This is a genomic window from Janibacter limosus NBRC 16128, from assembly GCF_001570985.1.
GTDB lineage: Bacteria > Actinomycetota > Actinomycetes > Actinomycetales > Dermatophilaceae > Janibacter > Janibacter limosus.
On the sequence record NZ_BCSS01000021.1, the window covers coordinates 1 to 56,103 of the forward strand.

Sequence of the window (56,103 nt, forward strand, 5' to 3'; positions counted from 1 at the left end):
CGACGCGCGCGCACCCGCCGCCCGCCGGCCAGCTCCACGCCGCGGACCCGTCCGCCGGCGACGACGACCCTCGACACGGAGGTGTCGGTCTCGATCCGCGCGCCCGCGGCCTCCGCCCGGCGACACAGTGCCTCGGCGAGCTCCCGGGTCCCACCCCTCGGCGAGGGGAAGCCCACCTCCTGGCACAGCATCGTCATGAGCCACCCGTAGAGGCCGCTGCCGGCGGAGGTCGGCGGGATGTCGGCGTGCATCGCATTGCCCGCAAACAGCTGGCCGGCGCCGCGGCCGCCGAAGCCCTCCGCCGCCAGCTGGGTCACCGGCAGCACCGCGAGCCGGGCCAGGTCGGGAGCCTCACGCAGCCCCAGTCGGGAGAGGACCCGAGCGGCGTCCTTGACCGGCGGCCACCGGGTCAGCAGTGCGCCCAGGAGCGGGTCACGCACCCGCTGCCACTGCTCGAACATGCGCAGCCAGGCCTCGCCGTCCCCCGCGTGCTCTCGGTCGAGCCCGGCAGCGGTCGCCTCTGCGTCGGCGTGGAGGGCGACACCCCCTTCGCCCGCTCCCGCGACATGGGCGAGCGGCCGCTCCGCGTGCTCCCACTGCAGCCCGTGCGCCTCGAGATCGAGCCCGCGGAGCACCGGGGAAGCCATCGCGAGGGGGTGACAGGCGCTGAACTCGTCCTCGGTCCACCCATCGCTGCTGCGGCTCGAGACGGCTCCGCCCACGCGGTCACGTTCTTCGACGACGAGCACGTCCCAGCCGGCATCGGCCAGATAGGCAGCGGTGACGAGTCCGTGGTGACCGGCACCGATGACGACGGCGTCGACACTCTCCATCCCTCAGGCCTCCTCGGCGTGCGTCTCACGCTCAGCGAGGAGACACAGCCGGCGCAGGGCCTCACGGTTGCGCAGGGTCAGTCCGACCTGACGCAGCGGTCGGGGCGCGAGGACGGCGAGACCGCCGGAGGCGTCCTCACGCATCGTGACCACCGACCCCTCGGCCTGACTGGCCACGTCGATCTCGACGAGCTGCGTCCCGAAGGGCCGCACCCGGGCCCGCAGGACGATGCGCATCCTCGCGGGATCGACCTCGACCACCGAGGTCCGGTCATTGCGCACGAGCGGCCACACCCCCACCGAGTGGTGCAGCTGGGTCCCCTCAGCCGGCCAGGACTCGTCGACGGAGCGCACCCGCGAGGCGCCGACGACCCACGCGGCGTAGGTCCAGCCGTCCTCGATGACCGACCACACGCGCTCGGGTGGGGCAGTCGTCGTCCAGCGAACCGGGGCGCTCCCGGAGAGGTCATGGGTCGTGGCGTCGGCGCCCATGGCCGCACCTCCTGGGTATCGGGGTCATCGGACCACCCCTACCCCGTCGGCCCCCGAAACATCCGCTCCGGGGGCCGCGAGTAGGAGGTGTCGGTCAGCCGCTCTTGCGGCGGAACATCTGCTGGGTCGCGGTGGTCTCGGCGCGGTGCGCGTCCTCGACCTTGCCGTGCGACCCACCCGGCGAGACATGTGCTCCGCCGTGCTGCTGCTTCTTCTCCAACGCTTCCCGGAACTTCGCCTTCACGTCCTCAGGAGCGCTCTCGTGGTTGCTCATGGGACCTCCCTTCGTCGCTGGCCGGGACCGCGACTGCGGCCCCGTCTGCACCAACCCTCCTGCACGCAGGGGGAGAAGGCAACGCCTTTTCGTTCCTCCGTCAGGAATCGAGCAGCGGGTGGCGCTGGATGATCTCCTCGCGGCCCGGGCCGACGCCGATGGCCGAGACCCGGGCGCCGATGAGCTCCTCGGCGCGTAGGACATAGGCCTGGGCGTTGGCCGGCAGCTCCTCGAAGGTGCGGCAGTGCGTGATGTCCTCCCACCAGCCGTCGAGGTACTCGTAGATCGGCTTGGCGTGGTGCACGTCGGACTGGTTGACCGGCATCTGCTCGACCCGCTCGCCATCGATCTCGTAGGCGATGCAGATCGGGACGCGCTCCAGGCCGGTGAGGACATCGAGCTTGGTGATGACGAAGTCCGTGACGCCGTTGATCCGGGTCGCGTAGCGGCCGACGACGGCATCGAGCCAGCCGCACCGACGCGGGCGGCCCGTGGTCGTGCCGTACTCGTGGCCGGTCTTGCGCAGGAACTCACCGTCGTCGTCGAAGAGCTCGGTCGGGAAGGGCCCCTCCCCCACACGGGTGGAGTACGCCTTGAGGATCGCGATGACCCGGCTGACCCGGGTCGGCGGGATGCCGGACCCGGTGCAGGCGCCGCCGGCCGTGGCCGAGGACGAGGTGACGAAGGGGTAGGTGCCGTGGTCGACGTCGAGCAGCGTCGCCTGGCCGGCCTCGAGCAGCACGTTCTTGCCCTCGTCGAGCGCCTGCTCGAGCACCAGGCTGGTGTCGGCGACCATCGGGCGGAGCCGGTCGGCGTAGGAGAGCAGCTCCTCGACGACGGCGTCGACGTCCGCGGCACGGGTGTTGTAGATCTTGGCCAGGATCTGGTTCTTGACGGCGAGTGCGGCCTCGACCTTCTGCCGCAGGATCCCCTCGTCGAAGATGTCCTGCACGCGGATGCCGATGCGGTTCATCTTGTCGGCGTAGGTCGGGCCGATACCACGGCCGGTCGTACCGATCTTGCGCTTGCCGAGGAACCGCTCGGTCACCTTGTCGAGCGTGCGGTTGTACGGCGCGATGAGGTGCGCATTGGCGCTGATGAGCAGCTTGGAGGTGTCCACACCGCGGGCATCGAGGCCGTCGAGCTCCTGAAAGAGCACCTCGAGGTCGACGACGACGCCGTTGCCGATGATGGGGATGACGCTCGGCGTCAGGATGCCGGAGGGCAGCAGGTGCAGCGCGTACTTCTCACCCTCGATGACGACCGTGTGGCCGGCGTTGTTGCCACCGTTGAACTTCACGACGTAGTCGACGTCGCTGCCCATCAGGTCGGTGGCCTTGCCCTTGCCCTCATCGCCCCACTGGGCTCCGATCAGCACGATCGCCGACATCGGTCCTCCTTGCCCGCAGCTGGAGCGGGTCTCGACAGCACGTCAGCCGCGGGTCTCCCGCGGCTGCTCACCCGGTCCACTCTACCGAGGTGCCCTCGCGAGCCGACCGTCGCGCTCCAGTGCGATCCCCAGCTGGAGCCGGGTGCCCACCCCGTACTGGTCCATCAGGGCCGCGACCCTGCGGCGGACCGTGCGCAGCCCGACGTGCAGGGTGCGGGCGATCATCTCGTCCTTGGCTCCCAGCGCGAGCATCCGGATGAGCGCGTCGTCGGCACTGCCCTCGGGTGCCTCGACCTCGGGCGAGAGCGACCACATGAGCTCGAACCACGCCGCGAAGCACTGCACGAGCGCGGGGTTTCGGATGAAGACATAGGGCGCCTGCGGGTGTGCCCACTCCGATAACGTGACGACCGCTTCGCCGCCGAGGAGGATGAACTCGGTGCCCACGAGCTCCGAGACCCGCTGCAGCTGCCCGGTCCCGCGCTTGGCCGCCAGCTCGCTGCGCGCCAGCTCGGTCCGCAGCACCGTCGGGTGCAGCAGCGTCCGCTGGACCTGCCCCTCCACCGCGCGGACGCGCTCGTGCCGGCCGTTGATCTCCTCGCGGCCGGCGCCGACCTCCATGTCGAGGATGACATTGTCCGTCCGGTCCACCTGACCGGCGATGCGGTCGATCATCGGCGCCGCCATCTCCTGGGTCAGCACCTGGACGCCGGGATCGTCGCCGAGGTCGATGTTGTGCATGCGCGCACGCAGAGTCATCAAGGCATCGCCGATGTCGATCAGCTTTTCGCGGCCCTGCTCGATGCGGAAGGTGTCCTCGGCGAGGTACTGCTCGAGGCGACGCAGCGGTTCGTCATCGGGCGTCGACGGAGGAGACATGATTGGCATGTTATTGCCAGTGGCCTCCTAGTGCCATGTTTGGGCCTTTTCGTGCGGCAGACTGGCCCTGCGCGCGGGCGCCGCCGATGGATCAGGGGACTCAGAGCGGCGCCCCGCGCCTCGCAACTTCCGGACTCGGGACACCGGACCGGCGACGAAGGGCGTCACGACCAGTGGTCGTGACGCCCTTCGTGCGTGTGGACGGGGGTCAGCCGAGCAGGGCTCGGGCCGCCTCCAGCGACGAGTCCGTCAGGAAGGTGCGGCAGCGCTGCTCCTCCTCGGTCTCCTCGATCTCGCCGGCCGCCTGCGAGAGGGCAGCGAGCGCGCGGAGGAAGCCGCGGTTGGGCAGGTGCGACCACGGCACCGGCCCCTGGCCCTTCCAGCCCGAGCGCCGCAGCGCATCGAGACCGCGGTGGTAGCCGGTGCGGGCGTAGGCATAGGCCTCGATCGAGCGGCCGCCGTCGAGGGCGGCCTCGGCGAGCACCGCCCACGGCAGGGAGGACGAAGGGAGGTCCGCCGCCACCGTGGTGGCATCCTCACCGGCGTCGATCCGGGCCGCGGCGGGGTCCTCGGGCAGCAGGGTTTCGGGGATTCCGAGCAGGTTGTCCATCAGGCCTTCACCGACGTCCCGGCCGAGCGCAGGTTTTCGCAGGCCTCGACGATGCGGACGGCCATGGCGGCCTCCGCCTCCTTGCCCCAGGCGCGGGGGTCGTACTGCTTCTTGTTGCCGACCTCGCCGTCGATCTTGAGCACGCCCGAGTAGTTCTCGAGCATCCAGCCGGCGACCGGGCGTGTGAAGGCGTACTGCGTGTCGGTGTCGACATTCATCTTCACGACGCCGAAGTCGACCGCGTCGCTGATCTCCTGCGCAGTCGAGCCGGAGCCACCGTGGAAGACGAGGTCGAGCGGACGCTCGCCGTGGTCGCTGCCGTACTTCGCGACGATCGCGTCCTGGCACTGCTTCAGGATCTCGGGGCGCAGCTTGACGTTGCCCGGCTTGTAGACGCCGTGGACGTTGCCGAAGGTCAGGGCCGTCATGTAGCGGCCCTTCTCGCCCAGGCCGAGGGCCTCGACGGTCGCGAGCGCGTCCTCGGGTGTGGTGTAGAGCTGGTCGTTGATCTCGTTGGCGACACCGTCCTCCTCACCACCGACGACACCGATCTCCACCTCGAGGATGATGTCGGCCGCCGCGGAGAGCTCGAGGAGCTCCTGCGCGATCTGCAGGTTTTCAGCCAGCGGCACGGCCGAGCCGTCCCACATGTGCGACTGGAAGATCGGCAAGCCGGTCTTGTCCTTGCGCTCCTTGCTCGCCGCGAGCAGCGGGCGGACGAAGCCGTCCAGCTTGTCCTTGGGGCAGTGGTCGGTGTGCAGGGCGATGTTGACGTCGAAGTTCTTGGCCACCTCCTGCGCGTAGGCGGCGAGCGCCAGGGAGCCGGTGACCATGTCCTTGACCGTCGGGCCGGACAGGTACTCGCCACCCCCGGTGGAGACCTGCACGATGCCGTCACTGCCGGCCTCGGCGAAGCCGCGGATCGCGGCGTTGAGGGTCTGGCTGGAGGTCACGTTGATCGCGGGGTAGGCGAAGGAGCCTGCCTTGGCGCGGTCGAGCATGTCGCGATAAACGTCTGGAGTTGCGATGGGCATGACTACAGGCCTCCTGGCGCAGAGTGGGTGGTCTCGAGATGATCCTCGCAGACCTCGTCACCCGGGAGGAGTCCACTGGCCTTCCCCACGCTCGCTCAGCAGGTCATGCCGCTCTGCGCCAAGGGCGTGCAGCGCGGTCCGGGTCTGCGCGAGTCGGCGGTCGATCTCGGCGAGGACCTGACGGACCGCATCCCGGCAGTGGTGCACATTGGTCACGGCGCGGCTGGCCCGCAGCGACACCGCGGTCTCCACGCCGATCGTGTTGAGCACGTCGAAGGCCCTGACCGTCCCGGACACCTCGAGCGGCGGCAGAGGAGGGAAGGCGACCTGGGCGCCGGTGTCGACGACCTCCCTCCCGAAGTCCGCCAGCGCCGCGTTGACCTGCAGGAGCAGATCGTTGACCGGCCCCAGACGGCTGTACTTGTCCAGGTCGGCGAGCGGGGAGGCCACCACCGAGCTGTCCGCGGAGCTGAGCCGCCAGATCATCTCGAGCTGCTCGCGCGCCTGGGAGAGCAGGGCCTCGGCCGTGCGGCCGGCGTGCTGGGCCTCCTGCAGCTCGCGCAGCAGGGCCTGCGCCCTCCCGATCTCGTGGGCGATGCCGGTGAGCCGCTCGCTCGCCCGGCCACCTCCCCCGACCAGCTCCGCCTCGCGCGCGGCGGCTGCCGACTCGTAGCGATGCGCGGCATCGCCCAGGGCCGTGCGCTCCTGCGCGAGCCGGGCGAGGTACTCCCGCGCCGTCGTGGCATTGGCGACGGCAAAGGGGTGCTGGCTGCGCTGCGCCTCGGCGTCCAGCAAGGGCACGTCCGCCCGCGTCCGGGCGATCCGAGCGTCGAGATCGACCTGCCGCTGCCACTGCGCGGTCGCCTCCTCGAGCGCGACGAGGGCCTCGCTCACGGACGTCGCCCCGGGGTGAGCGTGGCGGGGACGGTCGTGGCGACCCGTCGCAGACCGAGGCGGGTGAGGATCGGCAGCGAGTCCGGCGAGCAGTCCACCCGGACGAAGGGGAAGCCCCGCTCGGTCGCGTAGCGGGCGCGCTCCGCGACGAGGGCACGGTAGATGCCGCGCCGGCGGGCTGCGGGGCGGGTCGTCCCGCCCCAGAGAGAGCAGAAGTCGGTGCCCGGGCTGTAGCGCACCCAGGCGCCGCACACGATCTGACCGACCTCGACCCGGTGGCTGTCGACCTCCATCGGCTCGGTGGCCTCGGCCACGAAGACGTCCAACGTCTCGGGGCTCCTGCGCAGCTCGTCGCGCAGCTGCTGGGTGTGGCCGTCGCGGCGTCCCCACACGATCTCGTGCAGGTCGGCGATCCCGGCGAAAGCCGCGTCGTCCCCCACGTCGACGAGTCGCAGGCGAACGCCCTTCGCCTCGACCGGGTGGAGGAGGTCCGCGACCTCGCCGAGGACCAGCGCTTCGTCGTCCTCGGCGGTGAATCCGTGGGCACGCAACCGGTCGAGCAGGTCAGCCGGCTCGTCGTAGTCGTAGGTCTTCCACTCGAGCTCCTGCCCGCGCTCCGTGAAGAACTCCACCTGGCGGTCGATCCAGTGGTCAGGGTCGTCCCCGAGACCTGCCGGGCACTCGACCATGGCGAACTTCGTCGGGTCCGAGGACCAGGTGCGTCGTACCGGACCATCAGTGTCCTGGACCAGGCCGGGGCGCGGTTCGTCCTCACGCCCGGCGAGCCGGATCTGGGCGTGGAAGTCGTCGAGGATCGTCATGGTCGTGAACCCTGCCACGCGATGCGACGATCGACGTGCTTCGTGTGGGCTCCCGACGACCGGTCGAGTCAGCCCGCTCCCCTTGTTACCTTGGTGTCGCCGTGGGGGACACGGCGTTGCAGATCGAAGGGGACACCAACCATGCGTACGTACGCCCGGAGCCGTCATGTCGTCGGCGCCGCAGCAGCCGCACTCGCACTCGCGCTGGGCGCCTGCGGGTCCGGAGACTCGAGCGGCAGCTCCGAGGAGGACGGCTCGTCCTCGCAGGACACCTCTTCGAAGGCCTCTTCCGGCTCGGACTCGTCGGCAGGAGACGACGCCGCGGGGGCCAACTCGGCCACCGTGGACGGCACGAAGGTCAGGATCGACGACAGTTGGCGGGCCATCTGCGCCCGCAGCCCCAACGGCAAGGTCGGCTCGGCGGTCCTCATGGAGAACGTGTCCCTTGACCAGCTGAAGGAGAACCCCGAGTCGGAGACCGGCTTCATCACCACGCACTTCGACATCGCTGGCGACAAGGCCACGGTCAAGAACGTGAGCATCACCCGCCCGTCGGACCGGGATGCCGACCCGGTCAGGTACAGCAGCGCCAACAGCGAGGGAGACACCACGATGACGATGACGGAAGAATCCGTGCACGTCGAGGGCGAGGGCGAGCAGACGAACCCCGACGGCACGCGGCGCGAAGGCATCCCTTTCACCATCGATGTCGCGTGCACGGACTGGAAGGACCTCACCAACGAGGGGGACGTACAGCAGCCCTGAGCCTGACAAGATCACCTACCGGCGTGAGGCCTGCCAGGTGATGATCCGGTCCAGGGCCTCGGCGATGGCATCCGGTCCGGCCGCGAGGGACAGGCGCACGCACCGCGAGCCGACGACCGGGTCGAAGTCGCCTCCCGGTGTGACCGCCACACCGGTCGCCTCGAGCAGCGCCGATGCGTACTCCCGAGCATCGGCGAAGCCCGCGAGCTGGTCCCCCAGCTCCGCCCAGTAGTAGAAGGCACCGTCGGCGGGCGCCGCTGCGCCCCAGCCGAGCTCGGGGGCGTGCTCGAGCAGCACCTCACGGGCCCGAGCGAAGTCGAGCCGTGCCGCCTCACCCTGGGCGTAGGACTCCTCGGTGAAGGCAGCGACGGCGGCCTCCTGCGCACCGGCCGGCGGGCAGAGCGCGATGTTGCCGGCCAGCGCGTCGACGGCCGCGCGCAGGTCCTGCGGGACGAGCAGCCAGCCGAGCCGCCAGCCGGTCATCCCCCAGTACTTGCTGAAGGAGGAGACGACGATGGCGTGCTCGTCGATCTCGCGGGCACAGACCCCCTTCGCATCGGGTGACGCGGGATCGGCGTACGTGACGCCGTGGTAGATCTCGTCGCTCACCAACCGCACGCCGTGGGCGCTGCACCAGGCGGCGATCGCGGTGAGCTCACCGCGGTCGACCATCGTGCCCGTCGGGTTGGCGGGCGAGGCGAGGACGAGCCCGGCGAGCGGGGCCTGCGCGTGCGCCGCCTCGAGCTGGGCGACGGTGGGCTGGTAGCGCTCGGCCGGACCGGTCTCGATGTCGACGACCTCGCAGCCGAGGCTGGCGAGGATGTTGCGATAGGCGGGGTACCCCGGCTGCGCGAGTGCCACCCGGTCGCCGTGGTCGAAGGCCGCGAGGAAGGCGAGGACGAAACCGCCCGACGAGCCGGTGGTGACCGCCACCTCCGACGGGTCGAGGTCGAGGCCGTACCAGCGGGCGTAGTGACCGGCGATCGCCGCGCGCAGCGGGGCGATCCCCAGCGCCGGCGTGTAACCGAGAGACCGCTGCTCGGCGTGGGTGCGCGCGGCGGCCGCGTGGACCGCGCTCGGCGCGCCCTGGCTGGGCTCCCCCGCACACAGCGAGATGACCTCCCTTCCCTCTGCGCGCATGCGGGCGACGGTGGCGAGGACGTCCATGACCTCGAAGGGGGCGACGGCCGATCGTGCGGATGGAGCGAAGGGAGATGACGTCATGGCCACATCCTCACACCGGCCCCTTCGAGACGGTCGCTGCGCGACCTCCTCAGGGAGCGAGAGGTGTGACGACGGCGGTACAGTCGCCCGGCCACACCCTGCAGCGACACCCGAGAGCAAGGACACGCCATGTCGGAGACGAGCTACCAGATGATCGCGATCGGGGTGTACTTCGCGCTGATGATCGCCATCGGGTTCTACGCCTACACGCGCACCCGCAACATCGACGGCTACATGCTCGCCGAGCGCGGGCTGCACCCGGCCGTCGCGGCGCTGTCCGCCAACGCCGCCGACATGTCCGGGTGGCTCCTCATGGGTCTGCCCGGCGCGATCTACGCCTCCGGCCTCATCGAGTCGTGGATCGCCATCGGCCTGACCATCGGCGCCTGGCTCAACTGGAAGTACGTGGCCCCGCGGCTGCGCGCCTACACCGAGATCGCCGGTGACTCGATCACCATCCCCAGCTTCTTCGAGCGGCGGCTGCGCGACCACACGCACGTGCTGCGCATCGTCGCGGCGCTGATCATCCTCGTCTTCTTCACCTTCTACGTCTCCTCCGGCATGGTCGCGGCGGGCAAGTTCTTCGAGAGCTCCTTCGGCTGGACCTACCTGCACGGTGTGCTGCTCGTCGCGGCGATCACGCTGCTCTACACGCTCTTCGGTGGCTTCCTCGGGGCCACGCTCACCGACGTCGCCCAGGGTCTGCTGATGTTTGCCGCGCTCGTCGCCGTGCCGATCGTGGCCGTGATCACGATGGGCTCGCCCGGCGACATCGTCTCCGACGTCCGGGCCGTCAACCCCGACGCCTTCAACCTCTTCGCCGGCAACGACGGCGTCGTGCTGCTCGCCATCAGCATCTTCTCGACCGCCGCATGGGGCCTGGGCTACTTCGGCCAGCCGCACATCATCGTGCGTTTCATGGCGCTGCGCAGCCCCGCAGATGCTCACTACGGGCGGATCGTCAGCACGACCTGGATGATCATCACCGGCCTCGGTGCCGTCGCCACCGCCCTCATCGGTGTCGCCTACTTCAACGGCCCCGACCCGGCCAAGACGCTCGATGACCCGGAGACGGTCTTCCTCCTGCTCAGCCAGGTCTTCTTCCACCCGCTCGTCGCCGGCTTCGTCCTCGCGGCCGTGCTCGCCGCGATCATGTCGACGATGTCCAGCCAGCTCGTCGTCTGCTCCTCGGCCCTCGTCGAGGACCTCGTCAACCTGACCGGCCGCAAGGCCTCCGACAAGGCCCTGCTCATGTACGGCCGCATCGGCGTGCTCGTCGTCGCCCTCGTCGGCCTCGTGCTGGCACTCGACCCGAGCTCGGCCATCCTCGAGCTCGTTGCCTTCGCTTGGGCCGGCTTCGGCGCCGCGTTCGGCCCGATCGTCCTGCTGTCGCTGTACTGGCGCCGGCTCACCGCCACGGGCGCGCTGGCCGGCATGATCACCGGTGCGGTCACCGTCTTCGTCTGGGGCAATGTCGAGGTCCTGACCTCCACCATGTACGAGATCGTGCCCGGCTTCATCCTCAACCTGCTCGTCGCGGTCGGGATCTCCCTGATGAAGCCCTCCCCCAACCCGGAGGTGGACGAGGAGTTCACCCTGATGGAGCGCGAGCTGTCGGCCTCCCGCGGGGACATCGACCTCACGACGGTGTCGTAGCCGACCTCTCGTCGAGGCGCCACCACTCACCGAGCGACGTGGCGCGGGCCTCCTCCGCCCGCGCGACGTCGATGAGGTCCCGCTCCTGCAGGATCGTCAGGATGGTCTCCCGCTCCTCACGCATCGCCTGCTGCTCGACCTCGGGCAGCGCCTGGACCCGCTGGGCCAGCTCGATCTCGCGGCGGTCCGGCACGGTGGGTCGCGAGGCACCCAGATGGGCGACGAGGACGGCCACGGCGAGCAGCCCGGTGGCGATGATCGGCGCGAGGATGCCCTGGGCCGCGTGCGCGGACATGCCGAGGGCGAACCACCACGGCGCCACCATCGCCGACAGCAGGGCCAGGACGGCGCATGCGACCGCCGCCCCGCTGCGCTCGCGCCCTCGACGCCACCAGTCGAGGAGCACCCATGCCTGACCGATCGCCGCGAACCAGAAGGTCAGGTGCACCCCCGTCCCGAGACCGTCGCCGTGGAAGCCCTCGCCCGACATCCGACTGCCGAAGTCGTCTCCACCCAACGGAAGCAGCAGCCCCGCGGGCGCCGAGATCATCGCGAGCGCCTTGACCGCCCCGGCCGCCATCTGCCAGCGAGCCCAGCCACGCAGCGACGGCGTCAGCCGGATCTGCTGCCACTCGAGGATCCCGAAGTCGACCCCCTGGGAGAAGTCTCCTTCCCGCGCGTGGCGCACGGCATCGCTCATCGTCCCCATCTCATCCACCGTCGGGCACCTGTCCGAAGTGGTGCCGCCGTACCCACGCGTGCATCGCGATGGCTGCGGCGGCGCCGGCGTTCATCGACCGGGTCGAGCCGAACTGGCTGATCTCGAGGACGTCGTCGCACGCAGCCAGCATCTCCGCGGAGATCCCGGGCCCCTCTTGGCCGAAGACGAGCACGCAGCCTCGCGGCAGGTCGTAGGTCTCGATCGGGACCGAGCCGGGGACGTTGTCGATGCCGATGAGGCGAAGGGGGGTCCCCCCTTCGCCCGCGGTGCTCGCCCACTCCACGAGGTCGGCGACGTCCGGGTGATGGTGCTCCACCTGGTAGCGGTCGGTGACCATCGCGCCGCGACGGTTCCACCGTCGCTTGCCGACGATGTGGAAGGCGGCGGCACCGAGCGCATTGGCGGTGCGCACGACGGAGCCGATGTTGAAGTCGTGCTCCCAGTTCTCGATCGCGACGTGGAAGTCGTGGCGGCGCGTGGCCAGGTCCGCCGTGATCGCGTCGTGGGACCAGTAGCGGTACCGATCCTCGACATTGCGCCGGTCCCCGCCGCGCAGGAGCTCGGGGTCGAGTCGGGCGTCCTCGGGCCAGGGACCGTCCCACGGACCGACGCCGTGGCTCACAGGGGGCGTCGAGACTTCGCCCTTAGCCTTGGCATGATCATCCGGGGTCCGCACGGACCCCAACGTAGACGCCACCGCCTCGGAAGGACTGCATGAACACCGTCGTCGACTGGGTCCTCGCCCTCATGGACAGCATCGGGGGCCCCGGGATCGCGCTCGGCATCTTCCTGGAAAACCTCTTTCCGCCGATCCCCAGCGAGGTGATCCTGCCGCTGGCCGGCTTCACCGCGGCGACGGGTCGCTACTCGATCGTCGAAGCGGTCCTGTGGGCGACGCTCGGCTCGGTCACGGGCGCGCTGCTGCTGTACGGGATCGGTGCCGCGCTGGGTCTGGACCGGCTCAAGGTCATCGCGCACAAGATGCCGTTGGTCGACGTCGCCGACATCGACAAGACGGACATCTGGTTCACCAAGCACGGCCCCAAGGCCGTCTTCTTCGGCCGATTCGTCCCCGGAATCCGAAGCCTCATCTCCATCCCTGCCGGCATCGACCGGATGCCGCTGGGGCAGTTCCTCGGGTACACGACCGCGGGCTCGCTCATCTGGAACAGCCTCTTCGTCTGGATCGGCTTCCAGCTCGGCGACCGCTACGACCTCGTCGAGCAGTACATGGACCCCATCAGCAAGGTCGTCTACCTGCTGATCATCCTCGCCGTGCTCGGGGTCATCGGGTGGATGGTCCTGCGCGCCCGGCGCCGCAGCCACGACCCGGACGACCACATCGACATCGAGACCCTCGACTGACATTTCGGCCGGTGTGCGGCAGGCGCCGAGCGGGGGAAATTCGCTCGTGCGGTGTCGGGGGTGACCCGTAGGGTTTTCGGACATGACCGCACCCGTGATCGAGGCCACCGGCCTGGTGAAGACGTTTGGCGACTTCGTCGCCGTCGACGACGTGAGCTTCGAGGTCCCGAGAGGCACGGTCTTCGGGCTCCTGGGACCCAACGGCGCCGGCAAGACGACCACCGTCCGCATGATGACCACCCTCGCGATCCCGACCAGCGGGTCCGCCCGCGTCGCCGGGTACGACGTCGTGACCCAGCCCGACGCCGTGCGCGCGAGCATGGGCCTCACTGCGCAGGGCGCGACCGTCGACGACCTGCTGACCGGCCGGGAAAATCTGCGGCTCATCGGCGACCTCTACGGGTTGCCCGGTCGCGAGGTGAAGCGGCGCGCCGACGATCTGCTCGAGCGCTTTTCGCTCACCGAGGCGGGCAACAAGGTGGTCAAGGACTACTCCGGCGGCATGCGGCGACGCATCGACCTGGCCGTCAGCCTCATCGCGCACCCGGCCGTGCTCTTCCTCGACGAGCCGACGACCGGCCTCGACCCGCGCAGCCGGGTCGAGCTGTGGGACGTGCTGCGTGACCTCGTGCGTGACGGCACCACCCTGCTGCTCACCACTCAGTACCTTGATGAGGCCGACCAGCTGGCCGACCGCGTGTGCGTCATCGACCACGGTCAGATCATCGCCCAGGGCACCCCGCTGGAGCTGAAGAACCAGTCGGGCGCGACGAGCCTGGTCGTCACCGTGTCGCGGCACGACGAGGTGTCCCGGGCTGCCGACCTGGTCCGTGGAGTCGTCGGCGACCTCCACGTCGACTCCGACGCCCGTCGTCTCACCGCGCCGGGCGCGGAGGTCTCGGAGCTGACCCGCATCGCGGCGGTGCTCGACGGCGTGGGCATCGAGGTCGACGACCTGGGCATGCAGCGTCCCAGCCTCGACGACGTCTTCCTCTCCCTCACGGGCCACATGGCCGAGGAGACCAGCAACCAGGAGGTCCCCCAATGAGCGTGGCCACACCGACCACCGGCGCTGGCCGGGTCCGTCAGATCACGACACTCGTGCGTCGCAACCTCACGCACATCAAGCGTCAGCCCGAGATGCTCACCGATGTCACGATCCAGCCGATCATGTTCGTGCTGCTCTTCGCCTTCGTCTTCGGCGGCTCGATCCAGATCCCCGGCGTCGACTACAAGCCATGGCTGCTGCCGGGGATCATGGCGCAGACCATCGCCTTCAGCTCCTTCATCGTCGCCATCGGCCTCAACACCGACATCAGCAAGGGCATGGTCGACCGGCTCCGCTCCCTGCCGATCCGACGCTCCTCGATCCTCATCTCGCGCAGCATCGCCGCCCTCATCCACTCGAGCATCGGTGTCGCGGTCATGTCGGTGACGGGTCTCTTCATCGGCTGGCGCCTGCACGAGGGCGTGATCCACTCACTGATCGGCTACGCGCTGCTGCTGCTCTTCGGCTTCGCGATGATCTGGATCGGCATCCTCGTCGGCTCCGCGATGCGCTCGGTCGAGGCGGTCAACGGCCTGATGTTCACGACGATCTTCCCGATCACCTTCTTGTCCAATGCCTTCGCCCGCACCGACGTCATGCCGTCGTGGCTGCGCACGATCGCCGAGTGGAACCCCATCAGCTCCCTCAGCCAGGCCATGCGGGACAACTGGGGTGTCGCCGGTCAGCCACTGCGACCCGATGCCCCGTGGCCACTGCACCACCCGGAGCTGGCGACGATCATCTGGTCCGTCGGCATCACCCTGGTCATCGCTCCACTGGCCCTGCGTGCCTTCAACGCGCGCACCACCGACTGAGGGTGGCTGCAGATCAGCGAGAGCCGTGACCCAGGACCAGGGCCGCGAGCTGGGTGCGTGAGCGCAGCCCGGTCTTGCGATAGATCCGCGTCAGGGTGCCCTCGACCGTCTTGACGCTCAGGTGCAGCCGCTGGGCGATCTCCCGGTTGCTCGCGCCGTCGGCGACGAGCCCGGCGACCTGCTGCTCGGTGAGGGTCAGCAGCGCGAGCGCGTCCTGCCCCTCGGGCTCCTCCGGCTCCAGCGTGTGCAGCGCCGCACCGTCGGGGAAGCGGGCCTGGACCCACGCCGTCCACGGCTCCGCGTGGAGCGGACGCAGGACCTCGCGAGCCCGTGCCGCGGCCTCGCGGCTGCGCCCCGACCGCCGGGCACGCCGCTCGACGTGGGCGAGTGTGACGAGCGACCTCGCCTCCTCGATGGGCAGCCGCCTCTCGGCAGCCTGCGTCGCCGATCGGGTCGCCAGTCGGCGGGCCTCGTCGAGGTCCCCGCTCGCCGCGCAGATCTCCGCCTCGGCACGATCGGCTGCGATGTCGACACCGGGCGCACCGTCCCAGGCGTCGACGGCCTCCCGGATGGCGGCGAGGACCTCTCGGGCCTCGTCGACCTCACCGGCCAGGGCGAGCGCGGTGACGCCGTCGGCGTGCCACCGCAGGGAGGTCATGTCCCCGATGCCGCTCGCCGCATCGATCTCCCGCAGCTCACGGAAGGCGGCCACCGCCTCGTCCAGCCCGTCCAGGTGCAGTCGGGCCAGACCCAGGTGGGCCAGCTGCCGGCGCAGGTACCGCTCGTCGCCCTGCTGCCGGGCCAGCTCGACACCCCGTGCACTCACCGTGGCGGCCCGCTCGAAGGAGCCACCCACGCTCTCGGCGATGGCCTCGATGTACCAGGTCGTCGCGACCGGGGTGTCGAAGTGGGTCGCCGCCCGGGTGGCCCGCCCGGCCAGCTCCAGCGCCTCGCGGCCACGGCCCTGGCGGGCCACGACCTCGACGAGGCTGCGCAGGACGTGGACCGTGTCGTAGCCGGCGTCGGGCCCGACCCCGTCGAGCATGTCGACGAACTCCGACCGCGCCCGGCGCAGGTCGTCGTCGTGGAGGGCGAATCGGGCCGCGATGTACCTCGCGGAGGTGTGCACCTGGCCGGGACGTGTCGGGCCGGCGAGGGCCGACGCCTGCTCGATGAGCCCGCGGGCACTCCCTTCGCCCAGGGTGTGGCTGGCAGCGGCGGCGACGGTCAGGGCGTCGACCTCCAGGTCGGGCCGGCCGGCCTTCGCGGCCAGGTCCACCGCGCGCTGTGCCAGCTCGAGGGCCGTGCGCAGGTCGTGCGTACCCAGGAGGATGCGGGCCCGCTGGAGCAGCACGCGGGCCTGGAGCTCCGGGTACCGCTCGGACGCGTGCATGGCCGCGATGAGGATCTCGTCCGGGGAGCTGGCGTCGAGCTCGAGCAGCGCGAGGTCGGCCCGCACCCGCTGGTGCGGCTCGGTGAGCTCGGCGGCGCTCTCGATGGCGCGGTGCAGGACCCGCGTCTCCTTGCCGATCACCGCGTTCTCGAGGCAGCAGGTGATCCACTCGGCTCGCTCGGGAGTGCCCGCGTCGGCGGCGATCAGGTACAGCTGGGCCGCCAGGTCGTGCTCACCACGAGCGGCGGTCGCACTCGCCGAGGAGGCCAGGTCCGAGGGGGAGGTCCCCGGATCACCGGCAAGGGCCAGGTGGTAGCGGGCGAGCGCCGGGTTGGCCGCGTGCTCGGCCAGCTCACGGTGCAACCGGATCAGCTCGTCGCTGTCGACCGACTCCAGGAGCACGTCCCCGAGCGCCCCCGGCGTCAGCCGCAGGTAGTCGTCCTCGGACACGAGGAGCGAGAGGTGCTTGGCCGTGCGGATGCTGGCCACGGCATCACTGCCGCCGAGCGTCGTCAGCACGGAGATCGTCGGCTGGTGCATGGCCGCGATCCGGCGCAAGGTCGTCAGCACGGTCTTTGACAGGCCCTGGACCCGCTCGCGCGCCCGGCTGTACTCGGCACGGGAGATGCTCGCCGGCGAGAGCAGGTCGGCGGTCTCGGCGATCTCGTGCGCGAGACCGGGGTTGCCGCCGGACTCGCGGTGGGCCCACAGCGCGGTGTCGGTGGGCACACCGACTGCCGTCAGCATCTCGACCGTGTCCGCGCCGGCGAAGGAGGGCAGATCGATGTGCAGCACCGGCACCTCGCGCGCGTAGGTGGTGCTGGGGACGAAGCCCGTCTCGGGCGAGGGGTCGGCAGGTCCGATGCCGATCACCATGCCCAGGGCGCCCGGGCCGAGAGAGCGGGCCGCGGCGGCACGCAGGGCCAGGGCGCTCAGCTCGTCGAGGTGCTGCGCATCGTCGATGACGAGGACGAAGGGAGCGTGGGCCGCCTGGGCGGTGAGCAGCTCGGTGAGCGCGTCGCCGAGCCGGGTCGGGTCCGTGGAGCCGGCCCGCTGGGTGTCCAGGAGGGTCAAGCGCATGCTGTCGGGCAGCTCGTCGAGGGTCGCCGCGTCAAAGGCCTGCGCGATGACCGATGCCCCGTGGCCCGGCAGTCCCAGGCGCGCGATCCGCACGACGACAACCGTCGGCAGTCCCGACGCGACGAGATCGAGGAAGGTCGAGCGCCCCATGCCGCGCGGGCCGTGGATGGCCACGGCCTGCCCGTCGAGGACACGGGCCGTCACGGACGCGAGCAGACGGGCGCGCCCCACCGGGGCGGGTGTTCCCCCCGAGTCGTGATGGGCAGCCAGGTTCACTCGAGTCGCTCCTCCCTCGCGGACCACTCCAACGTAACCCGCAGACGGCAGGAGAGCGGCTCGGCCCCTCCACCACTTGTCCACGTCACGTCATCGAGGAGCGATGACCTCGCGCCCCATGAAGGGTTGGAGCGCTGCGGGGACGCGGATCGAGCCATCGGCCAGCTGGTGGTTCTCGAGGATCGCGACGATCGGCCGGGTGCTCGTGATCGCGGTGCCGTTGAGGGTGGCGAGGGTGCGGGTGCCACCGCCTTCGGCATTGCGCTCACGGATGCCCAGGCGGCGCGCCTGGAAGGTCGTGCAGTTGCTCGTCGAGGTCAGCTCGCGGTACTTGCCCTGGGTCGGCACCCACGCCTCGCAGTCGTACTTGCGGCTCGCGGGACCGCCGAGGTCGCCGGCGGCGACGTCGATCACCCGGTAGGGCAGCTCGAGGGCCTCGAGGATGCGCCGCTCGATGCGCAGCAGGTTGTCGTGCTCGGCCACGGCGTCCTCGGGCCGGCAGAAGACGAACATCTCGGTCTTCTGGAACTGGTGCACGCGGAAGATGCCGCGGGTGTCCTTGCCATAGCTGCCGGCCTCGCGACGGAAGCAGGTCGACGTCGACACATAGCGGATCGGCCCGTCACGCAGGTCGAGGATCTCGTCGGCGTGGAAGCCCGCGAGCGCGACCTCCGAGGTGCCGGTGAGGTAGAGGTCGTCGGCGGGTAGGTGGTAGACGTCGTCGTGCGCGTCGAGGTAGCCGGTCCCGGCCATCGTCTCGGGGCGCACGAGGGTCGGCACGACGAGCGGGGTGAAGCCCTCCTCGGCTGCGATCTGCTGCGCCAGCCCCATGAGGGCCATCTCCAGCTGTGCACCAGCGCCCTTGAGGTAGTAGAAGCGGCTGCCGCTCACCTTGGCGCCGCGCTCCATGTCGATGGCGCCGAGCAGCTCGCCGAGCTCGAGGTGGTCCTTGGGCTCGAAGCCCTCCGCGGCGAAGTCGCGCGGCGTCCCGACCTCCTCGAGCAGGTCGAAGTCCTCCTCGCCACCGGCGGGGACACCCTCCTGGATGACATTGCCGATGGAGCGAAGGGAGGTGTCCAGCTCCGCCTTGGCGGTGTCCGCCGCGGCCTCGAGCTCCTTGACGCGGGCGGACATCGCGGCGCCCTTGTCCCGCAGACCGGCTGCCTCGGCCTCGAGCGCGGGGAGGTCGGCGCTGTCCGGGTCGGTCTTCTTCAGCTTGCTGAGCCGACCCATCACGGGGCCGAGCTCCTTGCTCGCTGCCTTCTGCTCCGACCGGGCCGCCTCGAAGGCCTGGATCGAGGTGCGACGGCGGTCGTCCGCGGCGATGACGGCGTCGACGAGCGACTCGTCCTCGCCGCGGGCACGCTGGCTCGCTCGGACGGCGTCGGGCTGGTCACGCAAGAACTTGAGGTCGATCACGCTGTGCAGGATATCCGCGATGCGCGCCGGCTCGGACCCCACCGAGCAGTGCGCTCCGGACACCTCGCGCTGAGGTAGCGTCACCGACGTGTCGGACTGGACCCTCTTGGCGCTCGCCATCGCCCTCTCGCTGGCCCTCATCGGCGTCGTCGTCGGGCTCGTTCTGGCCGGCCCCGGCGCGGCACGCGCCACCCGCGGACGCCGCCGGCCGGAGCGCAGCAGCTTCCGCAAGGGGGGCAAGAGCGCGCGCGAGCGGCGCGCGGCGATCATCATCAACCCGACCAAGTTCGACGATGTCGCCCTCGTCCGGGCGGAGCTGACGGCGGCGAGCACCCGACTCGGCTGGGTCGAACCCCTCTTCATCGAGACGACGGCGCAGGACCCCGGCACCGGTCAGGCCCGGCTGGCGCTCGAGGAGGGCGTGGACCTCGTCTGCCCCCTCGGCGGTGACGGCACCACCCGCGCGGTTGCGGTGGCGCTCGCCGGGACGCGCACCCCGATGGGGCTGCTGCCCAAGGGCACCGGCAACCTGCTGGCCCGCAACCTGGACATCCCCGTGGGCGCCGACCTCGTGCCGGCGCTGCAGGTGGCCTACAGCGGCCGCAACAAGGCGGTCGACGTGGCGTGGCTCGAGCTCGACCCCGCGGAGGAGCCGGCCACGGACGACTCGGGCCAGGCCGAGGAGCCGGTCGAGGGCCCGCCCGTGCAGCGTCACCCCTTCCTCGTCATGGCGGGCATGGGCTTCGACGCCGAGATCATGGGCGGCACGAGCGAGGAGTTCAAGGCGCGGGTCGGCTGGAGCGCCTACTTCGTCACCGGGTTCCGCAAGCTCTTCGTCAAGCGCTTCCGCGTGCGGTGGAGCATCGACGGGCGCGTCCAGGAGCCGGTGCTCGCGCGCACGATCCTCATCTGCAACTGCGGCACCCTCCAGGGCGGCATCCAGCTCGTCCCGAGCGGCCGCGTCGACGACGGTCAGCTCGACGGCGTGGTCATCGCCCCCAAGACCCTCATCGGCTGGGGTTCGATCGCGCTGCGCGTGCTCGGGCGCTCAGAGCGTGACGGCAACGAGATGATCCGCACGACCGGAACGCTCTACACGGTCGAGGTCGACGAGCCGCACCCCGTCCAGGTCGACGGCGATGTCATCGGAGAGGCCTCCCGGCTGCGGGTGAGCGTCGACCCGCAGGCACTCATCGTGCGGGTGGCCGGGGCCTGAGCCACTGCGGGTCCAGCCCACAGCTGGCCGCGATGTTCGCCAACCGCTCCAGCTGGGCTCCCGACAGGGTCACGCCGTGCTCCGCCGCCGCTCGCGCCCCGGCCACCGCCCGCACCCCCGGTGCGCGCGCGTCCTCGCCGGAGCCTGCGACGAGACGCAGGATCTGGTGCACGCGGTCGGCCAGGTCCACATCGTCCGTGGGAGCGATGGCGAGCATGAAGAGGCTCACGCCCTGCGCCTCGTCGTGCCGGGTGGGCAGGCCCACCTCGTCCCCGAAGCGCTCGCCACCGGCCAGCACGCCGGTGAGCACCTCGAGGGCCAGGCTGAGGCCGAAGCCTCGGTGCCCGCCGATGGGCTCGAGCAGGCCGGTGGTCCACAGCGAGGGGTCCCTCGTCGGCTCGCCGTCGCTGTCGCGGAGCACGCCATCGGGCAGCAGCTCGCCGCGCTCGTGGTACCCGTCCATCTCGCCGGTCGACATGGTCGTGGTGGCCGTGTCGTAGAGGATCCGCTCGTCGCCCTCACCGGGGGCGGCCAGGGCGTGACCCTGGTTGCCGACGACCCGACGACGGCCCCCGGGCGCTGCGATGAGCGCGGGGCCATTCGTGACGGCCAGTCCGATGCAGCCGCGGTCGGCAGCCAGGTCTGCGAAGTAGCCCATGGCGGCGGCAGAGGTCGCGCCGCGCACGGAGACCGCGGCCAGGCCCTGGGTCGTGGCCTTGTCCACCGCGCGCAGCATGGCGAGGGTCCCGGCAACCTGCCCCCAGGCGCCGTCGACGTCGATCAGCTGGTGGGCCGGACGGTCCTGGACGACCCGGATCCGCGGATCGGGGGTCGTGCCACCCGCCCGGATCCGCTGCACGCACTGGACGAGCTTGCTCGAGACCCCGTGCGCCGGCAGTCCGTGGGCGTCGGCCCACACGAGCGCGTCCGCCGTCCACGTCGCGTGCTCGGGCGGCATCCCCACCCCGACGAGGACATCGCGCGCCAGGTCGTGCAGGTCGCGAAGGGGGATGTGCTGCCGGATCTCGTCTGCGCTGGTCACGCGGCCCATCGTGTCAGCGGCGGCCACTCGGGGCCTTGGTCCTTGTGCACGGAAAACAGGCATGATCCATGTGCACCATCACCCTAGAGTCGTGCCCCGCGGCGTCCTAGCGTGGAGTCATCGAACCAACCCCGGCTTACGAACCGGAAGAGAAAAGGTGACTGACATGGCAGAGCTGCTGTCCCAAGAGGACTTCCGCGCCGCGCTCCAGGATGCGATCAAGGGTCGCGAGGCCTCGACCGCCAACTTCAGCAAGGCTTGGGCCGAGGGCAAGCTCGAGCGCAAGCACTTCGCCCGCTGGGCGGAGAACCACTACCACTACGTCGGCTTCTTCGCCGACTACCTGGGCCTCGTCTACCGCAACACCCCGGACAGCCACAAGGACGCCAAGGACTTCCTCCTGCAGAACATGTACGAGGAGGAGCTGGCCGACATCCGCCACACGGACCTGCTGGTCCGCTTCGCGGAGGCCTGCGGCACCACGGCCGAGCGCATCGAGGACCCGCGCAACATGAACGCCGTGACCCGCGGGCTGCAGGCGTGGTGCTACCAGATCGCCGACCGTGAGCACTATGTCGTCGCGACCGCCGCACTGGTCGTCGGCCTTGAGTCCCAGGTCCCGCAGATCTACACCAAGCAGATCATCCCCCTGCGCGAGACCTACGGCTTCACCGAGGACGAGATCGAGTTCTTCGACCTGCACATCACCTCGGACGTCGTCCACGGCGAGCGCGGCTACCAGATCGTGCTCGAGGGCGCGGACACCCCCGAGCTGCAGCAGCGTTGCCTCGAGGCCGTGCGCATCGGCGCCGAGATGCGCTTCAGCTACACGAAGTCCCTCTACGACAGCTATGTCGCCGAGGACCTCGAGCCCGCCGCGGCCTGACCGCCACGACCACAAGAGCGGGCGCCGCCCCGGCGCCCGCTCTTGCTCTACCCACTTTCGCCCCGCCGGCCACCGGCACCACACCCCACAGGAGCAGGACGATGAGCACCTGGCACGACGTCGGCAACGTCAAGGACCTGAAGCTTCGCAAGAAGAAGGCCGTCGAGATCGACGAAACCCCGATCGCCCTCTTCTACGTCGGCAGCACGGTCTACGCCCTCAACGACATCTGCATCCACGAGGAGCGCCGCCTCAGCAAGGGGACCCTCCTCTTCGGGAAGGTCATCTGCCCCGGCCACCAGTGGAAGTTCGACCCGGCCACCGGTGAACCCGAGGACCAGGACGGGTGCCAGCCCACGTATGCAGTGCGGGTGGCCGAGGACGGCACCATCTCGGTGAGTCTCGACCCCGCGGACAAGACCGCCGACTCGGGAGTGGTGACCACGGCATGAGCGAGACGACCTCCCCCCTTCCCGCCGGCGTCGTCATCGTCGGTGGCGGCCAGTCCGCTGCCGTCGCGAGCCGCACGCTGCGCCGCAAGAAGTACACCGGACCGATCACCATCCTCGGATCCGAGCCGCACCGCCCCTACCAGCGGCCGCCGCTGTCCAAGGAGTACCTCGCGGACGCCGACTCCAGCATCGAGCTCCTGCCCGAGGACTGGACCACCACCAACGACGTGCTCGTGCGCACGGACGTGACCGTCGAGCGCGTCGAGCCCGGGCCGGTCGTCGTCACCACCGGCGGCGAGCGCATCGCCGCCGACGCGGTCCTCCTCGCGACCGGCGGCAGTCCCCGGACCCTCGGCGAGGCCACCGGCGAGCGGATCCACTACCTGCGCACCCGAGATGATGCCGACCGCCTCCGCTCCGCCCTGGGCAGCTCGTCACGCCTGGCGATCGTCGGCGCCGGGTTCATCGGCGCCGAGATCGCGTCTGCAGCACGGGACGCGGGCGTGGACGTCACCGTCATCGAGGCCGCCGACCAACCGATGCAACGCGCACTCGGAGCCGATCTGGCCGGCGTCTGCGCACGCCTCCAGCGCGAGCGGGGCATCGACCTGCAGCTGACCACCGCAGTACGTGCCGTGCGCGAGAGCGCGGACGGCGTCGTCGTCGAGACCGACCGTGGTGAGGTGCACGCCGACCACGTCGTCGTGGCGATCGGGATCGTGCCCGACACCCAGGTCGCCGAGGCCTCCGGCATCGACTGCGACAACGGGATCCTGGTCGATGCCTCCTGCCGCACGAGCATGCCCGGCGTCTGGGCGGCCGGCGACGTCGCCAACCAGGACCACCCCCTCGTCGACGGGCGCGTGCGTGTCGAGCACTTCGACAATGCGAGCAAGCAGGCCTCCGTCGCCGCCCAGTCGATGCTCGGTGCGGACATCACCAACTCCGACCCGCACTGGTACTGGTCGGACCAGTTCGGAGTGAACCTCCAGGGCGTCGGCCACCCCGAGCCCGGGGACCAGATGGTCGTCCGCGGCGACCTCGAGGGCGCGAGCTTCACCGCCTTCTTCATCCGCGAAGGCGCCGTCAGCGCCGTCTTCGCCCTCAACGACGAGGAGACGGTCGGTCTGGCCCGCGAACTCGTCAACATGGGCGCGAGCGTCCCCGTCGAACTGCTCACGGATCCCGAACGGGATCTCTTCGAGGCCCTGGAAGGAGCCGCGTCATGACCCGACTCAAGGGCAACTACATCGGAGGTGACTGGGTGTGGCCCGCCTCCGCCGCCTCCTTCGATCGCACCAACCCGGCACGACCGGACGAGGTGGTCTCCACCGCTCCGGAGTCGACCAGCACCGATGTCGACGACGCCGTCGCGCACCTGGCCGAGCACCGGCACGAGTGGGCCGCCACGTCGCCGGAGAAGCGCGCTGACGTCCTCGTCGCAGCCGCCGACATCCTCGCGACCCAGGCCCAGGACCTCGCCGTCGAGCTGGTCCGGGAGGAGGGCAAGACCCTCGCCGAGGCCACCATGGAGACGACGCGCACCCCTCAGAACCTGCGCTTCTTCGCCGGCGAGGCGCTGCGCATGACCGGAGAGACGTACCCGACCGGGGACGGCAGCCTCGTCTTCTCGCGTCGCGAGCCCGTGGGCATCGTCGCGGCCATCACCCCGTGGAACTTCCCGCTCAACATCCCCTCGCGCAAGCTCGGGCCGGCACTCGCCGCAGGCAACGCGGTCATCTTCAAGCCCAGCGAGGTCACCCCGCTGATGGGTCAGCGCCTGGTCGAGGCCCTCGTCCAGGCGGGGGTGCCGTCGGGCGCGCTCGCACTCGTCCACGGCCACGCCGAGGTCGGACGGGCGATGGTGGCCAATGACGAGGTCAACGCCGTCACCTTCACCGGCTCCACCGAGGTGGGTACTGCCATCCACGGCGTCACCGGCGTCGACGTGCGGACCCAGCTGGAGATGGGTGGCAAGAACGCGCTCGTCGTGCTCGAGGACTCCGACCTCGACCGGGCCGCCGCCATCATCGCCAAGGGAGCCTTCGGGCTCTCCGGCCAGGCCTGCACCGGCACCTCCCGCGTCGTCGTGCACGAGGCGGTCGCCGACGAGCTGGTCCGTCGCATCAGCCAGGTGGCCCAGGCTGCCCGCGTCGGCAACGGGCTCGACGAGGGCGTCACCTTCGGCCCCCTGGCCAACCGTGCCCAGATCGACAAGTTCTGCCACTACGTCGAGGGCGCCACGTCCCAGGGCGCGGTCCTCGTCGACCCGGCCGACCACCAGGCCGACCCGCCGGGTGGCGGCTACTTCGTGCGACCGACGATCTTCAGGGATGTCGACCCGCTGTCGGACCTGGCCCAGGAGGAGGTCTTCTCCCCCGTGCTCGCCTTCATCACCGTCTCGTCCTACGACGAGGCCGTGCGGGTGGTCAACAACACCAAGTACGGACTCTCCGCGGGGATCGTGACCTCCGAGATCTCCCGGGCGATCCGCTTCTCCGAGGACGTCGCCACCGGCCTGGTCAAGGTCAACCAGGCGACCAACGGCATGGCCATGAACGCTCCCTTCGGCGGCATGAAGCACTCCTCGACGCAGACCTTCAAGGAGCAGGCCGGCGCCTCGATGATGAGCTTCTACACCACCGACAAGACCGTCTACTTCACCCCCTGACCCGAGAGGAACAGCACGATGAGTGAGCACAGCGAGACCACTGAGGACCGGCAGCCGGCGGACGACGAGGTCGTCTTCCACAAGGTCTGCCGCAGCGGCCAGGTTCCCGAGGGATATGTCCGGCGCTTCTACGTCGACGAGCTCGAGTGCGCCGTCGCCCGACTCAAGGGCAAGGCGTACGCGACGAGCAACTACTGCACGCACCTCGACTGCCTGCTGAGCAGCGGCAAGCTGCAGGACGACGGCATCCGGTGCTCCTGCCACGGAAGCGTCTTCGAGCTCGAGGGTGGCGAGCCGATCTACCCGCCCGCCACGGCGCCCATCGCCATCTACCAGGTCAAGGAAGAAGAGGGGGAGGTCTACGTCGGCGTGAGCCGCAAGGACATCGAGCACGGCGGACCGCGCCGCAAGAAGCCTCGCGAATGACCTCAGCAACGACACCCGTCGCCCTCGGCCAGATGCAACAGGTCGTGCTGGGCCGATCCTCCGCGATCGCGTCCAGCCACCCACTCATCACGGCCGAGGGCGCTCGGGTGCTCGCGGCCGGTGGCAATGCCATCGACGCGAGCCTGGCCATGGCAGCCGTCAGCTGGGTGGTCCTGCCCGGCCAGTGCGGCATCGGCGGCGATGTCTTCGCGATCGTCCGCGAACCGGACGGCCGCGTGTGGACCGCAGGCGGCAGCGGCTACGGACCCGACGGTGGCACCGCCGACTTCTATCGCTCGCAGGGCCACTCCGCCATCCCCCTCACGGGAGCGCTCTCGGTGTCCGTCCCGGGGGCACCGGCCGCCCACGCCCTCCTGGCCGCGCACGCCCGCTGGGACCTGTCGCAGCTCTGGGCCAACGGGATCTCCTTGGCACGCAACGGCTTCGCGTGCACCAGCAAGAACCGTGCCGACATCACCGAGCGGCAGGTGCCGCTGGCCGCCGACCCCTCGACGGCCGCCTGCTTCCTCCCTGACGGGCGAGTCCCTGCCGTCGGTCGCCTGCTCCACCAGAGGGACCTGGCCGACACGCTCGAGGTCCTCGCCAAGGACCCGCTCTCCTTCTACCGAGGCGACCTCGCCGAGCGCAGTCTCGACTTCCTGATGACCGGGGGTGCCCCCTTCTCCGGCGACGAGTGGGCTGCCGGCGCCGACCTGCTCGCCGAGCCGGCGATCAGCGCACGCTACGGCGACCTGACCCTGCACCAGACACCACTCCCTTCGGCCGGATGGATGGTGCTGCACCAGGCCGGCCTCCTCGACGGGTCGCTCCCCGACCTCGACCTCCTCGGACCCTCGGCGTGCGCACTCTTCGCCGGGGCCGCACGCGCGGCCTTCGACGACCGCTTCGCCACGGTCAACGCGGACAACGGCGCGTGGCAGGAGCTGCTGGACCCGGAGCGGCTCGCCGCCCAGCGCGTCGGCCTCGGGGCCCCGTCCGCGGCTGCGGTCCCGGCACGGATCGACGGCGACACGACGAGCACCGTGTGCGTCGATGACGAAGGCCGCACGGTGAGCTTCATCCACTCGCTCGCCTTCACCTTCGGCGCGCGCATCACCGTGCCCGGCACCGGCGTCGTGCTCAACAACCGCCTGGGTCGAGGTGCCTACCTGGTGCCCGGCCATCTCAACGAGGTCGCTCCCCGTCGCAAGCCGCTGCACACCCTCAATGCCTGGATCGCCGACGACGCCGACGGCCTGCGCCACGCCGGCAACTGTCCCGGTGGCGACGGTCAGGTGCAGTGGAACATGCAGGTGATCAGCCACCTCGTGGACCACGGCCTGGACCCGCAGCAGGCGGTCTCCCTCCCTCGCCTGACCGTCTTCCCCGGCTCCGACGCCGACGTCGTCGACGAGCCCTCCGAGGTGCGGGTCGAGGAGGGGCTGCCGCAGGCCACCCTCGAGAGCCTGCGCACCGCCGGGCACCTCGTCCGGGAGATCCCGGTGCAGCGAGGCGGTCCCGGTGGATCCGCGCTGGCCGTCTCCCGTGACCCGAGATCCGGCGTGCTCTCCGCCGGCGCCGACCCCCGCATGGAAGGAACCGCTGTCGCATGGTGACCCCACCGCAGCTCCCACCGCCACCCCGTCCGCAGGGGCACTACGTCCCCACGAGCCGGTCCGGGGACATCGTCACCACCGCTGGCATGACGCCGCGGGTCGACGGCACGCTCGCCGTCACCGGACGGGTCGGCGACGCCGTCGACCTCGACGGGGCCAAGGACGCCGCCACCATCGCCGTGTCCAATGCCCTCTCCGCCCTCGCCGAGGCGGCCGGTGGCCTTGATCGCATCCGCAGCCTGCTGCGGATGACCGTGTACGTGCACGCCGCCAGCGGGTTCACCCAGCACTCCGCGGTGGCCGACGCCGCGACCGACACCCTCGTCACCTACCTGGGGGGCCGCGGAGTCTGCGCGCGCTCGGCCGTCGGCGTCGCCAGCCTGCCGGGCGATGCCCCGCTCGAGATCGAGCTGACCGCCGTCATCTCCTGAGTGCACGAGCGAAGGGGAGGGGAGACGAGTCGTCTCCCCTCCCCTTCGTCGTGCCGATCACGGCCTGAAGATCTCCGCGGAATCGATGACCCGACCGAAGGCGGACCCGAAGCTCACCAGGGAGGCCCGGTGCAGCTCGGGGGTCGCCGCGGCCAGGCAGTCGGCGACCAAGACGGTGTCCAGCCCGAGCATCATCGCGTCACGGGCCGTGGCCTCGCAGCAGATGTTGGTCTGGGTCCCCGCGATGTGCAGCGAGGTGATCCCGCGCTCCTCGAGGAGCAGCTGCAGGCCACCGTCCGGCTCGACCATCGCGCTGTACCGGTACTTCAGGACCACGTCGTCCTGTGCCGCTGCCTGCATGCCGTGCCACAACGCGTGCCCGTGCGACCCCTCGGCGAGGACACCCGTGCGGAAGTCCATGGCCTCCTCACCGAGCAGGTGCCGCAGGCTCGGCCAGTCCGCCGGCGAGGGTCGACTGGTCGTCTGCACCCAGACCACCGGGGCACCGACCTCGCGGAACCGTCGGGCGAGGGCGTTGATCGGGTCGACGATGTCCAGCGCCGCAGGAGCGAAGCGGAAGCCGACGTCGGGGTCGAGGAAGGCATTTTGCATGTCGATGATCGCCAGCGCCGAGCGGCGCGGGTCCTGGGTCGCGGCCATCAGAAGAGCACCCCCGCAGCCAGCGTCGCGACGACCAGGCCGGAGACGACAGGGATGAAGAGCCGTCTGACGAGCTCGACCACCGGGACACCGGTCACGCCGGCGACCGCGACGAGCGATGACCAGACCACGAGGGTGCCACCTCCGGTCCAGGAGGCGGCGTTCTGACCGATGGCCGCGAGCGTCTCGGGAGCCACGCCGGCCGCCGGGCCGAGGGCCACGGACAGCGACCCGATGAGGGGCAGGCCGGCCCATCCGGACCCGTCGAGCCCGATGAGCATGCCCGCCACCATCAGGGCCAGGCACGTGGCAGGCGCGAAGGCCGGGACGTGGTCCTGCCCGGAGACGATGACGTCGAAGAGGAAGGCCGGCGGGTTGGCGCCCTCGGGCAAGGACATGATCGTCCCGGAGAAGTCACCCACACCCATCAGCACGAACCCCGCGACGGGCAGCACCGCGCCCATCGCCTTGTAGGCGAAGACGAGTCCGTCGACGATGTTGTCGGCCACCGCCTCGAGCGGTTCGGCGGCGCTGAGGAAGCAGATGGCGAAGAGGAGGGCGAAGCCCACACCACCGATGAGCGCTGCCCCCGAGATCTCCTCGAGCACGGCGAAGAGGTCGGTGAACCTGGACAGGAAGAGCACGATCACCATGGCGAGGAACCCGACGGGCACGACGATCGCCATGATCCGCTTCTGCCGGTCCGAGGTGGGTCGCTCCTCGTAGCCGACCCCGTCCCCGACGCTCAGGATCCCCTCGTCCCGGACGGCCTCCACGGGGTCGGTCTCCCGACGGGTCAGACCCGCGGACACCGCGCTGACGACCTCACGGGAGCGCGACAACGGGGTCTCCCCGCTGGCCACCACGAGCTGACCGCGGGAGGTCACGAAGTAGGCCAAGGACGCCGCGACACCACCGACGATCCACGACAGGATGAGCGCCCGGTGGGCGATGAGGTCCGCGTCGAGGTGGCCGCCGCTGGCCGTGATGCCCGGCGCCACGCCCATGACGTAGTCCGAGGCCAGCGCCATCCCCTGCCCGGAGATGGCCACCGCGATGGCCGCACCCAGTCGGGTCAGGCCGGCAGCGATGGCCGCAGGGATGAGCACGGCCGCCAGGATCGCCAGTGTGGGCGTCGGCCAGAAGACGAGCGACATCAGGTAGGACGCGACGAAGAGGACACCGAAGGCCAGGTGCCCGTTGCGCATGAAGCGCACCAACGGGCGCAGCATCCGCGCGTCGATGTCCATCCCGCGCATGGCCCCGGTGAGCGCACCGATGACCGCGAGCACCAGGAAGATGTTGAGCAGCTCGGTCGTGGCCACGATCAGGCCGTTGAAGGGGGCGGCGAGTCCCTTGAAGAAGGACCCGGTGAAGGCCCAGGCCGTGATGCCCGTGGCGATGACGGCCGGGACGATGACATTGCGTCGCATCGCCATGACGACGAGCAGGACGATGACGCCGGCGATATAGAACCAGTGCGCGTGCTCGCTCATGCCGCCACCCCCTGCAGGGCAGGGCGGGTGACGGCGGGAGCCCGCGGGGACGGTGCGATGGGTGTGTGGTCCACGAGATCGACCTTTCGTGCTCGGGTGACGCCCCGGCGCCGGGTGGCGTCGGGACCCGGGCCCACAGGCCCGTCACCGGCGAGGACTGGTGGGCTCTTCGGATGAAGCTCCCGTGGTCTTTCGTGGTGTGGTGCGGTGCCTCTCCCCGCCGCCGTCGCGAGACGGTGGCAGGGCGAGGCCGGCATGCATCGAGGCGAAGGGAGTGTCCCTCAGCCCGTCGTGTCGTCGGAGCAGACGAGCGGCGTGCGCAGGACGACGACCGTGGCCGTCAGCTCCGCCACCGGATCGTAGTCCTTCAGGACGCTCACCACGTCCACGCCGAGGTCGGTGAGGACCTCCGCGAGGCGGGCCTTGGCCGCATCGAGGACCGCCGCGTCGGCCCACCGCCCCAGGACGGCGTCGAACCTCGCGATCGTCGCCAGGGTGGGGACCCGGTGGTGCTCGGCGACGACGACGATGTGGTCATCGCTGATCTGCACCCGCTGCCGGCTCACGCCGGCGCCGGTGATCTCCTGGTTGACGGCGTTGTAGACGCGCAGGATCTCCTGCTTCCACTCCCCGATGGTGCGCGGCGACGGAGGTGACGGCGCCACCCGGGGTCTGCCCGCCCCCTTCGTCGTCATCGGGTGGGTCTCAGGTCGGGGGGTTGGCCGCGAGGTGCTCGGCGAGGGCCTCGATGGCAGCCGCACCGACGGCCTTGTCCTGCTCGCCGTTGCCGCCGGAGACACCGATGCCGCCGATGATCTGACCGTCGTACTCGAGCGGGAAGCCGCCGACGAAGATGGCGAACTTGCCGGGCAGCATGTGGCTGATCCCGAAGGCCTCGTTGCCCGGGAGTGCCGGGCCGTTCGGCTCCTCGTTGAACTTGTGGGTCGCCCGCTCGTGACCGGCGGCGGTGAAGGCCTTGGCGATGGAGATGTCGACCCCGGTGAGGCGCGCGCCGGGGATGCGGTGCAGGGCGATGACATTGCCGCTCTCGTCGACGACGCACAGGGTCTGCTTCACCCCGATCTCATCGGCCTTGGCCCGGGCCGCCGCCAGGATCGGCAGGGCGTCGTCGAGAGTGATGCGGTAGATCGAGTGCATGGTTCATCCTTCGAGCCGGTGTCGGGGGTCTGCCCCCAACAGTGGCCGAGTGCCGGCCCTGACTCAATGGACCAATAGCACGAAAATATGGTGCGCACAGTGCGTAAACTGCACAAATGGACATGTTGGCCCCCGAGGTCTCGGAGCACCTCACGATCGCCCGACTCCTGGAGGAGCACGCCCTGCGCAATGCGGTGCCGATCTGCGACGGCGACCGGACCGCCCCACTGGAGTGGGCCCGCTCCGCTCAGGAGGCACTGGCCAACGCCAGCGACCTGAGCCGCACCGTCATCGTGGGTGACGACGGGGTGCTCACCCCCGAGGTGCTGTCCGTCCTCGAGGAGCGCGATGCGGCACTCGTCCTCGTCCGGGAGCCCAGCGAGTCACGCTGGGCCACGGCCTCCACCCGGCTGCCCGTCTTCGGCTTCACCTCGGGCACGTCGATCGACGGCGTCATCCGGCTGGTGGCCCAGCTGGCCCTGGCGCACGAGAGCCACGTCCTGCGATATGCGACGAGCATCCACGAGCGCCTGGCGTCGCTGCTGCACCGCGGGGCCGGGATGGAGGCGATCTGCCAACAGCTCGAGCGCCTCACCGACTGCGCAGTCGCCTTCCTCGACACCTCCAACACCCTGCAGGCCGTCGCCCGGGACCGGCATCCCTGGCTCGACTCCAGCACTGCCGGGTCGATCGCTCGCAAGGTGAGTGCCGAGGAGGGCAGCCTCCCGCGCGCCCTCGACACCCACCACCAGCCGGTGCACGAGCACGAGATCGACGTCGAGGAGCACACCGTCCAGGTCCTCGTGGCCCCCGTCATGGTCGCCGACCGCTCCGAGGGGTGGCTCGTGCTCATCGCCGCCTCCGACGAGCACACGGCACACGACACGGCCAGCCGCGTGATCGCCCTCCAGGAGGCGGTGTCGATCATCGGCACCGAGGTCCTGCGGATGCGCAGCATCGAGCGCGCCGAGGAGCGGGCACGCGGCAACTTCGTCCACGCCCTGCTGCACGGACGCTTCTCCAACACCGCCGACCTCGTGGCCCGGGCCGCCCACCGCCGCTTCCCCACGGATCGCCGCTTCGGGGTCGTGATCGTCCAGGCCAAGGGGCTCATCGCCGAGAACGACTCACCGCAGCACCTGTCCAACATGGCCCGCACGGCACTGCGGCTGCGCGGAGCCGAGGACCGGGCGGCGCTCTCCGCGGTGGTCGGGGACGTCATCGCCGTGGTCCGCGAGGTCGCGCCCGCGACCCGCTCGGGGGTCGACAAGGGCAGCGGGGAGCTCGGCGCCTATGCCAAGGCCCTGCACCGACGCCTGCAGGGCGAGACCCAACGGCACCTGCTCGTGGCCTACGGACGTCCGGTCGACGGCGCGATGCAGATCAGCGACAGCTATCGCGAGGCGCGGATCGCCCTCTCACTGGCCGACCAGCTCGGCAAGGACGAGCCGGTCGGGTTCCTCGAGATGCGCACCCACGTGGCCCTCCTCGACCTCGCGCTCAGCACCAACGGCCGCTCCTTCGCCAGCGAGATGCTCACGCCGCTGCGCGAGGCCACGGGGGACCTGGACGAGGCGGCACGGACCTACATCGAGGTCGGCGGCAACCTGACCCAGGCATCCCGCGACCTCAACGTCCACCGCAACACCATGCTGTACAAGCTGGACCGCGCGTCCAAGGCCCTCGCCCAGGACCTCCGCGACCCCGAGACGCAGTTCTCGCTCTGGCTGGCGCTGAAGCTCGACCTGCTGGCCAAGACGGCAGACAGCGCGTCGCGGGCCGTCGACTCCGGGTGATGTCGTCCGGCGGTGACGCTCACGCCGGGGTGGACACCGGCTCACGCTGAGGGCTGACTCCGACGAAGCTCACGATCAGGGCGAGCGCCGCCACCACGGCGGCACCTGCGAACATCGCTGCCCTGCCGTCGAGCGGGGTGAGGATCGCGACCCATGCGGCGCCGGCAGTCATCCCGGCGAAGCGCGTGAGGTTGAACAGCCCCAGCGCTGCTCCGTGCGCCCCGGCCGGCGATCGCGTCGCGCCCGTGGCGGCCGGCGTCTGGACCATCGCCATGGCCGCGCCGGCGAGCAGGAGGCATCCGGCGACGGCTGCGACGGCGGGTTCGAGGCCACGGACGACGAGCGCCGTGAGCACCCCGGTCAGCACCATGAGGGACAGGCCGACCCGCAGCACCGTGCGCGGGGAACCGCGCTCGGAGACGCGCCCGACGGCTGGTGCGGTGACGGCCATGACCACGGGCAGGATGAAGAAGAAGATCCCGGCCCGGCTGTACGACAGGTCCATCGGTCCGGTCAGCACGAGGGGGATCGCGACCAGCGAGGTGCCGAGGAGGAACATCTGCGCGAAGGCCGCGAAGCAGCTGCGCACGAAGCGCACCTCCGCGATCAGCCGGAGCGGGATCAGCGCCCGGGGGTTGCCGAGCGAGACCTTGATGAACCCCGCGAGCAGGGCGACCCCTGCCAGCGCGATCGCTGCGTCGAGCCAGAGGGCCACCGACGGCTGCGAGAGCAGGGTCGCCCCCAGCAGCACCAGGCCGGCCCCCAGCGTGAGCATCACGGCGCCCGCGATGTGGAAGTGGGAGGCCCGAGGGGCCAGGTGCGGCACCGTGGCCTGGATGACGACGAGCGCGATGACGGACAGCACCGCGACGAGGACGAAGACCGAACGCCACCCGAAGTAGTCCGAGAGCACGCCACCCACCGGCGGACCGATGGCCTGGCCGACACCGTTGGCAGCGGCCCACGCCCCCATCAACCGTCCCCGGCTCTCCGGGTAGACGACCATCAGGATGCCCATCACGAGCGGAGGGATGGCCGAGCAGGCCAAGCCCTGGACGGCCCGGGTCACGATGAGGAAGGGCAGGTTGGGCGCCAGCGCGGCGGCGACCTGGGCGACGCTCATCAGCGCCAGGGACCCGACCAGGACCCGCTTGCGCCCCAGGCGGTCACCGAGCCATCCGGTGAGCGGCAGGGAGATCGCGAGCATCAGGGTGAAGGCACTGACGCACAGGACCGCGTAGGCGACCGGCTGGTCGAAGTCGGCCGCGACCCGTCGCAGGGGGACGTTGATGATGTTGTTGGACATCGTGCCGATGATGGTGACGAGGAGCAGGGCCGCTGCGGCGACGGCGGCCGCGCGACGATCGGACGTGACACTCACCCGGTGGGTCCCCCTTCTCGCTCCTCGACACGCAGGGGAGGCAGTCGCCTCCCCACACCTACCCTGCAGCCAGGGCCATCGCCCACCAAGTGCAGATGTGCACAGGATCTGCACCCGTCAACTGTGCACCAGTGACGTAGACCACTCGGAGGCACCGTCGGCAGGCTGACGCATCACCAGCCCACCTTCGGTCAGGAGTCACACAATGATCGAGATCACCGCAGCTCATTGGGTATATCTCGTCGGCATCGTCGCGATCCTCGCGACGATGCTCAGTCGCAAGAACATCATCGTCCCCGCTGTCTTCTTCACGATGCTCGTGGGCATCGTGTACACGGGTTCGTTCCCGGCCGGCCTCGCCGCCATCTTCAATGCCACGCTCGTCGCGGCCAAAGAGCTCTTCAACATCTTCCTGATCATCGCGCTGGTGACGGGGATGCTCGGCGCCCTGCAGGCCCTGGGCTCCGACAAGCGGATGGTCGCTCCCTTCCGCCCGGTGATGCGCAACGGTCACCTGTCCTTCTGGACCATCGCGGTGGCCACGTACCTCATCTCGCTCTTCTTCTGGCCCACTCCTGCGGTGCCGCTCATCGGCGCCGTCCTCGTGCCCGTCGCCGTCCGCTCCGGCCTGCGGCCGCTCGCAGCCGGTTTCGCCATCGCCGTCGCCGGGCAGGGCATGGCGCTCTCGAGCGACTACGTCATCCGTGTCGCCCCCGGCCTGTCCGCCGCCGCCGCGGGCGCAGATCCCGAGGTCATCGCCAACCGTGGACTGGCCCTCTCACTGATCACCGGTGGCGTCGCCCTCACCATCGGCTACGCCCTGGAGTTCCGCAGGATGCGCCGCCCCGACCCCGCGCTGCTCGCCGCGTGGGAGGGCAAGGTCGACCAGATCGAAGACTTCATGCACGTCGACTCCCCGTCGACCGGTCGTGGCGAGGCCCTCGACGAGATGGCGCGGGCCGCCCAGGCGCGTGAGGGCGAGCTGGTCAACCCCGACTCGAACGACTTCGACACCCCGGAGGGTGTCTCCCCCTTCGTGTCCAAGCTGTTCGCCATCGCCGTGCCGCTCGCCTACCTGGGTCTCATCGCCTACCTCATCTACACGCTCTCGTCCGGCGGTGAGGACGGAGGGGTCGCCGGTGGGGACGCCGCTGCCCTCGTCGGTGGCATCGCGGCCATGACGATCTTCTTCGCGGCCTTCGCCGAGGGCCGCAAGACCTTCCTCGAGCGCTCCGCGGAGCACGTCGTCGATGGTCTCGTCTTCGCCTTCAAGGCCATGGGCGTCGTCCTCCCGATCGCCGGATTCTTCTTCATCGGCAACGGCGACTTCTCCGGCACGATCCTCGGGGTCGCGCCGAACGCGGACGGTGTCGTCCAGGGCCCCTCGCTCCTCTTCGACGCCGTGCTCGCCGGCCAGAACTACATCCCGGAGAACGGCTACGTGTCGGCGCTCGGCATCCTCGCCGTCGGCATCATCGCGGGTCTCGACGGGTCCGGCTTCTCCGGTCTCCCGCTCACCGGCTCGCTCGCCGGTGGTCTGGGTCCCGTCGTCGGGGTCTCTCCCGAGACCCTCGCCGCGGTGGGCCAGATGGGCAACATCTGGTCCGGTGGCGGCACCTTCGTCGCCTGGTCCTCGCTCATCGCCGTCGCGGGCTTCGCCCGGGTCAACGTGCTCGAGCTGGCACGGATGTGTTTCCTCCCCGTCATGACAGGACTGATCATCTCCACGGTGCTGGCGGTGGCGATCTTCGGCTAGCGGATCCATCGCCACCGGGCTCCCCCCTGCACACCAGAACCTCCCCTGCACAGGCACGAAGCCTGCGCAGGGGAGGTTCTGGTGTATCGAGCGCCCGGAGCGCTACCGCCCGGGAGCCACGTCCGCCATGACCTGGTCGATCAGCTCCTGCGGGCTCGTCGTAGCGTCCAGGACGACGCCGTCCTCGTCATCCTGCAGGTCCTCGAGGGTGTCGATCTGCGACTGGAGGAGCGAGGCCGGCATGAAGTGCCCCTTGCGGCCCTCGATCCGCGCCGCGATGACCTCGGCAGAACCGTCGAGATGGGCGAAGACCACCCGGTGCCCGTCGCCGAGGGCGGCGACATCAGCGCGCAGCACATCTCGGTAGACCCGCTTGAGGGCGGAGCAGGTGATGACCGTGTCCTCGCCCCGCGCCGCGTGCTGGGCCATCCACGCGGCGAGATCACGCAGCCAGGGCCATCGGTCCTCGTCGGTCAGGGGCGTGCCGCTGGCCATCTTGTCGATGTTGGCCCGGGGGTGGAACTCGTCGGCCTCGGCGAAGACCCACCCGGTGCGGTCGACGATGCCCTGCGCGACGGTCGTCTTGCCGCTGCCGGAGACGCCCATGACGACGACGTGGGTGGTCATGTCAGAGCACCAGGCTCAGGAGGAAGGCGAAGACGAAGCCGATGACGCCGATGAGGGTCTCCATGACGGTCCATGTCTTCAGTGTCGTCTTTTCGTCCATGCCAAGGAAGCGTCCGACGAGCCAGAAGCCGGAGTCGTTGACGTGGGAGAGCACGGTGGCGCCACCGGCGATGGCGATGACGACGAGGGTGAGGTCGATCGAGCTCAGACCCGAGGTGGCCTCGATGGTGGGGGCCATCAGGCCCGCGGCGGTCGTCAGTGCGACGGTGGCGCTGCCTTGGGCCACGCGCAGCGCGGCCGAGACGACGAAGGCGGCGATGATGACCGGCAGGCCGGTCGACTCGAGCGTGCCGGCCAGGGCCTCACCGATGCCACTGGCCCGCAGGACGCCGCCGAACATGCCACCGGCGCCGGTGATGAGGATGATCGCGCAGACCGGGCCGAGCGCGTCGTTGAGGATCGTCTCGACATCGGCCTTGGAGCGGTTGCGCCAGCCGAGGACGACCATCGCGACGAGCGTGGTGATGAGCAGGGCGATCGGGGTCTTGCCGATGATCCGCAGGGCGGACACCCAGGTGGCGTCACCGTCGACGAGGCCAGTCGTCGACATCGTGTTCAGTCCCGTGTCGATGAAGATGAGCACCATCGGCAGGAGCAGGATCGTCAGGACCAGGCCGAAGGACGGCAGTCGGCCGGCCTTCGCCTCAGGGGTGGAGGGGTCGCCGGCGAGCAGGTCCGGGACGTCGACCATGTAGCGGCTGCCGGCCCACAGACCGTAGAGGTAGGACGCGAGGTACCAGGTCGGCAGACCGATGAGCAGACCGAAGATGAGCAGCAGGCCCATGTCCGCACCGACGAGATCGGCCGCAGCGACCGGGCCGGGGTGGGGCGGGACGAAGGCGTGCATGACGGCGAAGGCGCCTGCCGCCGGAAGGGCATAGCGCAGCACCGAGCCGCCGAAGCGACGGGCGACGCTGAAGATGATCGGCAGCATGACGACCAGGCCGGCGTCGAAGAAGATCGGGAAGCCGAAGAGCAGCGAGGCGACACCGAGGGCGAAGGGAGCCCGGTCCTCACCGAAGCGGGCGATGAGCGTGTCCGCGAGCACCTGGGCCCCGCCGGTCACCTCGAGCAGGCGGCCGATCATGGCGCCGAGCCCCACGAGCAACGCCACGGAGGCGAGGGTCGAGCCGAAGCCGTCGGTCATCGTCGTGACGACGTCGGCGGGGGCGATCTTGGTCGCCAGTGCGGTCAGGAAGCTGACGAGCACCAGCGCCACGAAGGCGTGGACCTTGAAACGGATGATCAGCAGGAGCAGGAGCGCGACGGCCCCAGCAGCGATGGCGAGCAGCACGCCCGAGCTGTAAGCAGGCTCAGGGACGGCGTCGGCGACGGGAAACATCTTCGTATCCTCCGGTGGCGGGGGTGCGTGCGGGACATCCGCGCGAACAACTGTCGCAAACGTATGCTTATAGCGCAAGCAATGATCATCCTTTTCTTGGAGGCGCGCCATCTCGTCTGAGACAATCCAGCGCATGAGACAGGGCGGGGGGCTGCACCACAGCGTGCTCACTCGGATCGGGGCGGATCTCACCTCCGGTCGCCTCGCCGCGGGCGACGTCTTCTCGATGGAGCAGCTCGAGGCGCGCTACGGCGTCTCGCGCACCGTCGTGCGCGAGGTCATCAAGGTGCTCGAGTCGATCGGCGTGGCCACCTCCCGCCGACGCGTCGGCGTGACGATCCAGCCGGAGCGCAGCTGGGAGTCACTCAGCCCCGTGATCATCCACTGGCGCCTGGAGGGCCCCCAGCGTCTGGACCAGCTGCGCGAGGTCAGCGAGCTGCGCCGGGGTGTCGAGCCGCAGGCGGCCTGGCTGGCGGCCCAGCGCGCCACCCCTGAGCAGTCCGAGCGGCTGCAGACAGCTGCGGACGGGATGTCCGTCACGGGGCCACAGGGTGATCTGAGCACCTACCTGCAGCACGACATCGACTTCCACCGCACGCTGCTCGAGGCCTCGGGCAATGCGCTGCTGGCGGGCTTCGCCCCCTTCGTCGAGGAGGCACTCACCAGTCGGACCGAGCACGACCTCATGCCCGAGATCCCCGAGCAGGGCGCCATCGACTGGCACGTCGAGGTCGCGGCCGCGGTCGCGGGCGGACGTGCGGAGCTGGCAGAGGAGACCATGCGTCGGATCGTCACCGAGGCGCAGGACGCCATGGACGAGATCAGTCCTCGCGATGCCGGTCGATCCAGCTCATGGCAGGCGTGACGAGGATGCCGTGCGCGCCGACGGACAGCACGATGGTGAAGGCGACGGTCGACCACAGCCATCGTTGACCCTCGACCGGCGCGTGACCGGTGGCATACGCCAGGTAGTACAGCGACCCGATGCCGCGGATGCCGAAGAAGGCGGTCACCGCCCGCTCGCGGACGTCCAGACCGTTGATCCGGCCCTCGCGTCGCCGCCCGATCCGCAGTGCCACGGCAGCAGTCACCGGCCGCACGACGAGCACGGCGGCCACGCCGAGCACCGCGCCGCGCACGTCGAGGTGCGAGAGGATCCCGCGCGTGAGCGCCACGCCCAGGAGCAGGAGGATGACGAAGACGAGCAGGTGCTCCAACCGGGCGACGAACTCGTGCATGTGGCGGTGGTATGCGTGGTCACGATCCGCAGCGCGGATCATCATCGCGGCGACGAAGACCGATAGGAACCCGTAGCCCCCGAGCAGCTGGCTGGCGCCGTACACGGCGAGCAGTGCGGCGAGAGCGAAGGCCGGCTCACCCAGCTCCGCGACGCGCACCGACCGGCTCGGTGCACGGAAGGCCAGCTTGGCGAGCAGCCACCCGGCCACGACACCCACGACGACGCCCACCACCACCTTGCCGGTGAGCTCCCAGAGGACCCACCCGGGGCCCCACTCAGCGACGGTGCCCGCGGTGATCATGAGGATCGCGGCGTGGACGAAGGGGAAGGCCAGCCCGTCGTTGAGCCCCGCCTCCGTGGTCAGCGCGAAGCGCACCTCGTTGCTCTCATCAGACTCGCCATCTCCGGCGTCGGTGTCGGGACCCTCGATCTGCACGTCACCGGCCAGCACCGGATCGGTGGGCGCCAGCACGGCGCCGAGCAGGAGCGCGGTCGCGGGAGCGAGCCCACCGACCGTCCATCCGAGCAGCGCGACGGCGCCGATGGTCAGGGGCATCGTCACGAAGAGCAGCCCCCACGTGGCACCCCAGCGGCGGAAGGTGTCGAACCGACGCAGGGAGAGCGGACGGTCCAGGGCGAGGCCGACACCCATGAGCGCCACGAGCACGGCGAACTCGGTGACGTGCTCGACGATCGCTCGGGAGTCGACGGGATCGACGTTGGCCCCCTCGGGCATCGGCAGCAGACCGATGAGCATGCCCAGCGCCAGCAGCACCATGGGCGCGGAGACGGCAAGCCTGCGGGTCAGCCCGGGGATGACCACGGCGATGAGGAGGGCCAGCCCCGCGACGAGGTACGCGGCGTCGGCGGGCATGGGGCAACGTTACGGTCGTCCCGGGCGAATGACGCCGCTATGTCCTGCGCTACCGCGGGTGACCTCGCGGCGGGCGAGGGTCAGACCAGCCCGGCCCGGTCCACGAGGATCGCCAGCTCGGCCCTCGACCCGACCCCCAGCTTGGCCTCGGCGCTGCGCAGGTGGGTCTTGACGGTCGACTCGGACAGGTAGAGCTGAGTGGCCGCGGACGCCGTCGTGCCACCGCGCGCCATGAGGACGCAGACCTCCCGCTCACGACCACTCAGGACCGACACCCGCTGGATCGCCTCGGCCCGACGGCCGTCGGCGGCATCGCCGCGCACGTGCGCGATGACGTGGCGGGCCGATGCCGACGACATCGGCGCGTGCCCCGCGGCAGCATCGCGGACGGCCTGCGCGATCTCGTCGGGAGCGGCCGTCTTGAGCAGGAATCCGTCGGCCCCGGCCCGCACGGCCCGCAGCGGCAGGTCGCCGAGGTCGAAGGTCGTGAGCAGCACGACCCGTGGTGGGCGCTCCAGGCGCCTGATCTGCGCGATGGCACCGATGCCGTCGAGCTCACCCATGCGGTAGTCCATGAGGACGACCTCGGGACGATGGGCCTGGATGGCCGGCACGGCTTCCTCGCCCGACCCGACATCGGCGACCACGAGCAGATCGTCCGAGGCCTCGAGCATCAGGCGCACGCCGGACCGCACGAGCGGGTCGTCGTCGACGAGGAGCACGCGGATGGACTGGTCGCTCATGCGGGCACCCCCGCGCCGGTCGGCACCGGACGCCACGGCAGCCGCACGGCCACTCGCAGGACGCCCTGATCATCGACCTGCAGGTGGGTCTCGCCGCCGGCGTGGGCAACCCGCTCCCGCAGGCCGGTGAGCCCGCTGCCCTCCACGACCTGCGCGACACCCGTGCGGTTGGCGGCCTCGATCGTCACTCCCAGGTCCGGGCGGGCCACGACGGCCAGCCGGACGCCCGCCCCGGGGGCATGCCGCCGCGCATTGGTCAGCAGCTCCTGCACGACGCGGTACGCACCCTGCCCCAGCGCGGGATCGAGCATCGTCGCGCCGTCGAGCACGACGGTCGCCACGAGCGGCATCCCGTGGGCCACGGTCTCGTCGACGAGCGCCGGGAGCGCCTCGAGCCCCGGCACGGCCCGGGCGAGGTCCGGGTCGTCGGGGCGTCGCAGCACCTCGAGGAGGGAGCGCAGGTCCGAGGCGGTCTGCGCGGCCGACTCGCGCACGAGGCTGGCCGATCCCGCGAGCCGCTCGTCCTGGTCGCGGGTGTTGGCCTCGAGTGCGCCGGCGTGGATCGACAGGAGCGAGAGCCGGTGCCCGATCACGTCGTGGACCTCGCGGGCGACCCGCTCACGCTCGGCCTGACGGACGACCTCGTCGGCCAGCTGGACGGCCGTGACCCGGTGGTCCTCACCGACGGACTGTGCGTGGTGCAGCGCGCGGCGCAGCCAGCCGATGCCGGCAAAGAGCGTGACCACCGCGAGGGTGATCATCACGGGGCCCCACCACGGGAAGGGACCTGGCGTCGCGGCCGGGTCGCTGCCGAAGAGGATCCACCAGAAGGACTCGGCCTGGGAGTGGCCCCGGGTGTCCCGCCAGGTCGCGGCGAAGGTCGCGGCGGTCACCAGGGCGGTGCACCCCGCGACGACCGACCACCGGCAGCGCATCCACACCTGCATGAGCACGACCAGGGCGACGAGCGGGTCGATCGGCACGGCGAGCGTGACGAGCGAGGCCACGAGCGCGATCTGCCAGGACCAGCGACGACGCCACCACATCAGGACGATGAGCAGGAGTCCGACCAGCCAGTAGAGCATCCAGACACCGCTGGCCATCTCGTCGGGGACGCGCCCACCGACGCGGTCGGCACGCGGCTCCCCCATCGCCACGGCGAGGGTGGTGCTCATCAGGCAGGCAAGGCTCCACAGCACCGAGCGCCACCACGACGCCCGCCCCCATCGCTGCAGCCTCTCCTTGTCCATGCCCGGATCGTAGGCCCGAAGGGGGACAGCCCGGGTCCCCCCTTCGGTCGGTCGATCGTGGCCGTTCGGGTGAGGCGCACGACCCCCTCGGCACGGTTGCATCTGGGGCATCACCTTCCGCACCGCAACCCAGGAGTCACGATGACCCAGCAGCCGCAGTGGCAGCCCGCCAACCCGCCGGTCCCGGCCGTCCAGCAGAGCTGGTTCGCCCGGCACAAGGCGCTCAGCTTCGTCCTGGGACTCACCCTGGTCATCGTGCTGCTCTGTTGCGGCGCAGGGGTGCTCGCCCTGGGCGGCAGTGACTCGGACACCGCCAGCAGCAGCGACTCGTCCAGCTCCGCCGAGGACTCCTCGATGTCCACCGCCGAGGAGGGCTCAGCGTCCGTCGCCCCCGAGCCGCAGAAGAAGGAGAAGACGAAGGATGCCCCCAAGAAGTCCGCGCCCGGCATCGGCGACGCCGCCCGGGACGGCAAGTTCGAGTTCACGATCAGCAAGGTCGAGAAGGGCGTCGCCTCGGTCGGCTCGGAGTACTTCAACGAGAAGGCTGACGGTCAGTTCGTGCTCGTCCACATCACGGTGAAGAACATCGGCGACGAGTCGCAGACGCTCTTCGACTCCGAGCAGAAGCTCAAGGACACCCAGGGCCGCTCCTTCAGCACCGACAGCAGCGCGGCGATCGCCATGGAGGACAACGAGATGTGGCTCAACGAGATCAACCCGGGCAACTCGGCGAAGGGGACCCTCGTCTACGACATGCCGGCCGATGCCCAGCCGGCCGAGATCGAGCTGCACGACTCGATGTTCAGCGGCGGGGTGACCGTCTCGCTGAAGTGATCTCCGGGGGGAGGAGGGGCGGAGGGGGTGGCCGCGGCCACCCCCTTCGTCGCGCTCAGTCCTCGTCCGTCCCGTCGACCGCGTACCAGCGGTCCTCCTCGGGGACCTTGCCGTCGGGATAGGTCAGGGCCATCTCGGCGAGGGTCGGGCGGGGCGGCTCGCGCACCTCGTCGGGGAGCATCGCGGTGATCGCGTCGAAGATCCGCTCCATGTCGCGCGGGACGGAGCGGTACTTCAGGTCCACCGGTTCCCCGAAGGTCACGGTCACCTCGGGTCGGTCGAGCAGGTTCAGCACGCGCGGAACCCTCGAGGAGCGCGGCCAGACCTTTTCGGTCCCCGTGATGGCGAAGGGGATGACCGGCACCTTGGTGAGGTGGGCCAGGCGGGCTGCACCGGGGAAACCGCTCATGCCGGGCTCGAAAAAGGGGATTCCCCGAGGGATCGTCCCCTCGGGCATCATGCCCAGCAGCTCCCCACCGGCGAGGGAGCGCACCGCGGCTGCGAAGGAGTCGGGGCTGTCAGGTTCATCCCGTCGTCGGTCGACGCTGATGCCGCCCCCGGCACGGAAGAAGGCGCCGATGCCGGGGATGTCGAAGAGCTCCTTCTTGCCCAGGAAGCGAGCGGTGCGCCCGGTGCGACCCATCGCGACGACCATCGCGGCGACGTCGAAGTAGGAGCGGTGGTTGCCGACGACGATCGCGGGACCGGTCGCCGGGATGTTCTCGACGCCGCGGACCGTGAACTTCGCGTAGGGGAAGACCTCTGGCCGGGCGAGCAGGCTCACGACGCGCTGCAGCTCCAGGCCGAGGACCGGCAGCTTGAAGACGCCCGGCGAGGTGTCGAAGTGCAGGACCGGCCAGCGCGCAGCGATCGCGAGCGCCTGCAGCCGCGGGTCGGGGTTGACCGCTCCGGGGTTGCCGACGGCCTTCAGCAACGGGGCGTCATAGATCGAGTCGGAGTAGGCGAAGGACTCGTCGAGGTCGATCCCGTTGTCCTGCGCCCACTCGCGCACGGCCGCGATCTTGCCCCTCGACCACACGAAGTGTCCGTCGTTGCGCCCGGTGAAGCGGCCGTCCTCGCCGACCTCGTAGCGAGTCGCGATGACGGCGTCGATGCCGAGCCGCTCGACGAGCGGTCGGACGAGGTGCTCCGGGGTGGTCGTGGCGAGCACGACGGGTCGGCCGGCCTCCTGGTGCTCCGTGATGAGCATCCGGGCGAAGGGCCCGACCATCGGCTCGAGCACGTCGGCCGCCAGGAGCGCCGCCTCGTCGAAGGCGTCGGCGGGGCGGCCCTTGGCCACGAGGACTGCCTGGCGGGCCAGGGCGATCGAGCCGAGGGACTCGCCCAGGAGGTTGAAGTAGCCGAAGAGCAGCGACTCGCCGGGCATCCGCGCCGAGACGACCCCCGTCTGCCGCATCGCTGCGGACAGCGCCGGACCCGAGGCCTTCGGCAGGAGGGTCCGGTCAAGATCGAAGAATGCTGCGCCCGTCATGCGGCGAGGCTACCGAGCAGATCCGCTGCCGGACAGACTTCAGGCGTCTAACGTGGGTCACATGAGCGAAGACGCCGAGGTCCTCACCAGCAGCCAGGTCAACGAGCGCGCTCCGCATGACTGGCGGGAGGTCGACGGGATGCTCCGTACCCGCTTCGCCGTCGAGGACTATGCCGCGGCGCTGGATCTGGTCACGCGCATCGCCAAGGCGGCCGATGAGGCGGACCACCACCCCGACATCGACCTGCGCTACAACTGGGTCGGGCTGCGGCTGGTCAGCCACGACGTCGGCGGCCTCAGCCCCCGCGACCTGGAGCTGGCCGGCGAGATCAGCCGGATCGCCGCCGATGCCGGCGCCGAGGCCCTCCCGCAGGTCACCACCTCGATGACGGTCGGGATCGACACCGCCGACGCCGACGCGATCCGTCCCTTCTGGGCGGCCCTCACCAGTCACAGCGAGGCGAAGGGGGGCGGTGACCGCCTCGTCTCCCCGGACGGGCAGCTGCCGGAGATCTGGTTCCAGGAGAGCGAGTTCCGCGAGGGCCGGGGCCGTACCCACCTGGACGTCTACGTCCCCCACGACCTGGCACCGGACCGCGTCGAGGAGGTCCTCGCCGCCGGCGGACGTCTGGTCACCGACGAGTTCGCCCCCTCGTGGTGGGTCCTCGCCGACGCCGACGGCAACGAGGCGTGCGTGTGCACCTGGCAGCCGCACGGCCAGGACGCCTAACGCGCGATCATGAGAACCTGTGGGCGCCCCACCAGCTCCTCGACACCGAAGACGGACCCATGACGCGCCCTGCCCGACGCACCATCCGCCCGTTCCTCCCCGCGGCCGCCGTCATCGGCGCCCTGGGCCTGGCTGCCTGCGGAGGTGAGGAGCCACCCTCACCGACCAGCCCGGCGGTCACGGGGAACGAGGCGAGCGAGACGAGCCCGGAGTCGCTCGACAAGCCGGAGCAGCAGCAGGTCGACGCCGAGACCGCCAAGGCAGCACTGCCCACCGTCGAGGACATGCCCGACGACGGGTGGCTGGTCGACATCTCCACCTTCAGCGACGACCCGATCACCTACGACCCCGCGGTGTGCGCGGACGTCGAGCTCGGCTCGCAGGAGGCCCGCACCTTCGACGACGAGCACCGCACGGTCGACGAGGCGGCCCGCTTCAGCAAGTCCCTCGGCAACTACGACAACCTCATCACCGCCACCTACGTCGAGAGCTTCGACGCTCCCTATCCCACCGCCTTCTTCGACGCCGCGGGCGAGCACGTCACCGACTGCGGCACCTACACGTGGACCAAGGGCGGCTCCTCCAGCACGCGCCACGTCCAGGCCATCTCCGTCCCGCAGCTCGGTGACCGGTCCTTCGGCCTGCGCCTGACGTCCGAGGGCACCGACGCCTACACCGACCGGCTCTACGTCCGCAGCGGGCACAACCTGATCACGGTCATGATGCTCTCCACCGACGAGCACTACGACGGCCAGCGCATGACGCAGTACGCGCAAGGCATCCTCGACGAGCTCAGCACGGCAGGCTGACGTCGATGACTCGCCGCTCGACCCCCTTCGTCCTCGTCGCCGCACTGGCCTTGCCGCTCGCCGCCTGCGGTGACGACCCCGCGCCCACCAGCTCCCCGTCGACCGTCACGGTCACGCAGAGCCCGCAGACGCAGGAGGCTGCGGGACCGGAGCAGCAGGAGCTCACGACGCAGCAGATCAAGGCCGCGCTGCCCACCCGGGACGAGGCTCCGCAGGGGTTCCTCGTCGACTCCCGCGGGTTCGACACGACGTCGGTGAGCAAGCGGACCACCGATCCGCAGTCCTGCCTCGCGCTCTACATGTCCACTCCTGCACAACGGGCCTTCGACAAGGAGCACGGCGGCGACAGCGCGTCGATCCGCTTCACCCACCAGAAGGAGGAGCCCGGGTCGCCGAGCATCTCGATCGCGGTGTGGAGCTATGACGCGCCCTACCCCAAGGAGTTCTTCGACGAGGCCGGGGCCGCTCTCGCGGAGTGCCACGAGCACACGACCCAGATGTCGCCGGACGGCTCCCCCGGTGACTGGCAGGCCGATGCGATCCCGACACCGACGGTCGGCGACCAGAGCTTCGGCGTGCGCATCGGCCGGCCGGACGTCGACACCGGGATCGACTACATGTGGGTGCGCAGCGGCCACAACCTCATCCACGCGCGGATGCTCACCGGCTATCGGCAGAACAACGACAGCCGCCTGGCGAAGTACACCCAGGGCATCGTCGACGACCTGAAGAAGACCCCGTGACCCGCGCGAGGCGGCGCAGCGCCCCCTTCGTCGTCGCTGTCACGGCTCTGGCTCTCACCGCCTGCGGAGGCGAAGCGCCCCCGCAGGTCGACTCGTCGTCGGCGACGACTCCCGCGAGCACGCCAACCCCCACCTCCGAGGAGGTCGACCTCCCCGAGCAGCAGCAGCTGACCGCCGAGGACGTCGCGGCAGCGCTGCCCACGAAGAACGAGGGCCCCTACCCGCTCGACCCCAAGGGCTTCGACGCCGCGGCGCAGAGCGTGCGCACGACCGACCCGGAGTCCTGCCTCGCGCTCTACCTGGACACCCCCGAGATGCGCACCTTCAAGGAGGAGCACGCCGTCGAGGGCGAGGGCCGCGTCTACACCCTCCCGCAGAGGTCAGCGGCACCGAGCCTGGCGGTCGCCCTCTGGAGCCACGACGAGGCCTACCCGAAGAAGTTCTTCGACCAGGCAGGGGCGGCCATCAGTGACTGCGCCCGCCATGGCTCGCGGGTCAACCCGGACAGCTCCGACGCCGACTGGCAGGCGACGACGATCCCCACCCCCGCCATGGGCGACCAGAGCTTCGGCGTGCGCATCGGCCGGCCCCAGATCGACATGGCCATCGACTACCTGTGGGTGCGCAGCGGCCACAACCTCATCACGGTCCGGATGCGCACCGGATACCAGCACACCAACGACAAGCGGCTGTCGACCTACGCCCAGGGCGTGCTCGACGACCTGAGGACGACGCCATGACCCGCAGGACCCACCGACTCACGATGCTCGCCACCGCTGCGCTGGCGCTGTCCCTCACCGCATGCGGCGGGGGCAGCGAGTCCTCGTCCACCGTGACGGTGACGCACACCCGCAGCCCGGAGCAGCAGGCCCTCACCAACGACCAGGTCGTCGCCGCGCTCCCCACGAGGGAGGACGCGCCCAACGGGTTCCGTCCCGACGACGCCGGGTTCACCCCTTCGACCGACTCCGAGCGCTCGACCAGCCCCAAGCCGTGCATCGCCCTGTACATGCAGACCGAGGAGATGCGTGACTTCAGGACCGCCCACCTCGGCGCCCAGGAGTCCGTCAAGTACGTCGGGCCGTCCCAGGAGTTCGGGACGCCCAGCACGTCGGTCGTGGTCTGGAGCCACGACGAGCCGTACCCCTCGGACTTCTTCGACGAGGCCGGCGCCGCGCTCGGCGACTGCAAGCGGCACACGTCGAAGCTCTCGGCGGAGAGCGCCGAGGTGGAGTGGACGGCAGCCTCCATCCCCACCCCCACGCTCGGTGACCAGAGCTTCGGCGTGCGGATCGGCCAGCCCGAGTACAACCTCGCCGTCGACTACCTGTGGGTGCGCTCGGGCCACAACCTCATCCACGTGCGGATCGACAGCGAGCACGGGGCCAACAACGACGCCGAGCTGAAGAAGTACGCGCAGGGCGTCCTCGACGAGCTGAAGAAGCAGACCTGATGACACCCACTATGCTCCGCGCGGCCCGCGTCGGCGCAGCGGCCGTGCTCGCCCTGGGACTCACCGCCTGCGGCGAGAGCTCCCCGCCCTCGTCACCTCCGTCCACCGTCACGGTGACGCAGACGCCCACGCCGCAGGCGAGCAAGGGACCTGAGCACGAGCAGCTGACGACGGCGCAGATCCGGGCCGCCCTCCCGACCGCGCGCGACGTCCCGGACGTCTTCCTCCCCGACGGCCGCGGCTTCGACACCTCGGCGGTCAGCACCCGCACGACCGATCCCGCGTCCTGCCTCGCGCTGTACATGACCACCGACGACCAGCAGGACTTCACCAAGGACCACGGTGTCGCGGACGGCGGGGTGCGCTTCACGCGCAACGCCAAGGAGCCGGGCTCACCGAGCATCTCGGTCGGGGTCTGGAGCCATGACGAGGTCTACCCTCGACGCTTCTTCGACGAGGCGGGCGCTGCCCTCGCCGAGTGCACCGAGTTCAGCGCCAGCAGCTCCGAGGGCGCTGCCGCGACCGAGTGGAAGGCCGCCTCCATCCCGACGCCCACGCTCGGTGACCAGAGCTTCGGCGTGCGCATCGGGTCCGGCGACATCGACCTGGCCATCGACTACCTGTGGGTGCGCAGCGGGCACAACCTCATCCACGTGCGCATGCTCACCAGCCAGCGCGTGGACAACGACGACCAGCTCAAGGCGACCGCCCAGGGCGTCCTCGACGCCCTCGGCGAGTGATCGGGATGCGCCCGCTCCGCACGGCACTCGTCGTGGCGCTGGGTGCCGCTGCTCTCCTCGGCGGCTGCAGCAGCAACGTGCCCGACCCCGACGTCACCTCCACGGTCACGGTCACCGAGACCGGAGCCGGGCTCTCTCCGGACCGGCAGCAGCTCACCGCGGCCGAGGTGACGCGGGCGGTGTCCAAGGACGCCCCTGCGGGTTTCCTCCTCGACCCGGGAGGTGCTGATCCCGCGCAGGACCCTGACAGCCAACGCACGACCGACCCGGCCTCCTGCCTGGCTCTGTACCTCGACACCCCGCAGATGCGCACCTTCGCCGACGAGCACGTCACCGCCGCCGACCGCGCCCGCTACTCCGACTCCGGCGACGGGATCGGCACGTTCCTCGTGACCCTCTGGACCCACGACGAGCGCTACCCGACCCGGTTCCTCGACGAGGCCGGCGCCGCGCTCGCGGACTGCTCCGGCTTCAGCGCGACCTTCCGCCCCGGCGAGGCACGCAGCCCCTACCGCGCCACGACGATCGCGGTCCCCCAGATCGGTGACCAGTCCTTCGGCGTGCGCATCGGCAGCCCGGGCGGCGGGGTCACCGTCGACGAGCTGTGGGTGGCCAACGGGCACAACCTGGTCCACGTGCGCATGGTCTCGGACTACCACCAGGACAACGCTCCGCTCCTCGACAAGACGGCGCGGGGCGTGCTCGAGGGGCTGGGAGGTTGAGCGTCCGCACGAGGACCACTCTCGCTCCCCCTCGGCGGCCGAGCTCGCCGTAAGGTTGTCCGCGCCGACGAAGGGAATGACATGGGGTACCCCCGCACCGCGGTCCGCGGTCTGGCCACGCTCACCGCAGTGCTGCTCCTGGGCGCCTGTGTGCCCCCCGTCGTGGGCAGCGACGACCCGCCACCGCCGCCCGTCGGGGCCGGGACGCTGACCGAGGACCAGGTCCGTGGCGCGCTGCCGCAGGCCGAGCAGGCCCCCGAGGGGTTCCACATCGACCCCGAGGAGGACGACAACGCGTCGGAGCCGGGCGATGAGGCCACTGCCTACCCCGCCAGCTGCCTCGACATCCGGCTGGCCGGCACGGCGGGCAAGGCCCTCAGGTCGCACCGCAAGGCCCGCCTCAAGCGCACCTTCGCCGGGGACGACGGCGGCTCGCTCACCGTCTCGATCGCCTCGCACGACCAGGCCGTCCCCGCGCAGCTCTTCGACGATGCGGGCGCGGCGCAGAGCTCGTGCGGGAGCTTCCAGCTCATCGACGAGACGGGCACGTCGTCGTGGAAGCTCTCTCGGATCGCCTTCCCCCAGATCGGCGACCGGACCTACTCGGCACGCGTGGAGAGCACCACCGAGGGCGACATCTTCCGGGGGGGCGTGGTCCAGATCGCCGGCGCCTCCCGCGGCAACAACCTCGTCTACGTCGTCTACGCCTCGGGGCCGCAGTCCGCCTACGACCCTGATGCCGTCGAGACCTTCACCACGGCGACCATCAGCAACCTCGACGCGCTGTGAGGCACCCAGCCCGTCCTGTGGCGCTCGTGGCGGCACTCGCCCTCCCCCTCGCCGGGTGCGGGCTGCTCGACCGGGACGAGCCGGCACGCACCGACTCCTCGACGTCCTCCCCCGCTTCGCAGGACTCGAGCGAGGACCTCGGCACACTCACCGGCGCCGGCCGGCCCATGGACGAAGGGGGGCTGCGCGCCGCCCTCCCCGCTGCCAGCGACATCGGTGACGGGTGGGAGGAGGACCCGATGAAGACGGTCTCCGAGACCGCTGCCGCCCAGGTGACGCCCGCGTCGTGCGCCCCGCTCATCCAGAAGGGTCCGGGCTGGGACGAGGTCAAGCAGTCCGAGCGGGCCAGGGTCCAGGTCAACATCCAGCGTGACGACAACCCGCCGCCCCCGGGGACGGAGCGCCACCACATGGCGGTCTGGGCCTACTCCTTCGACGACCCGTACCCGACGCGCCTCTTCGACGAGGCCGGAGCGCTCATCGCCGACTGCCCGACCTTCGACGTCAAGCAGGAGGACACCGGCAACACCAGCTCCTACGAGGCCTCGGCGATCAGCTTTCCCCAGCTCGGCGACCGGACCCTCGCGCTGCGGCTGAAGATCCAGCAGACCTTCGAGACGATGACCATCGACTTCGTCGTCATCAAGGTGGGCCACAACACCGTCACCGTCGCCAACGGCACCTACAACGGCACGCCGGACGAGGCCGTCACCGAAAAGGCCGCCCGCTCCGCCCTCGCCGGCCTGGAGGAGACGCCATGACCCGCACGACACGCGCCGGAGCGGTGCTCATCGCAGTGCTCGGTCTCTCTCTCACCGGGTGCGTCACCCCCTTCGGCTCGGACGACGCCAGCACCTCGCAGCCGGCACCGCGCTCGCCCGGCTCCCAGTCGCCGACCTCCGACCCGGGCACCGGGACCGGCCGGGTGCTCACCGACGCCGAGGCCGAGGCCGCACTGCCAGCGGGCCCCAAGGGCACCACGCCACGCACGATGACCAACACCAGCGAGGACCGCACGACCGATCCCCCGGAGTGTCTCGACGTGCTGCGCATCGGCTCGGAGGAAAAGGCCCTGCGCAAGGTCCGGGTCGGCAACGCCGGCAAGAGCTGGACGACCAAGGACCCGGTGACGACCTTCGCCTTCACCGTCGAGTCCTACTCCCGACTGGTGGGCCCCGCCCAGCTCGACCGCGCGGGTGCCGCGATGGGCGCCTGCGATGCCTTCTCGCTCACCGGCCGGGACGCCGACGGCAGCTTCGACCTGCGGGTGCTCGCCGAGCCGCGCGCGGTCTCGAGCATCGGCGAGCAGAACTTCGCCGCGCGGATCATCAGCTTCAACAGCGTCAACGGCAAGAGCCAGCGCGTCTACCTCGACTACGTCGTCGTCCGGTCCGGCCACAACCTGATCGAGGCCAATGCCACGCACCAGGACGAGGACCGCGACTTCACCGACCTCGAGGCCCATGTCCAGCAGATGCTCCAGTCCCTGGAGCAGTAGCGAGCCTCCTCGCCACGCGCTCCGACCACTCCTGCGACCTACAGTGGGCGGGTGACCATCCGTGTAGCCCTCGAGCACCGCACCTCCTACGAGTTCGCGGAGCCCACCCACGTCTACCCGCACACCATCAGGCTGCGACCGGCCCCGCACTCGCGCACCCCGATCCCGAGCTATGCGCTGCGGATCGAGCCGGCGGAGCACTTCCTCAACTGGCAGCAGGACCCCTTCGGCAACTGGCTGGCGCGGGTCGTCTTCCCGGACAAGGTCTCCAGGCTCGAGATCACCGTGGACCTCACGGCGGACATGACGGTCATCAACCCCTTCGACTTCTTCGTCGAGGACTGGGCCTCGACCTTCCCCTTCGCCTACCCGGAGCAAGTGCGCACGGACCTGGCGCCCTACCTCCAGCCGGTCGACGACGGCGACGAAGGGAGCGGCCCCGCCCCCGAGGTCAGCGCCTGGCTGGCGCGGACCCTCCCTTCGCTCCTCACGGCACCGCGTGACGCGGCGATCGGTCAGGGCACGCCCATCGTCGACTTCATCGTCGGGCTCAACCGCGCCATCCGGCAGAGCGTCGACTACACCGTCCGGCTCGAGGCCGGCGTCCAGACGCCGCAGCACACGCTCGAGCGGGGCATCGGCTCCTGCCGCGACAGCGCCTGGCTGCTCGTCTCCGCCCTGCGCCAGCTCGGGCTCGCTGCCCGCTTCGTCTCCGGGTACCTCGTCCAGCTGACCGCGGACCTCAGCGCGGTCGGCGACGACAGCCTCAACGGCCCGGCCGAGGACTTCACCGACCTGCACGCCTGGGCCGAGGTCTACATCCCCGGCGCCGGGTGGGTCGGGCTCGACGCCACGTCCGGTCTGCTGTGCGGCGAGGGCCACATCCCGCTCTCGTGCACCCCCCACCCCGCGTCCGCCGCCCCGATCAGCGGCGCGACCGCACCGGCGCAGGTCACCTTCGACTTCTCCAACACCGTGACCCGCTTCGCCGAGGACCCGCGCGTCACCAAGCCGGTCACCGACACGCAGTGGGCTGACATCACCGAGCTCGGCGAGGCCGTCGACGAGCTGTTGGCGCAGGGGGATGTCCGCCTGACCATGGGCGGCGAGCCGACCTTCATCGCGGCCGGAGGCACCAAGGACCCGCAGTGGCACACCGCCGCCGACGGCGAGGAGAAGCGCGCGCTGGCCATGGCCCTCGCCCGGCGCCTCTCCGGGCCCGGCACCCTGCGCCACCACGGGCAGGGCAAGTGGTACCCCGGCGAGCCGCTGCCCCGCTGGCAGATCGGGCTCGCCGAGCGCACCGACGGCCAGCCGCTGTGGCACGACCCCGAGCTGCTCGACGATCCGTGGGGGCCGGCTCGCGAGGAGTCCACGTCACCCGAGGCAGCCGACGCCGCCCGCGGTCTGGCCCTGGGCATCGCGCGCCGCACCGGCATCCCCGTCGAGCAGCTCGTCGCTGCCGTGGAGGACCCGCTGCAGCAGCTCGCCCAGGAGGCGCGACGTCCTGACGGCGAGGCGCCGACGCCCGGTGACATCGCGCCTGACGACGCGGAGGCGTCCGACGAGGCCGCGCGTGCCGCCGCACTGGCCCGCATCGACACCGAGGTCGACCCCGACACCCCGGCCGCCTGGGTGCTCCCGATCTTCCCCGCACCTGACGGTGAGGGCTGGGCGACGACGACCTGGCACACCCGTCGCGGGTTCCTCGCGCTCGTGCCCGGCGACTCCCCTGCCGGTCTGCGCCTGCCCTTGTCCTCCATCGCCTGGTCGGGGGGTCCGACCACGCCGGAGCGTTCCCCCTTCGCCCCGCGCGGAGCGCTGCCGGCCCTCGACCCGACGACGCTCGCCGACGTCGACGCCGCCCCCGCCCGAGTGCTGCCGATCGACGAGTCCCCGCGCACGGCCCTGGCCGTGCAGCACCGCGAGGGCCACCTCTTCGTCTTCCTCCCGCCGGTCGAGGACTTCGAGGACGCCTTGGAACTCGTGACCGCGGTCGAGGGGGCCGCCGCCGAGATCGGCCACCCCGTGGTCCTCGAGGGATACCCGCTGCCCGGCGACGACCGGGTCCGCACGATGTCGGTCACGCCCGACCCCGGCGTCATCGAGGTCAATGTCTCGCCGACCGCGTCGTGGGGCGAGCTCGTCGAGCAGACCGAGACCCTCTACGAGCACGCGCGCCAGATCCACCTGTCGACGGAGAAGTTCGACCTCGACGGCTCCCACACCGGCACCGGTGGTGGCAACCACCTCACCCTCGGCGGGGTGACGGCCGCGGACAGCCCGATGCTGCGCCGGCCCGACCTGCTGCGCTCGCTCATCACCTACTGGCAGCACCACCCGGCGCTCAGCTACCTGTTTTCCGGCCGCTTCATCGGCCCCACCTCGCAGGCGCCCCGCGTCGACGAGGGCCGGGCCGAGTCCCTCTACGAGCTCGAGATCGCCTTCTCCCAGCTCGACCACGTCATCGCCATGGAGCACGACGCGAGCGCGATCACCGAGCCGCTCGACGAGACCTACCGGCCCAAGCGCAACACGCGTCCCTGGCTCGCCGACCGGCTGCTGCGCCACCTGCTCACCGACATCACCGGCAACACCCACCGGTCGGAGTTCTGCATCGACAAGCTCTTCGCGCCGGGCACCGAGCGGGGACGCCTGGGGCTGCTCGAGATGCGCGGCTTCGAGATGCCACCGCACCCGCGGATGGGCCTGCTGCAGGCGCTGCTCGTGCGGGCGCTCGTCGCGCGCTTCTGGGACGAGCCGTACACCGGGCCGCTCGTGCACTGGGGCACCCGGCTGCACGACCGCTACCTCCTGCCCGCCTTCGTCGCTGCTGACCTGCGCGAGGTCCTCGACGACCTCAACCGCTACCTCGAGCGGGTCGGGGCCGGCCGGATGGACCCGGAGTGGTTCGACGCCTTCCTCGAGTTCCGCTTCCCGCGACTGGGTGACACGACCATCGCCGGGGTCGAGCTCGAGCTGCGCTCGGCCATCGAGCCGTGGCACGTCCTCGGCGAGGAGGTCAGCCAGTTCGGCACCGCGCGCTATGTCGACAGCTCGGTGGAAAAGGTGCAGGTCCGCGCCGTCGGCCTCGTCGAGGGCCGGCACATCGTGACGTGCAACGGCGTCCCCGTCCCGATGGTCCCCGTGGCCGAGCAGGGCTGGGGCGGTCCCGTCGGCGCGAAGGGGAGCACCGGCGCCTTCGTCGGTGGCGTCCGCTACCGCGCCTGGGCTCCCCCGTCGGCACTGCACCCGACGATCGGGGTGCACGGTCCGCTGACCTTCGACCTCGTCGACCGGTGGTCGGGCCGCTCCCTCGGCGGCTTCACCCACCACGTCACCCACCCCGGGGGCGTAGCCTACGACAGCTTCCCCGTCAACGCGGCCTCGGCCGAGTCACGGCGCGCGGCCCGATTCGTCGTCGGCGACCACACGCCCGGACCGATCGACCTGTCGACCCTGCCCGACCCCCGCTCCGGCCTCAGCCCCGCGGTCACCGACTACCCGGTGACGCTCGACCTGCGGCGCTTCCCCGGGACCGACCGGATGCCGGGCACGGAGGACGAGTTCGCCACCCCGCCGACCGAGACCCTCGACGCGGGCATGCCGCCCGCCGACGGGGCGCCCGTCGTCGAGACGAGTGCTGAGGGAATCGTGCAGACGAGCATCGAGGACAGCAGCACGTCCTGAGAGCGGCGCCTCCCTCCGGGCGCGCATAGGTTGCGCACAACTGAATTGCGTGCAATGCTTCTCGTCATGCAGGAGATCCACCAGCTCGACCACCAGGTCTGCTTCGCCCTCTACTCGGCGGCGCGGGCGGCCACCTCGGCCTACCGCGACTCCCTCGACGAGATCGGCCTGACGTACACCCAGTACGTCACTCTGCTCGCCCTGTGGGAGCAGGACGGGCGCACCGTCTCCGACCTGGGCGAGGCCCTGGGCCTGGACAGCGGCACCCTCTCCCCGCTGCTGAAGAGGATGGCGACGAGAGGACTCGTCGAGCGTCGACGCGAGGGGCAGGACGCCCGCTGCGTGACGATCCACCTCACCGACGCCGGCCATGACCTCGAGACGCAGGTCGCCTCGATCCAGGCCCGTCTGCACGAGGCCGTCGACCTGGACGCCGAGGAGCTGGCCACCCTGCGCGACCTGGCCCAGCGCTTCTGCGCGTCCGCGGCCGA

55 protein-coding genes (1 of these 55 only partly in view) are annotated in these 56,103 nt (G+C 70.6%); 29 read left to right on the forward strand and 26 right to left on the reverse strand.

The window, feature by feature from the left end; translation table 11 throughout:
- The 9 genes from JLI01S_RS09290 to JLI01S_RS09330 form a co-directional block, all read right to left on the reverse strand.
- A partial coding sequence (locus tag JLI01S_RS09290; protein ID WP_157074892.1) for a phytoene desaturase family protein occupies window positions 1-833 on the reverse strand: 833 nt, incomplete at its 3' end.
- Window positions 834-836: 3 nt separating this feature from the next.
- Complete coding sequence (locus tag JLI01S_RS09295) at window positions 837-1,325, reverse strand: SRPBCC family protein (RefSeq protein ID WP_068263646.1); 489 nt, start codon at window positions 1,323-1,325, stop codon at window positions 837-839.
- 94 nt (window positions 1,326-1,419) lie between these two features.
- Window positions 1,420-1,599, reverse strand: coding sequence for a DUF5302 domain-containing protein (locus JLI01S_RS09300; protein ID WP_068263649.1), 180 nt, complete (start codon window positions 1,597-1,599; stop codon window positions 1,420-1,422).
- A gap of 100 nt (window positions 1,600-1,699) precedes the next feature.
- Window positions 1,700-2,989, reverse strand: a complete 1,290-nt coding sequence (locus JLI01S_RS09305; RefSeq protein ID WP_068263651.1) for an adenylosuccinate synthase — start codon at window positions 2,987-2,989, stop codon at window positions 1,700-1,702.
- An 81-nt stretch (window positions 2,990-3,070) separates the two neighbouring features.
- Window positions 3,071-3,868 carry a helix-turn-helix transcriptional regulator gene (locus tag JLI01S_RS09310; RefSeq protein ID WP_068263661.1) on the reverse strand — a complete coding sequence of 266 codons (798 nt, stop codon included), beginning with the start codon at window positions 3,866-3,868 and terminating at the stop codon, window positions 3,071-3,073.
- Between the two features lie 208 nt (window positions 3,869-4,076).
- Window positions 4,077-4,478: a DUF3151 domain-containing protein gene (locus JLI01S_RS09315; protein WP_068263664.1), complete on the reverse strand. Its 402-nt coding sequence runs from the start codon at window positions 4,476-4,478 to the stop codon at window positions 4,077-4,079.
- Window positions 4,478-5,512, reverse strand: a complete 1,035-nt coding sequence (fbaA, locus tag JLI01S_RS09320; RefSeq protein ID WP_068263667.1) for a class II fructose-bisphosphate aldolase — start codon at window positions 5,510-5,512, stop codon at window positions 4,478-4,480. The genes JLI01S_RS09315 and fbaA overlap by 1 nt, the downstream gene beginning before the upstream one ends.
- A 57-nt stretch (window positions 5,513-5,569) precedes the next feature.
- Complete coding sequence (locus JLI01S_RS09325) at window positions 5,570-6,406, reverse strand: hypothetical protein (RefSeq protein ID WP_068263670.1); 837 nt, start codon at window positions 6,404-6,406, stop codon at window positions 5,570-5,572.
- A complete protein-coding gene (locus JLI01S_RS09330; protein ID WP_157074893.1) occupies window positions 6,403-7,227 on the reverse strand; it encodes a GNAT family N-acetyltransferase in 825 nt (274 codons plus the stop codon). The genes JLI01S_RS09325 and JLI01S_RS09330 overlap by 4 nt, the downstream gene beginning before the upstream one ends.
- 141 nt (window positions 7,228-7,368) lie before the next feature.
- Between JLI01S_RS09330 and JLI01S_RS16955 the strand changes: the two genes are divergently transcribed.
- On the forward strand, window positions 7,369-7,992 hold the full coding sequence (locus JLI01S_RS16955; RefSeq protein ID WP_157074894.1) for a hypothetical protein: 624 nt from the start codon (window positions 7,369-7,371) through the stop codon (window positions 7,990-7,992).
- A 15-nt stretch (window positions 7,993-8,007) separates the two neighbouring features.
- Here JLI01S_RS16955 and JLI01S_RS09345 read toward each other — a convergent pair whose 3' ends face one another.
- Window positions 8,008-9,216: a pyridoxal phosphate-dependent aminotransferase gene (locus tag JLI01S_RS09345; protein WP_068263680.1), complete on the reverse strand. Its 1,209-nt coding sequence runs from the start codon at window positions 9,214-9,216 to the stop codon at window positions 8,008-8,010.
- Between the two features lie 129 nt (window positions 9,217-9,345).
- Here JLI01S_RS09345 and putP point away from each other — a divergent pair, with 129 nt between their 5' ends.
- Window positions 9,346-10,872 carry a sodium/proline symporter PutP gene (gene putP, locus JLI01S_RS09350; protein ID WP_068263683.1) on the forward strand — a complete coding sequence of 509 codons (1,527 nt, stop codon included), beginning with the start codon at window positions 9,346-9,348 and terminating at the stop codon, window positions 10,870-10,872.
- Here putP and JLI01S_RS09355 read toward each other — a convergent pair.
- Together JLI01S_RS09355 and JLI01S_RS09360 are read right to left on the reverse strand one after the other, a co-directional pair.
- A complete protein-coding gene (locus tag JLI01S_RS09355; protein ID WP_157074895.1) occupies window positions 10,856-11,572 on the reverse strand; it encodes a hypothetical protein in 717 nt (238 codons plus the stop codon). The two genes, putP and JLI01S_RS09355, sit on opposite strands and share 17 nt — an antisense overlap.
- 10 nt (window positions 11,573-11,582) lie before the next feature.
- On the reverse strand, window positions 11,583-12,215 hold the full coding sequence (locus JLI01S_RS09360) for a TrmH family RNA methyltransferase (RefSeq protein ID WP_068263688.1): 633 nt from the start codon (window positions 12,213-12,215) through the stop codon (window positions 11,583-11,585).
- A 92-nt stretch (window positions 12,216-12,307) separates the two neighbouring features.
- On the opposite strand from JLI01S_RS09360, the gene JLI01S_RS09365 reads away from it, so the two are divergent.
- The 3 genes from JLI01S_RS09365 (at window position 12,308) to JLI01S_RS09375 (ending at window position 14,821) form a co-directional block, all read left to right on the forward strand.
- Window positions 12,308-12,958, forward strand: a complete 651-nt coding sequence (locus JLI01S_RS09365; protein WP_068263691.1) for a DedA family protein — start codon at window positions 12,308-12,310, stop codon at window positions 12,956-12,958.
- 82 nt (window positions 12,959-13,040) lie between these two features.
- Entirely contained in the window at window positions 13,041-14,006 is a 966-nt protein-coding gene (locus JLI01S_RS09370) for an ATP-binding cassette domain-containing protein (protein WP_068263697.1), read from the forward strand.
- Window positions 14,003-14,821 (forward strand): ABC transporter permease, encoded by an 819-nt coding sequence (locus JLI01S_RS09375; protein WP_068263698.1) that lies wholly within the window; start codon window positions 14,003-14,005, stop codon window positions 14,819-14,821. Before JLI01S_RS09370 ends, JLI01S_RS09375 begins: the two co-directional genes overlap by 4 nt.
- Window positions 14,822-14,834: 13 nt before the next feature.
- Here the strand turns inward: JLI01S_RS09375 and JLI01S_RS09380 are convergent, their stop codons facing one another.
- Together JLI01S_RS09380 and serS are read right to left on the reverse strand one after the other, a co-directional pair.
- On the reverse strand, window positions 14,835-17,654 hold the full coding sequence (locus tag JLI01S_RS09380) for a helix-turn-helix transcriptional regulator (RefSeq protein ID WP_084349333.1): 2,820 nt from the start codon (window positions 17,652-17,654) through the stop codon (window positions 14,835-14,837).
- A 6-nt stretch (window positions 17,655-17,660) separates the two neighbouring features.
- Window positions 17,661-18,989 (reverse strand): serine--tRNA ligase, encoded by a 1,329-nt coding sequence (gene serS / locus JLI01S_RS09385; protein WP_068263798.1) that lies wholly within the window; start codon window positions 18,987-18,989, stop codon window positions 17,661-17,663.
- Between the two features lie 88 nt (window positions 18,990-19,077).
- Here serS and JLI01S_RS09390 point away from each other — a divergent pair, with 88 nt between their 5' ends.
- A complete protein-coding gene (locus JLI01S_RS09390) occupies window positions 19,078-20,205 on the forward strand; it encodes a diacylglycerol/lipid kinase family protein (protein ID WP_068263704.1) in 1,128 nt (375 codons plus the stop codon).
- On the opposite strand, the gene JLI01S_RS09395 is transcribed toward JLI01S_RS09390, so the two are convergent.
- On the reverse strand, window positions 20,180-21,247 hold the full coding sequence (locus JLI01S_RS09395; RefSeq protein WP_169797313.1) for an Ldh family oxidoreductase: 1,068 nt from the start codon (window positions 21,245-21,247) through the stop codon (window positions 20,180-20,182). The genes JLI01S_RS09390 and JLI01S_RS09395 overlap by 26 nt on opposite strands.
- 166 nt (window positions 21,248-21,413) lie before the next feature.
- Between JLI01S_RS09395 and JLI01S_RS09400 the strand changes: the two genes are divergently transcribed.
- The 7 genes from JLI01S_RS09400 to JLI01S_RS09430 all read left to right on the forward strand — a co-directional run bounded on the left by JLI01S_RS09400 (window position 21,414) and on the right by JLI01S_RS09430 (window position 27,729).
- Window positions 21,414-22,133: an iron-containing redox enzyme family protein gene (locus JLI01S_RS09400; RefSeq protein WP_068263710.1), complete on the forward strand. Its 720-nt coding sequence runs from the start codon at window positions 21,414-21,416 to the stop codon at window positions 22,131-22,133.
- A 101-nt stretch (window positions 22,134-22,234) separates the two neighbouring features.
- Window positions 22,235-22,585: a Rieske (2Fe-2S) protein gene (locus tag JLI01S_RS09405; protein WP_068263713.1), complete on the forward strand. Its 351-nt coding sequence runs from the start codon at window positions 22,235-22,237 to the stop codon at window positions 22,583-22,585.
- Complete coding sequence (locus JLI01S_RS09410; protein WP_068263716.1) at window positions 22,582-23,814, forward strand: NAD(P)/FAD-dependent oxidoreductase; 1,233 nt, start codon at window positions 22,582-22,584, stop codon at window positions 23,812-23,814. Before JLI01S_RS09405 ends, JLI01S_RS09410 begins: the two co-directional genes overlap by 4 nt.
- The gene (locus tag JLI01S_RS09415) at window positions 23,811-25,256 is read left to right on the forward strand and encodes an aldehyde dehydrogenase family protein (RefSeq protein ID WP_068263719.1); all 1,446 of its coding nucleotides are present in this window, start codon (window positions 23,811-23,813) and stop codon (window positions 25,254-25,256) included. Before JLI01S_RS09410 ends, JLI01S_RS09415 begins: the two co-directional genes overlap by 4 nt.
- 18 nt (window positions 25,257-25,274) lie before the next feature.
- Complete coding sequence (locus tag JLI01S_RS09420) at window positions 25,275-25,682, forward strand: Rieske (2Fe-2S) protein (protein ID WP_068263722.1); 408 nt, start codon at window positions 25,275-25,277, stop codon at window positions 25,680-25,682.
- Window positions 25,679-27,298, forward strand: coding sequence for a gamma-glutamyltransferase family protein (locus JLI01S_RS09425; RefSeq protein ID WP_218005492.1), 1,620 nt, complete (start codon window positions 25,679-25,681; stop codon window positions 27,296-27,298). Before JLI01S_RS09420 ends, JLI01S_RS09425 begins: the two co-directional genes overlap by 4 nt.
- Window positions 27,292-27,729 carry a RidA family protein gene (locus JLI01S_RS09430; RefSeq protein ID WP_068263731.1) on the forward strand — a complete coding sequence of 146 codons (438 nt, stop codon included), beginning with the start codon at window positions 27,292-27,294 and terminating at the stop codon, window positions 27,727-27,729. Before JLI01S_RS09425 ends, JLI01S_RS09430 begins: the two co-directional genes overlap by 7 nt.
- Window positions 27,730-27,786: 57 nt before the next feature.
- Here the strand turns inward: JLI01S_RS09430 and JLI01S_RS09435 are convergent, their stop codons facing one another.
- The 4 genes from JLI01S_RS09435 to JLI01S_RS09450 form a co-directional block, all read right to left on the reverse strand.
- Window positions 27,787-28,389 (reverse strand): cysteine hydrolase family protein, encoded by a 603-nt coding sequence (locus JLI01S_RS09435; RefSeq protein ID WP_068263733.1) that lies wholly within the window; start codon window positions 28,387-28,389, stop codon window positions 27,787-27,789.
- Entirely contained in the window at window positions 28,389-29,885 is a 1,497-nt protein-coding gene (locus JLI01S_RS09440; RefSeq protein ID WP_068263737.1) for a hypothetical protein, read from the reverse strand. Before JLI01S_RS09440 ends, JLI01S_RS09435 begins: the two co-directional genes overlap by 1 nt.
- A 281-nt stretch (window positions 29,886-30,166) precedes the next feature.
- On the reverse strand, window positions 30,167-30,580 hold the full coding sequence (locus tag JLI01S_RS09445; protein ID WP_084349335.1) for a Na-translocating system protein MpsC family protein: 414 nt from the start codon (window positions 30,578-30,580) through the stop codon (window positions 30,167-30,169).
- Between the two features lie 10 nt (window positions 30,581-30,590).
- Window positions 30,591-31,043, reverse strand: coding sequence for a GlcG/HbpS family heme-binding protein (locus tag JLI01S_RS09450; protein WP_068263740.1), 453 nt, complete (start codon window positions 31,041-31,043; stop codon window positions 30,591-30,593).
- A 116-nt stretch (window positions 31,044-31,159) separates the two neighbouring features.
- On the opposite strand from JLI01S_RS09450, the gene JLI01S_RS09455 reads away from it, so the two are divergent.
- Entirely contained in the window at window positions 31,160-32,839 is a 1,680-nt protein-coding gene (locus JLI01S_RS09455; RefSeq protein WP_068263742.1) for a PucR family transcriptional regulator, read from the forward strand.
- A gap of 19 nt (window positions 32,840-32,858) precedes the next feature.
- Here the strand turns inward: JLI01S_RS09455 and JLI01S_RS09460 are convergent, their stop codons facing one another.
- The gene (locus tag JLI01S_RS09460) at window positions 32,859-34,220 is read right to left on the reverse strand and encodes an MFS transporter (protein ID WP_068263745.1); all 1,362 of its coding nucleotides are present in this window, start codon (window positions 34,218-34,220) and stop codon (window positions 32,859-32,861) included.
- Window positions 34,221-34,425: 205 nt separating this feature from the next.
- Here JLI01S_RS09460 and JLI01S_RS09465 point away from each other — a divergent pair, with 205 nt between their 5' ends.
- Window positions 34,426-35,976, forward strand: coding sequence for a hypothetical protein (locus JLI01S_RS09465; protein WP_068263748.1), 1,551 nt, complete (start codon window positions 34,426-34,428; stop codon window positions 35,974-35,976).
- A 102-nt stretch (window positions 35,977-36,078) separates the two neighbouring features.
- Here the strand turns inward: JLI01S_RS09465 and JLI01S_RS09470 are convergent, their stop codons facing one another.
- Together JLI01S_RS09470 and JLI01S_RS09475 are read right to left on the reverse strand one after the other, a co-directional pair.
- Window positions 36,079-36,603 carry a gluconokinase gene (locus JLI01S_RS09470; protein ID WP_068263751.1) on the reverse strand — a complete coding sequence of 175 codons (525 nt, stop codon included), beginning with the start codon at window positions 36,601-36,603 and terminating at the stop codon, window positions 36,079-36,081.
- 1 nt (window position 36,604) lies between these two features.
- A complete protein-coding gene (locus tag JLI01S_RS09475; protein WP_068263754.1) occupies window positions 36,605-38,005 on the reverse strand; it encodes a GntP family permease in 1,401 nt (466 codons plus the stop codon).
- 133 nt (window positions 38,006-38,138) lie between these two features.
- Here JLI01S_RS09475 and JLI01S_RS09480 point away from each other — a divergent pair, with 133 nt between their 5' ends.
- On the forward strand, window positions 38,139-38,870 hold the full coding sequence (locus tag JLI01S_RS09480) for a FadR/GntR family transcriptional regulator (protein WP_068263757.1): 732 nt from the start codon (window positions 38,139-38,141) through the stop codon (window positions 38,868-38,870).
- Here JLI01S_RS09480 and JLI01S_RS09485 read toward each other — a convergent pair.
- The 3 genes from JLI01S_RS09485 to JLI01S_RS09495 form a co-directional block, all read right to left on the reverse strand.
- Window positions 38,827-40,119, reverse strand: a complete 1,293-nt coding sequence (locus tag JLI01S_RS09485; RefSeq protein WP_068263760.1) for a cation:proton antiporter — start codon at window positions 40,117-40,119, stop codon at window positions 38,827-38,829. The genes JLI01S_RS09480 and JLI01S_RS09485 overlap by 44 nt on opposite strands.
- Window positions 40,120-40,199: 80 nt before the next feature.
- Window positions 40,200-40,862 (reverse strand): response regulator transcription factor, encoded by a 663-nt coding sequence (locus JLI01S_RS09490; protein ID WP_068263801.1) that lies wholly within the window; start codon window positions 40,860-40,862, stop codon window positions 40,200-40,202.
- Window positions 40,859-42,112 (reverse strand): sensor histidine kinase, encoded by a 1,254-nt coding sequence (locus JLI01S_RS09495; protein ID WP_068263764.1) that lies wholly within the window; start codon window positions 42,110-42,112, stop codon window positions 40,859-40,861. Before JLI01S_RS09495 ends, JLI01S_RS09490 begins: the two co-directional genes overlap by 4 nt.
- 141 nt (window positions 42,113-42,253) lie before the next feature.
- On the opposite strand from JLI01S_RS09495, the gene JLI01S_RS09500 reads away from it, so the two are divergent.
- The gene (locus tag JLI01S_RS09500) at window positions 42,254-42,946 is read left to right on the forward strand and encodes a DUF4352 domain-containing protein (protein WP_068263767.1); all 693 of its coding nucleotides are present in this window, start codon (window positions 42,254-42,256) and stop codon (window positions 42,944-42,946) included.
- A 55-nt stretch (window positions 42,947-43,001) separates the two neighbouring features.
- Here JLI01S_RS09500 and JLI01S_RS09505 read toward each other — a convergent pair whose 3' ends face one another.
- On the reverse strand, window positions 43,002-44,438 hold the full coding sequence (locus JLI01S_RS09505; RefSeq protein ID WP_068263769.1) for an HAD-IB family hydrolase: 1,437 nt from the start codon (window positions 44,436-44,438) through the stop codon (window positions 43,002-43,004).
- 61 nt (window positions 44,439-44,499) lie between these two features.
- On the opposite strand from JLI01S_RS09505, the gene JLI01S_RS09510 reads away from it, so the two are divergent.
- The 12 genes from JLI01S_RS09510 to JLI01S_RS09565 all read left to right on the forward strand — a co-directional run.
- Window positions 44,500-45,168: a 4a-hydroxytetrahydrobiopterin dehydratase gene (locus tag JLI01S_RS09510; RefSeq protein ID WP_084349337.1), complete on the forward strand. Its 669-nt coding sequence runs from the start codon at window positions 44,500-44,502 to the stop codon at window positions 45,166-45,168.
- A 59-nt stretch (window positions 45,169-45,227) separates the two neighbouring features.
- The gene (locus JLI01S_RS09515) at window positions 45,228-45,977 is read left to right on the forward strand and encodes a hypothetical protein (protein WP_068263770.1); all 750 of its coding nucleotides are present in this window, start codon (window positions 45,228-45,230) and stop codon (window positions 45,975-45,977) included.
- Window positions 45,978-45,982: 5 nt separating this feature from the next.
- Complete coding sequence (locus JLI01S_RS09520) at window positions 45,983-46,720, forward strand: hypothetical protein (protein ID WP_068263771.1); 738 nt, start codon at window positions 45,983-45,985, stop codon at window positions 46,718-46,720.
- Entirely contained in the window at window positions 46,717-47,460 is a 744-nt protein-coding gene (locus JLI01S_RS09525) for a hypothetical protein (RefSeq protein WP_068263774.1), read from the forward strand. Before JLI01S_RS09520 ends, JLI01S_RS09525 begins: the two co-directional genes overlap by 4 nt.
- Window positions 47,457-48,173 (forward strand): hypothetical protein, encoded by a 717-nt coding sequence (locus JLI01S_RS09530; protein WP_068263777.1) that lies wholly within the window; start codon window positions 47,457-47,459, stop codon window positions 48,171-48,173. The genes JLI01S_RS09525 and JLI01S_RS09530 overlap by 4 nt, the downstream gene beginning before the upstream one ends.
- A complete protein-coding gene (locus tag JLI01S_RS09535) occupies window positions 48,173-48,913 on the forward strand; it encodes a hypothetical protein (protein WP_157074896.1) in 741 nt (246 codons plus the stop codon). The genes JLI01S_RS09530 and JLI01S_RS09535 overlap by 1 nt, the downstream gene beginning before the upstream one ends.
- Before the next feature lie 5 nt (window positions 48,914-48,918).
- Window positions 48,919-49,635, forward strand: coding sequence for a hypothetical protein (locus JLI01S_RS09540; RefSeq protein ID WP_157074897.1), 717 nt, complete (start codon window positions 48,919-48,921; stop codon window positions 49,633-49,635).
- Between the two features lie 81 nt (window positions 49,636-49,716).
- Entirely contained in the window at window positions 49,717-50,424 is a 708-nt protein-coding gene (locus JLI01S_RS09545; protein ID WP_068263782.1) for a hypothetical protein, read from the forward strand.
- The gene (locus JLI01S_RS09550) at window positions 50,421-51,185 is read left to right on the forward strand and encodes a hypothetical protein (RefSeq protein ID WP_157074898.1); all 765 of its coding nucleotides are present in this window, start codon (window positions 50,421-50,423) and stop codon (window positions 51,183-51,185) included. The genes JLI01S_RS09545 and JLI01S_RS09550 overlap by 4 nt, the downstream gene beginning before the upstream one ends.
- Window positions 51,182-51,922 (forward strand): hypothetical protein, encoded by a 741-nt coding sequence (locus JLI01S_RS09555; protein WP_068263789.1) that lies wholly within the window; start codon window positions 51,182-51,184, stop codon window positions 51,920-51,922. The genes JLI01S_RS09550 and JLI01S_RS09555 overlap by 4 nt, the downstream gene beginning before the upstream one ends.
- 51 nt (window positions 51,923-51,973) lie before the next feature.
- The gene (locus tag JLI01S_RS09560) at window positions 51,974-55,612 is read left to right on the forward strand and encodes a transglutaminase family protein (RefSeq protein ID WP_084349339.1); all 3,639 of its coding nucleotides are present in this window, start codon (window positions 51,974-51,976) and stop codon (window positions 55,610-55,612) included.
- A 66-nt stretch (window positions 55,613-55,678) separates the two neighbouring features.
- Window positions 55,679-56,103, forward strand: the 5' portion of a protein-coding gene (locus JLI01S_RS09565) for a MarR family winged helix-turn-helix transcriptional regulator (RefSeq protein WP_068263814.1). 37 nt of this gene lie beyond the right edge of the window; the window shows 425 of its 462 coding nt (coding positions 1-425); its start codon is at window positions 55,679-55,681; its stop codon lies beyond the right edge, outside the window.

Coding starts and splice junctions, on each gene's coding strand:
- JLI01S_RS09295 (WP_068263646.1), bottom strand. CDS start 1,325: ATGGGCGCCGACGCCACGACCCATGACCTCTCCGGGAGCGCCCCGGTT.
- JLI01S_RS09300 (WP_068263649.1), bottom strand. CDS start 1,599: ATGAGCAACCACGAGAGCGCTCCTGAGGACGTGAAGGCGAAGTTCCGG.
- JLI01S_RS09305 (WP_068263651.1), bottom strand. CDS start 2,989: ATGTCGGCGATCGTGCTGATCGGAGCCCAGTGGGGCGATGAGGGCAAG.
- JLI01S_RS09310 (WP_068263661.1), bottom strand. CDS start 3,868: ATGTCTCCTCCGTCGACGCCCGATGACGAACCGCTGCGTCGCCTCGAG.
- JLI01S_RS09315 (WP_068263664.1), bottom strand. CDS start 4,478: ATGGACAACCTGCTCGGAATCCCCGAAACCCTGCTGCCCGAGGACCCC.
- fbaA (WP_068263667.1), bottom strand. CDS start 5,512: ATGCCCATCGCAACTCCAGACGTTTATCGCGACATGCTCGACCGCGCC.
- JLI01S_RS09330 (WP_157074893.1), bottom strand. CDS start 7,227: ATGACGATCCTCGACGACTTCCACGCCCAGATCCGGCTCGCCGGGCGT.
- JLI01S_RS16955 (WP_157074894.1), top strand. CDS start 7,369: ATGCGTACGTACGCCCGGAGCCGTCATGTCGTCGGCGCCGCAGCAGCC.
- JLI01S_RS09345 (WP_068263680.1), bottom strand. CDS start 9,216: ATGACGTCATCTCCCTTCGCTCCATCCGCACGATCGGCCGTCGCCCCC.
- putP (WP_068263683.1), top strand. CDS start 9,346: ATGTCGGAGACGAGCTACCAGATGATCGCGATCGGGGTGTACTTCGCG.
- JLI01S_RS09355 (WP_157074895.1), bottom strand. CDS start 11,572: ATGAGCGATGCCGTGCGCCACGCGCGGGAAGGAGACTTCTCCCAGGGG.
- JLI01S_RS09365 (WP_068263691.1), top strand. CDS start 12,308: ATGAACACCGTCGTCGACTGGGTCCTCGCCCTCATGGACAGCATCGGG.
- JLI01S_RS09370 (WP_068263697.1), top strand. CDS start 13,041: ATGACCGCACCCGTGATCGAGGCCACCGGCCTGGTGAAGACGTTTGGC.
- JLI01S_RS09375 (WP_068263698.1), top strand. CDS start 14,003: ATGAGCGTGGCCACACCGACCACCGGCGCTGGCCGGGTCCGTCAGATC.
- JLI01S_RS09400 (WP_068263710.1), top strand. CDS start 21,414: ATGGCAGAGCTGCTGTCCCAAGAGGACTTCCGCGCCGCGCTCCAGGAT.
- JLI01S_RS09405 (WP_068263713.1), top strand. CDS start 22,235: ATGAGCACCTGGCACGACGTCGGCAACGTCAAGGACCTGAAGCTTCGC.
- JLI01S_RS09410 (WP_068263716.1), top strand. CDS start 22,582: ATGAGCGAGACGACCTCCCCCCTTCCCGCCGGCGTCGTCATCGTCGGT.
- JLI01S_RS09415 (WP_068263719.1), top strand. CDS start 23,811: ATGACCCGACTCAAGGGCAACTACATCGGAGGTGACTGGGTGTGGCCC.
- JLI01S_RS09420 (WP_068263722.1), top strand. CDS start 25,275: ATGAGTGAGCACAGCGAGACCACTGAGGACCGGCAGCCGGCGGACGAC.
- JLI01S_RS09425 (WP_218005492.1), top strand. CDS start 25,679: ATGACCTCAGCAACGACACCCGTCGCCCTCGGCCAGATGCAACAGGTC.
- JLI01S_RS09430 (WP_068263731.1), top strand. CDS start 27,292: ATGGTGACCCCACCGCAGCTCCCACCGCCACCCCGTCCGCAGGGGCAC.
- JLI01S_RS09435 (WP_068263733.1), bottom strand. CDS start 28,389: ATGGCCGCGACCCAGGACCCGCGCCGCTCGGCGCTGGCGATCATCGAC.
- JLI01S_RS09440 (WP_068263737.1), bottom strand. CDS start 29,885: ATGAGCGAGCACGCGCACTGGTTCTATATCGCCGGCGTCATCGTCCTG.
- JLI01S_RS09445 (WP_084349335.1), bottom strand. CDS start 30,580: ATGACGACGAAGGGGGCGGGCAGACCCCGGGTGGCGCCGTCACCTCCG.
- JLI01S_RS09450 (WP_068263740.1), bottom strand. CDS start 31,043: ATGCACTCGATCTACCGCATCACTCTCGACGACGCCCTGCCGATCCTG.
- JLI01S_RS09455 (WP_068263742.1), top strand. CDS start 31,160: ATGGACATGTTGGCCCCCGAGGTCTCGGAGCACCTCACGATCGCCCGA.
- JLI01S_RS09465 (WP_068263748.1), top strand. CDS start 34,426: ATGATCGAGATCACCGCAGCTCATTGGGTATATCTCGTCGGCATCGTC.
- JLI01S_RS09470 (WP_068263751.1), bottom strand. CDS start 36,603: ATGACCACCCACGTCGTCGTCATGGGCGTCTCCGGCAGCGGCAAGACG.
- JLI01S_RS09475 (WP_068263754.1), bottom strand. CDS start 38,005: ATGTTTCCCGTCGCCGACGCCGTCCCTGAGCCTGCTTACAGCTCGGGC.
- JLI01S_RS09480 (WP_068263757.1), top strand. CDS start 38,139: ATGAGACAGGGCGGGGGGCTGCACCACAGCGTGCTCACTCGGATCGGG.
- JLI01S_RS09485 (WP_068263760.1), bottom strand. CDS start 40,119: ATGCCCGCCGACGCCGCGTACCTCGTCGCGGGGCTGGCCCTCCTCATC.
- JLI01S_RS09490 (WP_068263801.1), bottom strand. CDS start 40,862: ATGAGCGACCAGTCCATCCGCGTGCTCCTCGTCGACGACGACCCGCTC.
- JLI01S_RS09495 (WP_068263764.1), bottom strand. CDS start 42,112: ATGGACAAGGAGAGGCTGCAGCGATGGGGGCGGGCGTCGTGGTGGCGC.
- JLI01S_RS09500 (WP_068263767.1), top strand. CDS start 42,254: ATGACCCAGCAGCCGCAGTGGCAGCCCGCCAACCCGCCGGTCCCGGCC.
- JLI01S_RS09505 (WP_068263769.1), bottom strand. CDS start 44,438: ATGACGGGCGCAGCATTCTTCGATCTTGACCGGACCCTCCTGCCGAAG.
- JLI01S_RS09510 (WP_084349337.1), top strand. CDS start 44,500: ATGAGCGAAGACGCCGAGGTCCTCACCAGCAGCCAGGTCAACGAGCGC.
- JLI01S_RS09515 (WP_068263770.1), top strand. CDS start 45,228: ATGACGCGCCCTGCCCGACGCACCATCCGCCCGTTCCTCCCCGCGGCC.
- JLI01S_RS09520 (WP_068263771.1), top strand. CDS start 45,983: ATGACTCGCCGCTCGACCCCCTTCGTCCTCGTCGCCGCACTGGCCTTG.
- JLI01S_RS09530 (WP_068263777.1), top strand. CDS start 47,457: ATGACCCGCAGGACCCACCGACTCACGATGCTCGCCACCGCTGCGCTG.
- JLI01S_RS09535 (WP_157074896.1), top strand. CDS start 48,173: ATGACACCCACTATGCTCCGCGCGGCCCGCGTCGGCGCAGCGGCCGTG.
- JLI01S_RS09540 (WP_157074897.1), top strand. CDS start 48,919: ATGCGCCCGCTCCGCACGGCACTCGTCGTGGCGCTGGGTGCCGCTGCT.
- JLI01S_RS09545 (WP_068263782.1), top strand. CDS start 49,717: ATGGGGTACCCCCGCACCGCGGTCCGCGGTCTGGCCACGCTCACCGCA.
- JLI01S_RS09555 (WP_068263789.1), top strand. CDS start 51,182: ATGACCCGCACGACACGCGCCGGAGCGGTGCTCATCGCAGTGCTCGGT.